61 protein-coding genes and 1 tRNA gene (1 of these 62 cut by a window edge) are annotated in these 55,759 nt (G+C 61.4%); 6 read left to right on the forward strand and 56 right to left on the reverse strand.

The window, feature by feature from the left end; all coding sequences use genetic code 11:
* The 4 genes from N554_RS0116820 to N554_RS0116840 form a co-directional block, all read right to left on the reverse strand.
* The coding region (locus tag N554_RS0116820; protein WP_029584621.1) for a transposase at positions 1-257 on the reverse strand (257 nt) is incomplete at its 3' end.
* A 369-nt stretch (positions 258-626) separates the two neighbouring features.
* Positions 627-1,403, reverse strand: coding sequence for an ATP12 family chaperone protein (locus tag N554_RS0116825; RefSeq protein WP_029584531.1), 777 nt, complete (start codon positions 1,401-1,403; stop codon positions 627-629).
* Between the two features lie 196 nt (positions 1,404-1,599).
* Entirely contained in the window at positions 1,600-1,899 is a 300-nt protein-coding gene (locus N554_RS0116835) for a hypothetical protein (RefSeq protein ID WP_029584532.1), read from the reverse strand.
* A 45-nt stretch (positions 1,900-1,944) separates the two neighbouring features.
* A complete protein-coding gene (locus tag N554_RS0116840; protein ID WP_029584533.1) occupies positions 1,945-3,150 on the reverse strand; it encodes an RluA family pseudouridine synthase in 1,206 nt (401 codons plus the stop codon).
* A gap of 134 nt (positions 3,151-3,284) precedes the next feature.
* Here N554_RS0116840 and N554_RS0116845 point away from each other — a divergent pair, with 134 nt between their 5' ends.
* Positions 3,285-4,235: an alpha/beta hydrolase gene (locus N554_RS0116845; protein WP_029584534.1), complete on the forward strand. Its 951-nt coding sequence runs from the start codon at positions 3,285-3,287 to the stop codon at positions 4,233-4,235.
* Between the two features lie 61 nt (positions 4,236-4,296).
* Here N554_RS0116845 and N554_RS0116850 read toward each other — a convergent pair whose 3' ends face one another.
* The 3 genes from N554_RS0116850 to N554_RS0116865 form a co-directional block, all read right to left on the reverse strand.
* Entirely contained in the window at positions 4,297-5,625 is a 1,329-nt protein-coding gene (locus N554_RS0116850) for a replication-associated recombination protein A (RefSeq protein WP_029584535.1), read from the reverse strand.
* A complete protein-coding gene (locus N554_RS0116855; protein WP_029584536.1) occupies positions 5,622-7,028 on the reverse strand; it encodes a DegQ family serine endoprotease in 1,407 nt (468 codons plus the stop codon). Before N554_RS0116855 ends, N554_RS0116850 begins: the two co-directional genes overlap by 4 nt.
* Before the next feature lie 171 nt (positions 7,029-7,199).
* Positions 7,200-7,418: a hypothetical protein gene (locus N554_RS0116865; protein WP_029584537.1), complete on the reverse strand. Its 219-nt coding sequence runs from the start codon at positions 7,416-7,418 to the stop codon at positions 7,200-7,202.
* Positions 7,419-7,596: 178 nt separating this feature from the next.
* On the opposite strand from N554_RS0116865, the gene N554_RS0116870 reads away from it, so the two are divergent.
* The 3 genes from N554_RS0116870 (at position 7,597) to N554_RS0116880 (ending at position 10,464) form a co-directional block, all read left to right on the forward strand.
* The gene (locus N554_RS0116870) at positions 7,597-9,105 is read left to right on the forward strand and encodes a porin (RefSeq protein ID WP_051677530.1); all 1,509 of its coding nucleotides are present in this window, start codon (positions 7,597-7,599) and stop codon (positions 9,103-9,105) included.
* A 26-nt stretch (positions 9,106-9,131) separates the two neighbouring features.
* Positions 9,132-9,275: a hypothetical protein gene (locus N554_RS40025; RefSeq protein WP_156041960.1), complete on the forward strand. Its 144-nt coding sequence runs from the start codon at positions 9,132-9,134 to the stop codon at positions 9,273-9,275.
* A 175-nt stretch (positions 9,276-9,450) separates the two neighbouring features.
* On the forward strand, positions 9,451-10,464 hold the full coding sequence (locus N554_RS0116880; protein WP_029584539.1) for a zinc-binding alcohol dehydrogenase family protein: 1,014 nt from the start codon (positions 9,451-9,453) through the stop codon (positions 10,462-10,464).
* A 158-nt stretch (positions 10,465-10,622) separates the two neighbouring features.
* Here N554_RS0116880 and N554_RS0116885 read toward each other — a convergent pair whose 3' ends face one another.
* The 47 genes from N554_RS0116885 to N554_RS0117120 form a co-directional block, all read right to left on the reverse strand.
* Positions 10,623-11,417 (reverse strand): SDR family NAD(P)-dependent oxidoreductase, encoded by a 795-nt coding sequence (locus N554_RS0116885; protein WP_029584540.1) that lies wholly within the window; start codon positions 11,415-11,417, stop codon positions 10,623-10,625.
* A 134-nt stretch (positions 11,418-11,551) separates the two neighbouring features.
* Entirely contained in the window at positions 11,552-11,968 is a 417-nt protein-coding gene (gene rplQ / locus N554_RS0116895) for a 50S ribosomal protein L17 (RefSeq protein ID WP_029584541.1), read from the reverse strand.
* Between the two features lie 128 nt (positions 11,969-12,096).
* Positions 12,097-13,128, reverse strand: coding sequence for a DNA-directed RNA polymerase subunit alpha (locus N554_RS0116900; protein ID WP_029584542.1), 1,032 nt, complete (start codon positions 13,126-13,128; stop codon positions 12,097-12,099).
* Positions 13,129-13,240: 112 nt separating this feature from the next.
* Positions 13,241-13,630, reverse strand: coding sequence for a 30S ribosomal protein S11 (gene rpsK, locus N554_RS0116905; protein ID WP_006021048.1), 390 nt, complete (start codon positions 13,628-13,630; stop codon positions 13,241-13,243).
* 134 nt (positions 13,631-13,764) lie between these two features.
* A complete protein-coding gene (gene rpsM, locus N554_RS0116910) occupies positions 13,765-14,133 on the reverse strand; it encodes a 30S ribosomal protein S13 (protein WP_029584543.1) in 369 nt (122 codons plus the stop codon).
* Between the two features lie 182 nt (positions 14,134-14,315).
* The gene (locus N554_RS0116915) at positions 14,316-15,158 is read right to left on the reverse strand and encodes an adenylate kinase (RefSeq protein ID WP_029584544.1); all 843 of its coding nucleotides are present in this window, start codon (positions 15,156-15,158) and stop codon (positions 14,316-14,318) included.
* 124 nt (positions 15,159-15,282) lie between these two features.
* Entirely contained in the window at positions 15,283-16,614 is a 1,332-nt protein-coding gene (secY, locus tag N554_RS0116920) for a preprotein translocase subunit SecY (protein WP_029584545.1), read from the reverse strand.
* Between the two features lie 145 nt (positions 16,615-16,759).
* The gene (rplO, locus tag N554_RS0116925) at positions 16,760-17,248 is read right to left on the reverse strand and encodes a 50S ribosomal protein L15 (RefSeq protein ID WP_029584546.1); all 489 of its coding nucleotides are present in this window, start codon (positions 17,246-17,248) and stop codon (positions 16,760-16,762) included.
* A 75-nt stretch (positions 17,249-17,323) separates the two neighbouring features.
* Complete coding sequence (gene rpmD, locus N554_RS0116930; protein ID WP_029584547.1) at positions 17,324-17,518, reverse strand: 50S ribosomal protein L30; 195 nt, start codon at positions 17,516-17,518, stop codon at positions 17,324-17,326.
* A gap of 80 nt (positions 17,519-17,598) precedes the next feature.
* A complete protein-coding gene (gene rpsE / locus N554_RS0116935; protein ID WP_029584548.1) occupies positions 17,599-18,171 on the reverse strand; it encodes a 30S ribosomal protein S5 in 573 nt (190 codons plus the stop codon).
* Between the two features lie 72 nt (positions 18,172-18,243).
* Positions 18,244-18,606, reverse strand: a complete 363-nt coding sequence (gene rplR, locus N554_RS0116940) for a 50S ribosomal protein L18 (RefSeq protein ID WP_029584549.1) — start codon at positions 18,604-18,606, stop codon at positions 18,244-18,246.
* An 11-nt stretch (positions 18,607-18,617) separates the two neighbouring features.
* Positions 18,618-19,151, reverse strand: a complete 534-nt coding sequence (rplF, locus tag N554_RS0116945; protein ID WP_029584550.1) for a 50S ribosomal protein L6 — start codon at positions 19,149-19,151, stop codon at positions 18,618-18,620.
* A gap of 16 nt (positions 19,152-19,167) precedes the next feature.
* Positions 19,168-19,566, reverse strand: coding sequence for a 30S ribosomal protein S8 (gene rpsH, locus N554_RS0116950; protein WP_029584551.1), 399 nt, complete (start codon positions 19,564-19,566; stop codon positions 19,168-19,170).
* Positions 19,567-19,578: 12 nt separating this feature from the next.
* Complete coding sequence (gene rpsN, locus N554_RS0116955; protein ID WP_029584552.1) at positions 19,579-19,884, reverse strand: 30S ribosomal protein S14; 306 nt, start codon at positions 19,882-19,884, stop codon at positions 19,579-19,581.
* A gap of 43 nt (positions 19,885-19,927) precedes the next feature.
* On the reverse strand, positions 19,928-20,485 hold the full coding sequence (rplE, locus tag N554_RS0116960) for a 50S ribosomal protein L5 (protein WP_029584553.1): 558 nt from the start codon (positions 20,483-20,485) through the stop codon (positions 19,928-19,930).
* A complete protein-coding gene (gene rplX / locus N554_RS0116965; protein ID WP_029584554.1) occupies positions 20,478-20,792 on the reverse strand; it encodes a 50S ribosomal protein L24 in 315 nt (104 codons plus the stop codon). The genes rplE and rplX overlap by 8 nt, the downstream gene beginning before the upstream one ends.
* The gene (rplN, locus tag N554_RS0116970; protein WP_011473865.1) at positions 20,792-21,160 is read right to left on the reverse strand and encodes a 50S ribosomal protein L14; all 369 of its coding nucleotides are present in this window, start codon (positions 21,158-21,160) and stop codon (positions 20,792-20,794) included. Before rplN ends, rplX begins: the two co-directional genes overlap by 1 nt.
* A gap of 79 nt (positions 21,161-21,239) precedes the next feature.
* Positions 21,240-21,488, reverse strand: coding sequence for a 30S ribosomal protein S17 (rpsQ, locus tag N554_RS0116975; protein ID WP_029584555.1), 249 nt, complete (start codon positions 21,486-21,488; stop codon positions 21,240-21,242).
* Positions 21,489-21,498: 10 nt separating this feature from the next.
* Positions 21,499-21,705 carry a 50S ribosomal protein L29 gene (gene rpmC / locus N554_RS0116980; protein ID WP_029584556.1) on the reverse strand — a complete coding sequence of 69 codons (207 nt, stop codon included), beginning with the start codon at positions 21,703-21,705 and terminating at the stop codon, positions 21,499-21,501.
* Positions 21,706-21,715: 10 nt separating this feature from the next.
* A complete protein-coding gene (gene rplP, locus N554_RS0116985) occupies positions 21,716-22,129 on the reverse strand; it encodes a 50S ribosomal protein L16 (protein ID WP_029584557.1) in 414 nt (137 codons plus the stop codon).
* Between the two features lie 32 nt (positions 22,130-22,161).
* Entirely contained in the window at positions 22,162-22,860 is a 699-nt protein-coding gene (rpsC, locus tag N554_RS0116990) for a 30S ribosomal protein S3 (RefSeq protein WP_029584558.1), read from the reverse strand.
* A 20-nt stretch (positions 22,861-22,880) separates the two neighbouring features.
* On the reverse strand, positions 22,881-23,261 hold the full coding sequence (gene rplV, locus N554_RS0116995; RefSeq protein WP_036053429.1) for a 50S ribosomal protein L22: 381 nt from the start codon (positions 23,259-23,261) through the stop codon (positions 22,881-22,883).
* An 11-nt stretch (positions 23,262-23,272) separates the two neighbouring features.
* Positions 23,273-23,551 (reverse strand): 30S ribosomal protein S19, encoded by a 279-nt coding sequence (gene rpsS, locus N554_RS0117000; RefSeq protein ID WP_027536815.1) that lies wholly within the window; start codon positions 23,549-23,551, stop codon positions 23,273-23,275.
* 12 nt (positions 23,552-23,563) lie between these two features.
* Entirely contained in the window at positions 23,564-24,397 is an 834-nt protein-coding gene (gene rplB / locus N554_RS0117005; protein ID WP_029584560.1) for a 50S ribosomal protein L2, read from the reverse strand.
* A gap of 12 nt (positions 24,398-24,409) precedes the next feature.
* Positions 24,410-24,709: a 50S ribosomal protein L23 gene (locus N554_RS0117010; RefSeq protein WP_029584561.1), complete on the reverse strand. Its 300-nt coding sequence runs from the start codon at positions 24,707-24,709 to the stop codon at positions 24,410-24,412.
* Positions 24,706-25,326, reverse strand: a complete 621-nt coding sequence (gene rplD / locus N554_RS0117015) for a 50S ribosomal protein L4 (RefSeq protein WP_029584562.1) — start codon at positions 25,324-25,326, stop codon at positions 24,706-24,708. Before rplD ends, N554_RS0117010 begins: the two co-directional genes overlap by 4 nt.
* 1 nt (position 25,327) lies before the next feature.
* Positions 25,328-26,056, reverse strand: coding sequence for a 50S ribosomal protein L3 (gene rplC / locus N554_RS0117020; protein ID WP_029584563.1), 729 nt, complete (start codon positions 26,054-26,056; stop codon positions 25,328-25,330).
* A gap of 52 nt (positions 26,057-26,108) precedes the next feature.
* The gene (rpsJ, locus tag N554_RS0117025) at positions 26,109-26,417 is read right to left on the reverse strand and encodes a 30S ribosomal protein S10 (RefSeq protein WP_002712302.1); all 309 of its coding nucleotides are present in this window, start codon (positions 26,415-26,417) and stop codon (positions 26,109-26,111) included.
* A gap of 92 nt (positions 26,418-26,509) precedes the next feature.
* Complete coding sequence (gene tuf / locus N554_RS0117030) at positions 26,510-27,700, reverse strand: elongation factor Tu (protein ID WP_029584564.1); 1,191 nt, start codon at positions 27,698-27,700, stop codon at positions 26,510-26,512.
* 40 nt (positions 27,701-27,740) lie between these two features.
* The gene (fusA, locus tag N554_RS0117035; RefSeq protein ID WP_029584565.1) at positions 27,741-29,813 is read right to left on the reverse strand and encodes an elongation factor G; all 2,073 of its coding nucleotides are present in this window, start codon (positions 29,811-29,813) and stop codon (positions 27,741-27,743) included.
* A 31-nt stretch (positions 29,814-29,844) separates the two neighbouring features.
* Positions 29,845-30,315, reverse strand: a complete 471-nt coding sequence (gene rpsG / locus N554_RS0117040; RefSeq protein ID WP_029584566.1) for a 30S ribosomal protein S7 — start codon at positions 30,313-30,315, stop codon at positions 29,845-29,847.
* A 15-nt stretch (positions 30,316-30,330) separates the two neighbouring features.
* Positions 30,331-30,702: a 30S ribosomal protein S12 gene (gene rpsL / locus N554_RS0117045; RefSeq protein WP_029584567.1), complete on the reverse strand. Its 372-nt coding sequence runs from the start codon at positions 30,700-30,702 to the stop codon at positions 30,331-30,333.
* A gap of 760 nt (positions 30,703-31,462) precedes the next feature.
* Positions 31,463-33,499, reverse strand: a complete 2,037-nt coding sequence (locus tag N554_RS0117050) for an ABC transporter ATP-binding protein (RefSeq protein ID WP_029584568.1) — start codon at positions 33,497-33,499, stop codon at positions 31,463-31,465.
* Between the two features lie 278 nt (positions 33,500-33,777).
* A complete protein-coding gene (locus N554_RS0117055; protein WP_029584569.1) occupies positions 33,778-35,823 on the reverse strand; it encodes an FAD-dependent oxidoreductase in 2,046 nt (681 codons plus the stop codon).
* 312 nt (positions 35,824-36,135) lie between these two features.
* Positions 36,136-40,335, reverse strand: a complete 4,200-nt coding sequence (gene rpoC, locus N554_RS0117060; protein WP_029584570.1) for a DNA-directed RNA polymerase subunit beta' — start codon at positions 40,333-40,335, stop codon at positions 36,136-36,138.
* Positions 40,336-40,491: 156 nt separating this feature from the next.
* Complete coding sequence (gene rpoB / locus N554_RS0117065; RefSeq protein WP_029584571.1) at positions 40,492-44,616, reverse strand: DNA-directed RNA polymerase subunit beta; 4,125 nt, start codon at positions 44,614-44,616, stop codon at positions 40,492-40,494.
* Between the two features lie 454 nt (positions 44,617-45,070).
* Positions 45,071-45,448: a 50S ribosomal protein L7/L12 gene (rplL, locus tag N554_RS0117070; protein WP_029584572.1), complete on the reverse strand. Its 378-nt coding sequence runs from the start codon at positions 45,446-45,448 to the stop codon at positions 45,071-45,073.
* A gap of 56 nt (positions 45,449-45,504) precedes the next feature.
* Positions 45,505-46,023 (reverse strand): 50S ribosomal protein L10, encoded by a 519-nt coding sequence (rplJ, locus tag N554_RS0117075; protein ID WP_029584573.1) that lies wholly within the window; start codon positions 46,021-46,023, stop codon positions 45,505-45,507.
* A 574-nt stretch (positions 46,024-46,597) separates the two neighbouring features.
* On the reverse strand, positions 46,598-47,551 hold the full coding sequence (locus N554_RS0117080) for a 2-hydroxyacid dehydrogenase (protein WP_029584574.1): 954 nt from the start codon (positions 47,549-47,551) through the stop codon (positions 46,598-46,600).
* 87 nt (positions 47,552-47,638) lie between these two features.
* Complete coding sequence (gene rplA, locus N554_RS0117085; protein ID WP_029584575.1) at positions 47,639-48,331, reverse strand: 50S ribosomal protein L1; 693 nt, start codon at positions 48,329-48,331, stop codon at positions 47,639-47,641.
* Between the two features lie 6 nt (positions 48,332-48,337).
* Positions 48,338-48,766, reverse strand: a complete 429-nt coding sequence (gene rplK / locus N554_RS0117090; RefSeq protein WP_029584576.1) for a 50S ribosomal protein L11 — start codon at positions 48,764-48,766, stop codon at positions 48,338-48,340.
* 139 nt (positions 48,767-48,905) lie between these two features.
* Positions 48,906-49,436 (reverse strand): transcription termination/antitermination protein NusG, encoded by a 531-nt coding sequence (gene nusG / locus N554_RS0117095; protein ID WP_197033608.1) that lies wholly within the window; start codon positions 49,434-49,436, stop codon positions 48,906-48,908.
* A gap of 23 nt (positions 49,437-49,459) precedes the next feature.
* Complete coding sequence (gene secE, locus N554_RS0117100) at positions 49,460-49,651, reverse strand: preprotein translocase subunit SecE (RefSeq protein ID WP_029584578.1); 192 nt, start codon at positions 49,649-49,651, stop codon at positions 49,460-49,462.
* A 449-nt stretch (positions 49,652-50,100) separates the two neighbouring features.
* Complete coding sequence (locus tag N554_RS0117105) at positions 50,101-50,628, reverse strand: DUF1269 domain-containing protein (protein ID WP_029584579.1); 528 nt, start codon at positions 50,626-50,628, stop codon at positions 50,101-50,103.
* Between the two features lie 116 nt (positions 50,629-50,744).
* Entirely contained in the window at positions 50,745-51,143 is a 399-nt protein-coding gene (locus tag N554_RS0117110; RefSeq protein ID WP_029584580.1) for a hypothetical protein, read from the reverse strand.
* A 220-nt stretch (positions 51,144-51,363) separates the two neighbouring features.
* Positions 51,364-51,702: a hypothetical protein gene (locus tag N554_RS0117115; RefSeq protein ID WP_029584581.1), complete on the reverse strand. Its 339-nt coding sequence runs from the start codon at positions 51,700-51,702 to the stop codon at positions 51,364-51,366.
* A 130-nt stretch (positions 51,703-51,832) separates the two neighbouring features.
* Positions 51,833-51,908, reverse strand: a tRNA-Trp gene (locus N554_RS0117120).
* A 268-nt stretch (positions 51,909-52,176) separates the two neighbouring features.
* Here N554_RS0117120 and N554_RS0117130 point away from each other — a divergent pair.
* Positions 52,177-53,400 (forward strand): serine hydrolase domain-containing protein, encoded by a 1,224-nt coding sequence (locus tag N554_RS0117130; RefSeq protein ID WP_029584582.1) that lies wholly within the window; start codon positions 52,177-52,179, stop codon positions 53,398-53,400.
* 61 nt (positions 53,401-53,461) lie between these two features.
* On the opposite strand, the gene N554_RS0117135 is transcribed toward N554_RS0117130, so the two are convergent.
* Together N554_RS0117135 and N554_RS0117140 are read right to left on the reverse strand one after the other, a co-directional pair.
* Positions 53,462-54,229: an SDR family NAD(P)-dependent oxidoreductase gene (locus N554_RS0117135; RefSeq protein ID WP_029584583.1), complete on the reverse strand. Its 768-nt coding sequence runs from the start codon at positions 54,227-54,229 to the stop codon at positions 53,462-53,464.
* 94 nt (positions 54,230-54,323) lie between these two features.
* Positions 54,324-55,064, reverse strand: a complete 741-nt coding sequence (locus tag N554_RS0117140) for a histidine phosphatase family protein (protein ID WP_029584584.1) — start codon at positions 55,062-55,064, stop codon at positions 54,324-54,326.
* A 193-nt stretch (positions 55,065-55,257) separates the two neighbouring features.
* Between N554_RS0117140 and N554_RS0117145 the strand changes: the two genes are divergently transcribed.
* A protein-coding gene (locus N554_RS0117145) for an SDR family NAD(P)-dependent oxidoreductase (protein WP_029584585.1) crosses the window boundary here: on the forward strand, positions 55,258-55,759 show its 5' portion. The gene runs 284 nt beyond the window's last position; the window shows 502 of its 786 coding nt (coding positions 1-502); its start codon is at positions 55,258-55,260; the stop codon falls past the right edge of the window.

Raw genomic sequence — 55,759 nt, forward strand, 5'->3', positions numbered from 1 at the left:
CGCCATTTGTAGAAGCAGTACTGAACCGTCGAACACGGCGGAAAGTCCTTCGGCAGCGCACGCCATTGGCAACCGGCGGTCGCAATGTAGAGGATCGCATTCATGACCGCTCGCAGATTGATCTCACGGGGACGGCCGCGCCGGGATGGCGCAGGCATCAACGGTTCGATCAATTGCCACTCCGCATCCGTGGTGTCGCTTGCATAACGCAGTCCGTCGCGCCGATATTGACGTCGGGTGATTTCAGTCCAACACATGTTGTGCTCCCTCGAGTCTTCGCAAACACGAAGGAATCACAACGGGCTGGAATCACTCAACTTTCTTTTTTCGGTCAGGCTCTGAGGAGCTTGCGAAGCAAGCGTCTCGAAGGACGGCCGCGAGTCCCTGCGTTGCGGCCATCCTTCGAGACGCGCAAGGGCGCGCTCCTCAGGATGAGGCCTTCGAGACGCGCGCGATGCGCGCTCCTCCAGCGATAACGGCGAAGCCGTTACGCAGGGATGAGGTCGGATATATATTCGCAACCTCTCAGGATGAGGTTTTAAACGCTCATGTGAGGAGAGCGGCGACGCCGCGCGGCACGAACCATGAGGCCATTCGATCCGCGATCCAGTCCACCTGAATTCGCGCTAGGGGTTGAGTGCCCTTAGAATTTGTGCGGCGGCCCTGAAATCAACCAGCCGCGCGGCGCGGCGGGCCGCGACCTCTTCATCCACGCCCCACTTCTCGACGTTCCAGTCTTCGTCGACATGGGCGGCCGCCCAGACCTGATCGGGATCACGCGGTCCATGCAACAGCGCCAGCGCGAGCAGCGCCGAACCCGTCACTGTCGTGATCACGTGCAGCGCTGCGATCGACCAGGGATCGGAAGGGAATACCGCGCGGGCCGCCGCAATGGCCGCATCGGGCTGGCGGACATGCACGATTCCTTCGGCGAGAATGAAATGCGCGCCGAGCTCATTCGCGGCCCAGAACACGATGGGATCCCAGTGCGCGGCTTCGCGGGCGACCAGCGCCTCCGGATGTCCGGCGCGATAGAACAGGAGATCGGTCCCAAGATATTTGGCGATGTCATCGGCAACCGCATCGACGCGGTCGACCACGGCATCGACGACGCTGTTGGCAAACCTTGTCAGGGGCATCGTCAGGGGATCGATAGTCTCCTGCTGCGCATCCCATTCCGCGGCGATGGCGTCGGCGATCTCGCGGGTCGGCGCGACCACCGAACGGCCGGAAGGCGTGCGGATCGGCTTGTCATCGAGTGTTATGGCAAATCCGTCAGGCGATTCAACGACGCCGGCCTTGGCGTAAAACCGCTTGCGGCGCGGCGTGCGCGTCGCGCGCCGCACCGCCTCCTCCGGATCGAGCGGAGATTTTCCGGACGCTTCATCGAACAGTTCGCGCATTTGCGTTTCGACTTTTGTTGTCAGCGACGATTCACGCCGGAGTATGATAGGAATTTAGCGCAAATAAAGCGAGCCGTGATGGCAACGATGGTTGGACCGCGACGGCTGGATGATCGCGACGCCGACGGCCCGCATGTTTCATTGCCCATGTTTCTCGCTCAATACAGGAATTGAGCCGCAAGTAACAGAGGCCCAATCATCGGTTGGCGCAGGCGCGTGAATACGCTGCGCGCGCGCTCGGGCGAAGCCCGCTGGCTGCGGCTGCTTCCAGACACGTCGTCATCCGGTCGCTGAAAGAAGGCGGCGGTGGAGGCACATAACTCTGCAGCACCGGTGCGTCCATCTGCGGCACAACCGGCACCTCGATTTTGGGCGGCGGCGGAGGTGCCGGTATCGGCGGATTAAGGAGCGATCCGCCGCGCGGAATCACCTGCTGCGCATTCGCGGCGAGCAACACCGCCAAGACCGTACAGACAAAGATCGAAGATCGTTTCATGGAGGCTATGTCGTGATGCCCCGGGAGAACCGCAAGCTAACTAAATTATTCTTCAGGCGCGTGCTCGATCGGATCGAACCGGTCGGCCTCAAGACCAAGCAGGTTCCACGATTGCAGCATATGCGGCGGCAGCGGCGCGGTGGCATCGATCACGCCGCCGCGAGGATGCGGAATCACGATGCGGCGCGCCAGCAGATGCAGCCGGTTTTGCAAACCGCCCGGCAGCTGCCAGTTCTCCCGGTTGAAATATTTGGGATCGCCGATGATGGCGTGGTCGATATGCGCCATATGCGCGCGCAGCTGATGGGTCCGCCCCGTGACAGGTTTCAACGACACCCATGCGAGCTTCTGCGCGGACGTCTCCACCACGGCATAATAGGTCACGGCGTGGCTGGCGCCCTCGTCGCCATGCGCGGCAATGCGCATGATGGTGTCTTCCTCGCCCTCCTCCTTGGCGAGGTAGGTCGAGATGCGGCCCTGCTTCGGCTTCGGCACGCCCGCCACCAGCGCCCAGTAGATCTTGCGCGCCGAGCGATGGCGGAACGATCCGGTCAGCGCGGTCGCGGCGAAACGCGTTTTCGCGACCAGCAGGCAGCCCGCGGTGTCCTTGTCGAGCCGGTGTACCAGCCGCGGCTTCTGCCCCTTGGCGTCGCGCATCACTTCCAGCATCTGATCGATATGCCGCGTGGTGCCGGAGCCGCCCTGCACGGCGAGGCCGGCGGGCTTGTTCAGCACCATGACGTCGGCATCCTCGTACAGGATCATGTCCTTCAGCGCCTGAAGCGCCTTGGCGCCCGCTTCGGACAGGTGTCCTGCAACTTTTGGCGTATCCAGCTTCAGCGGCGGGATGCGGATGCTCTGTCCCTCCTCCAGCCGGTCCTTGCTGTCGGCGCGCTTGCCGTTGACGCGCAATTCGCCTTTGCGGACGATGCGCTGGATGTGGGAAAACGACAGGCCCGGAAACCGCGCTTCGAGAAAACGGTCGACGCGCATGTTGTTTTCGTCTGCCGTCACGACCACGGTCTGAACCTTTGTGGGGAGCGGCGGCGGCTCCGGCGCGACCTTCTCAGGCTCAGCGATGAAAGGTTTTGGCGCGCGGCTTGCCGATACCGGGAATCGGCCCGGCGGCTTGCCGCCAGCACGATGCACCGGCGGCCGCTCAACTACCGAGCCCCGGTAGGGGCGCGCGCCCTTGGGCCGATCGCCCGGCGCGCGGGACTTCGCCAGTGGTCTCTTGACGCGGCGGCTCATGTTGGTGCGGCTCCGAATTGACCCGGTGGGTAGCGCAAAAGCAGCGAATCGTCACGGCAAAATCGGTACAAATCCGGTGCGGGATCGGTCATCATTGGCTCAACAGCTCAGAAAACCAGGGGAAGCGGTCGGGGATGGCACTACCGAAATCAGCCTTGGCCGGGCTCGCAATATTGGTGGTGGCGATAACGGCCGCACGGGCGCAGCAAAGCCCGATGCCGGAGGAATTGGCCAGGAAGCTGCTCAAAATCGGCCGCATCATCGACCCGCCGAAGACCTTCGCGCTCTACGCGCCGCTGCAGCAAAAGGAACCGTATCACGGCGTCAAGGTCGAGCGGGATGTCAAATACGGCGCTGCCGATCGCAACCTGCTCGATGTCTTCATGCCGGAGACGGCTGCATCTCCCCGGCCGGTGCTGATCTATGTACATGCCGGTGCGTTCGTGGGGGGCAACAAGCGAACCACACCGACCAGCCCGTTCTATGACAACATCATGCTGTGGGCGGTGAAGAACGGCTTCGTGGGCGTCAACATCAACTATCGCCTCGCGCCGCAGGCCGCCTGGCCGGCGGGCGCCGAGGATATGGCCACCGCGGTTCAGTGGGTCACTGACAGGATCAGCGAGCGTGGCGGCAGTCCCGCGCGCATCTATCTGATGGGACATTCCGCCGGTGCGGTCCACGTGGCAAACTATGTGTCGCATCCCGAATTTCACAAAGTAAAAGGCGGCGGCCTGGCCGGGGCGATCATGGTCTCCGGCATTTACGACCTGACCGCGACACCGCTCGCCGATAACCAGCGCGCCTATTTCGGCGCCGATCCCGCGCGCTACGCGGAGCGCTCCTCGCTGCAGGGGTTGGCGACGACCGACATCCCGCTGATGCTGGTTGCCGCCCAACTGGATCCGGCCGGCTTCGTGCTGCAATTCGATCTCGGGAAGCAGGCCACCTGCAAGCGAGCGAGCGGATGCGCCCGCGCGATCCTGTTGCCGCAGCACAGTCATATGTCGGAGGTGTATTCGATCAACACCGCGGACACGCGCCTGACCGACGAGATTCTCGACTTCGTCAAGTCAGGTAAATAGAGGCTTCGAGACGGGAGCGTTTTCTTGATGCGAACCGATCTCCACTTCGCTTGAAAACGCTTTAACCACGCTCCCGGCGCAGCTTCGCCCAGTACTCCAGCCGCTTGCGAATCTCGCGCTCGAAGCCGCGATCCGGCGGATCATAAAAGGTCTGGCGGCCCAGCGCTTCCGGGAAATAGTCTTGTCCGGAGAATGCTTCCGCCGTGTCGTGATCGTATTCGTAGCCGCTGCCATAGCCTTCCGATTTCATCAATTTGGTCGGCGAGTTCAGGATATGCTTCGGCGGCAGCAGCGAACCGCCCTCTCTTGCGGCGCGCATCGCCGCGCTAAACGCCTTGTAGGCGGCGTTGGATTTCGGCGCAGTCGCGAGATAGATCACCGCTTGCGCGATCGCGAGTTCGCCCTCCGGATGGCCGAGAAAGTCGAAGGCATCCTTCGCGGCGTTGGCGACAACCAGCGCCTGTGGATCGGCCAGACCGATGTCCTCGACCGCCATGCGGACCACGCGCCGCGCCAGAAACAACGGGTCTTCGCCAGCGTCCATCATGCGCGCGAGATAATACAATGCCGCGTCAGGATCGGAGCCGCGCACCGATTTATGCAGCGCCGAGATCAGATTGTAATGGCCGTCGGCGGACTTGTCGTAGATCGGCGCACGGCGCTGCAGAATGTCCTGCAGCTGCTCCGCATTGAAGGTTTCGCCTTGGCGCGCCGCGCGCCAGACCTCCTCCGCAAGCGTCAGCGCGGCGCGCCCATCGCCGTCGGCCATACGCACCAGCACGGCGCGGGCTTCAGCGTCGAGCGGCAGCCTTTTGCCCTCGATCTTTTCGGCATGGACGAACAGCTTTTCGATGGCGGCCGGGTCGAGCGAATGAAACACCAGGACACGCGCCCGCGACAGTAGCGCTGCGTTGAGCTCGAACGAGGGATTTTCGGTAGTGGCGCCGACCAGCACCACGGTGCCGTCTTCCATCACGGGCAGAAACGAATCCTGCTGCGCGCGATTGAAACGATGCACCTCGTCGACGAACAGCAGCGTCCCCTTGCCGGTCTCGCGCCGCGCCCGCGCCGCGTCGAACGCCTTCTTCAAATCGGCAACTCCGGAAAACACTGCCGAAATCTGCTCGAAATGCAGTTCGGTGGCATCCGCCAACAGCCGCGCCACCGTGGTCTTGCCGGTGCCCGGCGGTCCCCAGAAGATCAGCGAACCCAGCGTGCGCGTCGCCAGCATCCGCGTCAGCGCGCCGTCCGGCCCGAGGATATGATCCTGCCCGACGACATCCGACAGCGTGCGCGGGCGCAATTTGTCGGGAAGCGGATGCGGCGCATCCTGCTCCATCCCCGCGGCGGCGAACAGGGTTGCAGCGTCGCGTGGTCGCTTCGGACTCATCCGCCGAGCGTGACGTTGATCCGCTGGCCGCCCCGCACCACGGTGATGCGCCAGAAACGGGCAGATTCGCGCGTCGCTTTTTCGAGATCGGTGGTCTTGGCGATTTTCTGATTGTTCACCGCCAGGATGATGTCGCCTTTCTGGAATCCGACGTTGGCAGCCATTCCGCCGTCGGCGAGGTCAGTCACCACGACGCCCTCGGTGTCGGCATCCAGATGCAGCTCGTCAGCGACCGCAGGCGAGATGTTCGCCACCTTGGCACCCTGGAAAGGCGAGCGTGTCGTCAACACGATTTCGTTGCGGTCGGTATCCGGCGCGGTTTCAAGCGGCACCGTCAGCTTGATCGCTCTTACCCCGCGCTGCACATCGACCTGCGAGGTGCCGCCGAGCGGGCGCGTCGCGAAGCGATAGTCAAAGCCGTTGGGATCGTCGATCGTCTGCCCATCGACCGCCAGGATCAAATCGGACGACTTCAGCCCTGCCCGGGCCGCCGGACTGTTCGGAACGACATTGGCGACCAGCGCACCGGAGGGAATGCGAAGCCCGAGAGTCTCGGCGATCTCCGGCGTCACGACCTGCAGCCGCGCGCCAAGCCACGGCCGTTTCACGGCCTTGCCGCCGCTCTTGGCGGAAGCGACGACGACGCGCACCATATTGGCGGGAATCGCAAAGCCGATGCCCTGCGATCCGCCGGAGCGTGAGAAGATCGCGGTATTGACGCCCACCAGCCTGCCGGTCATGTCGACCAGTGCCCCGCCGGAATTGCCGGGGTTGATCGCGGCATCGGTCTGAATGAAGAACTGGTAGTCGGTGATCCCGACCTGCGTGCGCGCCAAAGCCGAGATGATGCCATGCGTCACGGTCTGGCCGACACCGAAGGGATTGCCGATCGCCAGCACGACGTCGCCGACGAGCAACTCGTCGGAGTTGGCAAAATCAAGCGTTGCGAATTTCTCCTTGCCATCCTTGATCCGCAGCACCGCCAGATCAGTGCGGCTGTCCTTGAGCACGATCTCGGCCTCGAATTCACGCTTGTCGGAGAGCGAAATCTTGACCTGATCGGCGCCCTCGATGACGTGGTTGTTGGTCACGACCAGGCCCGACGGATCCACCATCACGCCCGAGCCCAGCGAGCGCTGCATCTGTTCCGGCTGCTGGCCGGGTACGCCGAAGAAACGGCGGAAGATCGGATCGTCGAGCAGCGGATTGCGATTTTGCACGACCTTGGCGGCGTAGACGTTGACCACGGCCGGCTGCACGCGCTGCACGATCGGCGCATAGGATAGCTTGAGCTCCGTCGGCGAGACCGGCACGCGCCGGTCCTGCCCGGCCGCGTCGTCGACGGTGCCTGCCAGGGCACCGACACATAGCAGGATGGTAGCGGCGGTTAAGGATCTGAGCATCTAAACCTCTTCAGGAAAGCTGCTGGAATATAGCGCTTCGGCCAGCCAATAGAAGAGCGGTTTCAAAGGGATCCATGGCCTCCACGTCGAAGGGGTTATATTGATGTGCCCGAAACGCACGACGAATCGCGCGGCTCCCACAAGCATCATCTTGATGGAGCGCGCTTCTCCTTAAGGTGATGCCAACGAATATCGCCGCTGGCGATCAAGATGGCGCAAGATCGCGGGAAGATACAGGTGGGTCTGTGCGCGCACACCGAAGTCGCGGCCCGAACTGGCTTTGATCGGGATGATCGCCTCCACTGCGACCTGGAGATAGCGGCTCACCCAGATGACGCCGGATTGATCGTGCCGGTCGTCCTGCCGCGTTCGGCTGAGTGGCGTCTGCATTACGAATTCAACCAGCGGGAGAGTTATTGGAGGCAGAAATCAGTGTGGCACAGCGGCCACAGGAATGAGATTTCTTCCCTATAGATGCCGGACGTAGCTTGTCAGGCAACCGGCATCAGATCAAAATAATCATACTCAGGAAATTGCTCGCAGTGGTTCATGTCGCTGGAGCTATCTCATGACCAAGCTCCGTATTTGCACGGGAATAGTTCTCGCAATTGCCGGCGCCTCATGCGCGGTGGATGTACGGGCCGCCGACATCACGCCAACGAAGGCGCCACCGGCCGCGGCGGCTTCCGCGCCCAAGCCATGCACCGACGGTTGGGGCTTTATTGCCACCGACTGTCAGCTGACTTGGGGGGGCATCACGGTCTACGGCACGGTTGACTATGGGTTCGGCTGGCAGAGCCACGGCGCGCCGTGGGATATGCAATCCGCTGTCACAGCCTCATACTTAGTCCAGAAACAGAACAACAGGGCGGTTTTTGGCGCTGCAGCCAACGCGTTGACCAATTCATTCATTGGAATCAAAGGAACTGAGCCGATCGGCGGGGACGTCTCTGTTGTCTTTGCTCTGGACGCTGGGTTCGACCCGTATTCCTTGCGGCTCTCCGATGGACCGGGATCGGTTGCCGCGAACGCCGGCATCCCCCAAAACCTGAACACTGCCTACTCCGATTCAAGCCGGGCGGGCCAGTGGTACAATGGCGTAGGTTACGTCGGCGTCAGTTCTCCGACGTATGGCACCTTTACCGTTTTCCGACAAAACTCGCTGACCCTGGACGCTGTCTTCGACTACGATCCGTTCAGCGCCTCTTACGGCTTCTCACCGATCGGCTTCCAGGGAATAACCTGCGGCGGCGGCAATACCGAAAACTGTAGAAACTCGACGTCGCTGAAATATCGGGTCAATGTCGGTCCATTCCGGGCGGCGGCGTTGTGGCAGTTCGGTGGCTACGCCCAGAACAACGCCTCCAATGGCGCATACCAGTTCCAGGCCGGTGGCGATATCCGGACCGGGGGCAAAGGCGTGCTCTCGGTCGACGCAATTTACAGCTTTGTCCGAGATTCCGTGGCGCTCTCACTTGGACCGGGAAGCAACGACGCCAATGGGGTGCCGATACCCCCGTTCTTGCCGCAGCCGCTCACGGCGACGATCTCTAACAATGAAGCCGTGATGTTTGTGGCCAAATACACGGACGGACCGCTGAAGCTATACGCTGGCTACGAGCACATCCGGTACGGGGCGCCTAGCAATCCGCAAACCGCTTTCACCGATATCTCGGGAGACTTTCTTTGCCAGAACTGCCAAGCATTCAACAATACGACCATTAACAATACAGCCTTCGGCGTGAACGGTCTTGGCAACAGGATCATGCAGATCATGTGGGTGGGGGCCAAGTACGCTGTTACCGAAAATCTGGATGTGATCGGCGGCTACTACCATTATATCCAGAATTCGTTCTTCGGCACCCCTGCCGGGGGACCTGCCCCCTGTTTCGGCCGTGAGCACTCGCAATGCGCCGGGACGTTCGATGCGATCTCCGCTGCTGTAGATTGGCGGTTTGCACCAAAGTGGGATACCTATTTCGGGGTCATGTTCACGCAAGTGAGTGGCGGATTGGCCAACGGCTTTCTCCAGCGCAACAACATCGCTCCGACGGTCGGATTGCGGTTCCGCTTCTGAATCCTTCGAGCTGCGAAGATATGCGGTTGAAGAGCTCCGAAGACGACAGCATCGAGACGCGCGGCCGCCTGTATGCGTTCGGCAAGCGCGAGCAATCTCGTGCCGCGTTGGGCCGCGGCGCGGAACCGAAGCACTCGCGTCGCGAGCACATCCTCATTGCCGCGTTCTGAACGCGATCGGCCATCTGCCGGAGCGGTACACGGCGTCCCGGCTTTTCCGGAATGTCATAAGCTTCGCGGGCCGCGGCCGGCTCTCCGACAACCGGCACCCGATCCGAGCCTTGCAATTGCCGAGCTTGCGGGACAAGTATCCTCCTGCAAGCTGCGAACGCAATGGAGCACGAGAATGAAGGCGGTCGGCTACAAGAAGTCCCTTCCGGTCGATGCCGCGGATGCCTTGATCGATTTCGAGACCGCAAAACCGGAGCCGCGGGGCCGCGACATCCGTGTCGCCGTGAAGGCGATTTCAGTTAATCCGGTTGATTACAAAGTACGCAAGCGCGCCGCGCCGCCCGAGGGCGAAACCAAGATTCTCGGCTACGATGCCGCCGGCGTGGTGGATGCCGTCGGCCCTGATGTCACGCTCTTCAAGTCCGGCGACGAGGTTTTCTATGCCGGCTCGATCCAGCGGCAAGGCACCAGCGCGGAATTTCATCTGGTCGACGAGCGTATCGTCGGCCGCAAGCCGAAGACGCTTTCATTCACGCAAGCCGCCGCACTCCCCCTCACCTCGATTACCGCCTGGGAGTTGCTGTTCGATCGCCTCGGCGCGGTGCCCGGCAAGAGCCTCGATCCGCGCACGCTCTTGATCATCGGGGGCGCCGGCGGCGTCGGTTCGATTCTGATCCAGCTCGCCCGCCGCCTCACCGGTCTGACGGTGGTGGCGACGGCATCCCGGCCCGACACGCAAAAATGGTGTCTCGATCTCGGCGCCCATGCCGTGATCGATCACTCGAAGCCGATGAAGGAGCAGATCGAGAAGCTGAAACTGCCGCCGGTGGCGCTGATCGCAAGCCTCACCAACACCGACCAGCATTACAAGGCGCTGGCGGAGGTCATCGCGCCTCAGGGGAAATACGGACTGATCGACGATCCCCCGGAATTCAACGTCAGCGTTTTCAAGGGCAAGGCGGTCTCGATCCATTGGGAATCGATGTTCACCCGTTCATCATTCCAGACGCCGGACATGATCGGCCAGCACTACCTGCTGAACGACGTCGCCGACCTCATCGACAAGGGCGTGCTGCGTACGACACTCGACCAGACGTTTGGGACCATCAACGCCGCCAACCTGAAGCGGGCCCACGCGTTGCTCGAATCCGGCAAGTCGCGCGGCAAGATCGTGCTGGAGGGGTGGTAGGCGAAAGAGACCGCACTGCTGTCGTTTCGAGAAGCGAAGCGACGAAGCAATCCAGCTTTCTGTGCTGCCGCTGCATGGATTGCTTCGCGGAGCCTGTCATCGGGCGCGCGTTCGCGGGACCCGTTGGCTCGCAATGACGACGTCAAGCATCTACTGTCTCACGCAATGGTCGGGATCAGTCCGCCTTCCACGCGCAGCGCAGCGCCATTGGTCGCCGATGCCTCTTTCGAACTGACATAGACCACCATATTGGCGATCTCCTCGACGCTGGCGAAGCGCTGGATTATCGAACCCGCGCGGTGCTGCTTGATGAACAAGGATGCCGCCTCGGCCGGCGATTGACCGTTCTGCCTGCCGAGTTCGGCCACAAAGGTTTCGACGCCGTCGGTCATGGTTGGTCCCGGCATCACCGAATTGACGGTCACGGCTGTGCCTCGGGTCAATTCGGCGAGGCCGCGCGAGACCGAGAGCTGCGCGGTCTTGGTCACGCCGTAGTGGATCATCTCCTTGGGAATCAACAGCGCCGACTCAGACGCGATGAAAACGATGCGGCCCCAGTTGCGCTTCAGCATGCCTTGCATGTAGGCGCGCGACAGGCGGATGCCGGACATTACGTTGACGTCGAAGAGACGCACCCAGTCCTCATCGGGAATATCGAAGAAGCCCTTCGGCTCGAAGATCCCGACATTGTTGATGAGGACATCGACATCCGGCAGCGTCTCGACCAGCGTCTGACATCCCGCCGCGGTCGAGACGTCGGCGGCGATGCCCCTGACCTTGGTTCCGGGCGCCGCCTTGGTGATCGCGGCGACGGCCGCGTCTACCTTCGACTGGGTCCGGCCATTGATCACGACGGCCGCCCCCGCCGAGGCGAGGCCTTTTGCAATCGCATGGCCAATGCCGGAGGTGGAGCCCGTCACCAGGGCGGTCTTTCCCGAGAGGTCGATTTTCATGAAATATCTCCATCAATGATGACGGAGATATCAGGAACGGCGAGCGCGACCGCAATCGGCGATCACTGGTCGGTGATGCCCAATAAAAAAGCGGCGCCCGAAGGCGCCGCTCTCTAAACCGAAATCGAGGTGGCTTACGCCGCTTCCACAGCCTTCTCCTCCACCGGACCGGAATCGAGGCCCTTGGCATCGACGTCGCGGTCGACGAATTCGATCACGGCCATCGGCGCGTTGTCGCCGTAACGAAAGCCGGCCTTGATGATGCGGGTATAGCCGCCCTGGCGGTCCTTGTAGCGAGTGGCGATGACGTCGAACAGCTTGCGGACCTGATCCTGGTCGCGCATCTCGGAGATCGCCTGGCGGCGCATCGAGAGGCCGCCCTTCTTGCCGAGCGTGACCAGCTTCTCGACGATCGGCCGCAGTTCCTTGGCCTTCGGCAGCGTGGTGACGATCTGCTCGTGCTTGATCAGCGCCGCGCACATATTGGCGAACATCGCACGCCGATGCTCGGCGGTGCGGTTGAGCTTCCGATGAACCTTGCCGTGACGCATTTTATAATCCTCGATACTTGTTCTGTCGCGACGGCTCGTCGGACACGTTGCAGGAGGGCCGCCTGCGTTCGCCCAAAATCGTGTGGCCGGGACATCTAGCGAGCCCGGCCACCACAATCATCGTTCAATCAATAGTGGTCTTCGAAGCGTTTGGCCAACTCGTCGATATTCTCCGGCGGCCAGCCCGGCACTTCCATTCCGAGGTGCAGACCCATCTGGGCCAGCACTTCCTTGATCTCGTTCAGGGACTTGCGGCCGAAGTTCGGGGTACGGAGCATTTCCGCTTCCGACTTCTGCACGAGGTCGCCGATGTAGACGATGTTGTCGTTCTTCAGGCAGTTCGCCGAACGTACCGACAATTCGAGCTCGTCGACCTTCTTGAGGAACGCCGGGTTGAACGCGAGATCGGGAATGATCTCCTGCGCCACTTCCTTGCGCGGCTCTTCGAAGTTCACGAACACGTTGAGCTGGTCCTGCAGGATGCGGGCGGCATAGGCCACTGCATCATCCGGTGAGATCGCGCCGTTGGTCTCGATGGTCATGGTCAGCTTGTCGTAATCGAGGATCTGGCCCTCGCGGGTGTTCTCGACCTTGTAGGAGACCTTGCGCACCGGCGAGAACAGGCTGTCGACCGGGATCAGGCCGATCGGCGCGTCCTCGGGACGGTTGCGCTCGGCGGCGACGTAGCCCTTGCCGGCGGCGACGGTGAATTCCATGCGGATTTCCGCGCCCTCGTCGAGGGTGCAGATCTGCAGGTCGGGATTGAGCACCACGACGTCGCCTACGGTCTGGATGTCGCCGGCGGTGACGACGCCCGGACCCTGCTTCTTCACGACCATGCGCTTGGGGCCTTCGCCCTGCATCTTGATCGAGATGTCCTTGATGTTCAGCACGATGTCGGTGACGTCCTCGCGAACGCCCGCGATCGAGGAGAACTCGTGCAGCACGCCGTCGATATGCACCGACTGCACCGCCGAGCCTTGCAGCGAGGAGAGCAGGATGCGGCGCAACGCGTTGCCGAGCGTCTGGCCAAAGCCGCGCTCGAGCGGTTCTGCGACCAGGGTCGCAAAGCGGCTCGGGTCGGTCCCCGGCGTTACATGGAGTTTGTTCGGCCGGATAAGTTCTTGCCAATTTTTCTGAATCGTCACTGTTTCACCCATACAGGCCAGTCAATTTGCCATCTAAATTACTGGCGTTGGAGATCGCGGATCACTCCGCGCCTTAAATTTCCTCAAAACCGTCGCAGGCGGACGAGCCGCCCGCTCTCGAACGTCAGACCCGCCGGCGCTTGCGCGGACGGCAACCATTGTGCGGGATCGTCGTCACGTCGCGGATCGATGTGACGGTGAAGCCCGCAGCCTGCAGCGCACGAAGCGCCGATTCGCGGCCCGAACCCGGACCGGCAACCTCAACCTCCAGCGTGCGCATGCCGTGTTCCTGCGCTTTCTTGGAGACGTCTTCCGCCGCGACCTGCGCCGCGTAAGGAGTCGATTTGCGCGAACCCTTGAAGCCCATCGTGCCCGCCGACGACCAGGCAATGGTGTTGCCCTGCGCGTCGGTGATGGTGATGGTCGTGTTGTTGAAGGACGAATTCACGTGCGCGATGCCGGACGCGATGTTCTTGCGCTCGCGGCGGCGGACGCGGGTGGCTTCCTTGCCCATTCCAAAACCTTTCTCAACGATCTCAACGCCGCCGTAATGCCAGCGGCTACACCTGACGGGCGAGTAGTGATTGGCGAATAGCGAATAGTAAGGCTAAGCCCCTACTCACCATTCGCCATTCGCTATTCACCAAATTACTTCTTCTTGCCGGCGATCGACTTGGCCGGACCCTTGCGCGTACGCGCGTTGGTGTGGGTACGCTGGCCACGCACCGGCAATCCACGGCGATGGCGCAGGCCGCGATAGCAGCCGAGGTCCATCAAACGCTTGATGTTCATGCCGGTCTCACGGCGCAGGTCGCCTTCGACGATATAGTCGCGGTCGATCACTTCGCGGATTTGCAGCACTTCCTGATCGCTCAGCTGCGCGACGCGGCGATCATCGGGAATTTTGACCTTCTGCAAAATATCGGCCGCATTCCTTTGGCCGATGCCATGGATGTACTGAAGCGCGATCAGCACGCGCTTGTTGGTCGGGATATTCACGCCGGCAATACGGGCCACGGACTTCTCTCCTGTCGTCGATCCCTCGCGGATCGGCTGTTTTTTAGCTATCTCGGGCAGGTGTCCGCAAACGCGAACACGACGCCCTCCCCTTGGTGATCTCGGGGCCCGGCATCGTCTGAAAACTATCCGACTTGGATACGGGCTTATTAAAGGATTCAACTTGGTTTCGTCAACCGTCTCTATGCTTTAGCTCGCTTTTTCGTGACCTTTTTGGCCGCTTTCGTGGTCTTTCTGCCGCCGGCCGCCTTGGAACTCGCGGCAGCCTTCCGAATCGGCTTTTTGGACCCCTTGGAAACCATTTTCCCGCCCTTCCGGGAAGCTTTGGCGGCCTTTCTGGGGGCCCTACGGGCCTTTGATGCCTTTCCGCCAGCCAAACGGGCACTCTTGGCCGTCGGCTTGGCGGCACCAGGCTTACTGGACGCCTTGGCCTCCACCGCGCCGATCGCGGCGAGAATGCGGGTAATTTCGCGGGTGACATGTTCGATGGTCATCATGCCGTCGAGCGTCAGCAGCTTGCGGCGCTCCGAATAGTAGTGAATCAGCGGCTCGGTCAGCGCGCGGTAGCTCGCCAGCCGCTTCGTCAGCACCTCCGGGGTATCGTCTATGCGCACTTCCTCGCCCCGCGCCCGCATCTCCGCGACCCGGCTTTCGACACGCTGCAGCAGTGCGCTTTCGTTGACGCGAAGCTCGATCACGGCGTCGAGCCGCATTCGCTTCTTCTTCAAAAGCTCATCCAGCGCCTCGGCCTGCGGCACGGTGCGCGGAAAGCCGTCGAGGATAAAACCCTTCGCCGCGTCCGGCTGATCGAGTCGATCGGAAATGATTCCAATCACGATGTCATCCGGCACCAGACCGCCGCTGGCCATGACGTCCTTGGCCTTGAGGCCGACCGCGGTTTGCGCCGCCACTGCGGCGCGCAGCATTTCGCCGGTCGAGAGTTGGATAATGCCATAGCGCTGGACCAGCCGCTGGGCCTGCGTTCCCTTGCCCGACCCCGGCGGCCCGAGAAGAATCAGTCTCATCCGTATTCGCCCCCGGCTCGGTGAGCGAGCGACCGCGCACCTGCATATCAAATCCAACAACAGCGCCAACCACAATCAGCGCCGAGCGCAGAAGGCGAAAGCGTGCAACGCGTCGGTTAAAGCGTCAGCGGCGACGCCCCCTCAATTTCGACTTCCGGATCAGCCCTTCATACTGATGGGCGAGCAGATAACCCTGAACCTGGGCCACCGTATCCATGGTCACGCTGACGACGATCAACAGCGACGTTCCGCCAAAGTAGAACGGCACCGAGGCGTAAGAAATAAGAATTTCGGGGATCAGGCAGACAATCGCGAGGTAGACCGCGCCAAGCACCGTGATGCGCGAAAGCACGTAGTCGATGTATTCGGCCGTTCGCTCGCCGGGGCGAATGCCCGGAATGAAGCCGCCATGCTTCTTGAGATTGTCGGCGGTCTCGGTGGGGTTGAACACGATCGCGGTATAAAAGAACGCGAAGAACACGATCAGCGCCAAATAAAGAATCAAAAACAGCGGACGGCCGTGGCTGAGCTGGGTATTGATCCACTGGAACCACTCCGGCCCGCTGCCGGCGTTGAAATTTGCCACCGTGGTCGGCAGCAGCAGCAGCGAGGAAGCGAAGATCGGCGGAATCACGCCTGATGTATTCAGTTTCAGCGGCAGATGCGAGGACTGGCCTTCGAACATCTTGTTGCCGACCTGGCGCTTCGGATACTGGATCAAAAGCCGCCGCTGCGCGCGCTCCATGAACACGATGAAGGCGATCACCGCAACCGCCATCACGATGACCACCAGAATGAGTCCGGTGGACAGCGCGCCCTGGCGGCCGAGTTCCAGCATGCTGGCAAGCGCCGAGGGCAACTCCGCGACGATGCCGGCGAGAATGATCAGCGAAATTCCGTTGCCGATGCCGCGCGAGGTGATCTGCTCGCCGAGCCACATCAGGAACATGGTGCCGCCGGTCAGGGTGATCGCGGTGGAGAGACGGAAGAACAGCCCGGGCTCGCTGACGACGTTACCGGCGCCCTCCAGCCCGACCGCGATGCCGTAGGACTGGAACGCGGCCAGGATTACCGTGAGATAGCGGGTGTACTGATTCAGCGTCTTGCGGCCGGCCTCGCCTTCCTTCTTCAGCGCCTCGAGCTGCGGCGACACCGTGGTCAACAGCTGAATGATAATCGAGGCCGAAATATACGGCATGATGTTCAGCGCAAAGATCGCCATGCGGTGAATGCCGCCGCCAGCGAACATGTTGAACATGCCGAGGATGCCGCCGGCCTGGGAGCGGAATACCTGTTCCCAGATGTTGGGATCGATCCCGGGCAGCGGGATGTAAGTGCCAAGCCGATAGACAAGCAGCGCACCCAGTGTGAACCAGATGCGCTTTTTCAGTTCCTCGGCTTTTCCGAGCGCCGAGAAATTGAGGTTTGCCGCCAGTTGTTCCGCTGCTGAGACCATGTTTGGCTTTCTCCCGCCGCCCTTGCGCTGTCATGCCCCGCGCGGGACATTCAGCAGACGCCGGACATTATTTGGTGCTCGGCTTCGATAAGTCCAACGTCCTGTCGTGCAGACTGCCCGCATGCTGCGGGCGATGACGCAGATGTTACGCCGCCTCGCCTTCGTCCTTCTTTGCCGGCGCCAGGATCTTCACCGTGCCGCCCGCCTTCTCGACCGCCGCAATGGCGGACTTTGAGGCGCCGTGAACCTCGATATTCAGCTTGGCCTTGAGTTCGCCGCGGCCGAGCAGCCGCACGCCATCTTTCGAACGTCGCAGAACGCGGGACTTCACCAGCGATTCGGCGTTGATGGTTTCCTTGGCGTCGAGCAGCTTGGCGTCGATCGCCTGCTGAATGCGATCGAGGTTGATCTCGGCAAACTCGAGCCGGAAAATGTTGTTGAAGCCGCGCTTCGGCAGCCGCCGATGCAGCGGCATCTGGCCGCCCTCAAAGCCCTTGATGCGCACACCGGAGCGCGCGGTCTGGCCCTTGCCGCCGCGGCCCGCCGTCTTGCCCTTGCCGGAGCCGATGCCACGGCCGACGCGCATGCGCTTTTTGCGCGAGCCGGCATTGTCGGCGATATCGCTGAGCTTCATCGTTCGCTTCCTTTACCTTTGGAGCATGATCCTGACCGAAAACCGGTTCCCGGTTTTCGGAAACCATGCTCCATCTTATTTCTCGTCGACGATGCGGACGAGGTGTTGCACCTTGGCGATCATGCCGCGAACCGCAGGCGTATCCTGCAGCTCGGTGACCCGGCCGATCTTGTTAAGCTTGAGGCCGATCAGCGTCTCCCGCTGCGAGTGGTGGCGGCGGATCGCGCTGCCGGTCTGCTCGACCTTGATCATCTTTGCGGCCTTGGCCATCGTCCTGAACTCCGAAAGTCTTTAGTTTGGCATGATCTATTCGGAAAACCGGTACCCACTTTTCCGGATCATGCCGTTGTTTATTCAGCCACCGCTTCGGCATCGCCGCCGACGCGGCGCGACTGCAGCGTGGACACCTTGATGTTGCGGCGCGCCGCGACCGACCGCGGCGAATCCTGATGCTTCAGCGCATCGAACGTCGCACGAACCATGTTGTAGGGGTTCGACGAGCCGATCGACTTCGCCACCACGTCCTGGATGCCGAGCGTCTCGAACACCGCACGCATCGGGCCGCCCGCGATGATGCCGGTACCCGCCGGCGCCGCACGCAGATAAACCCGGCCGGCGCCGTGACGGCCGGCGATATCGTGATGCAGCGTGCGGCCTTCGCGCAACGCGACGCGCGTCAGGTTGCGCTTTGCCGATTCCGTGGCCTTGCGGATCGCCTCGGGGACCTCGCGTGCCTTGCCGTGGCCGAATCCGACCCGGCCTTTCTGATCGCCGATCACGACCAGGGCCGCAAAACCGAAGCGCTTGCCGCCCTTGACGACCTTCGCCACACGATTGATGTGGACGAGCTTGTCGACGAACTCGCTGTCGCGCTCTTCCCGGCCGCCCCTGTGGCCGCCACCGCGTTCGCGTTCACCTGCCATGGTGTTTTCCGATCCTTAAAAGACTTGCCTTGAGAGGCGTTCGCCTCTGCTCTTGTATCCGTCCGATTCCGTTTAGAAGCTCAACCCGCTCTCGCGCGCCGCATCGGCGAGCGCCTTGACGCGGCCGTGATAGAGATAGCTGCCGCGATCGAACACCACTTCCGTGACGCCGTTCTTCACCGCGCGCTCCGCCAGGAGCTTGCCGACCGCCTTGGCCGCGTCGATGTTCGCCCCGGTGTTGCCGCTCTCGCGCATCGCCTTCTCCAGCGAAGACGCCGACGCCAAAGTCTCGCCTTTCAGGTCGTCGATGACCTGCGCGTAGATGTGCTTCGACGAGCGGAAAACCGACAAACGCGGGCGGCCGCCCCCGGAACGGCGCAACGACAACCTTACGCGTTGCTTGCGCCGGGCATTCGTAATCTTGAGTCTCGACATGACCGGCTCCGTTACTTCTTCTTGCCTTCCTTGCGGAAGATGAATTCGTCGGCGTATTTCACGCCCTTGCCCTTATAGGGCTCCGGCGGACGGTAGCTGCGAATCTCAGCGGCGACCTGGCCGACACGCTGGGAATCGTTGCCGTTGATGATGATCTCGGTCGGCTTCGGCACCGTGATCGCGATGCCTTCCGGGATCGCGTAGACCACGTCGTGGCTGTAGCCGAGCGCGAGCTGCAGGTTCTTGCCCTGCAGCGCGGCGCGGTAACCAACGCCGGTGATCTCGAGCTTCTTCTCAAAGCCCTTGGTGACGCCATTGACCAGGTTCGCGACCTGCGCACGCGCGGTGCCGTACATCGCCTGCGCGCGGTTGGTCTTGACGCGCGGCGCGACCTTGACCTCGCCGTTTTCGAACTTCACCTCGACGTCGTCATGCACGACGAACTGAAGCTGGCCTTTCGGCCCCTTCATTTTGACGGTCTGCCCTTCGACGGTCGCGGTAACCCCCGACGGAACCGTCACAGGCCGCTTGCCAATTCGTGACATGGTTTAAGTCCCTTCCTCAGAACACCGTGAAGAGAACTTCGCCGCCCACATTCGCGTCGCGCGCTTCGTGGTCAGCCATAATTCCCTTGGGTGTCGATAACACCGAAATTCCGAGACCGTTGTTCACGCGCGGCAGGTTCTTCACCGAGGCATAAACTCGCCGCCCCGGCTTCGATACCCGCTCGATCTCGCGAATCACCGGCTCGCCGTCGAAATACTTCAGCTCGATCTCAAGCTCACTGCGGCCAGAGGCGTGCTCGACGCTGGCGTAGCCGCGGATGTAACCCTCGGTCTTGAGCACCTCGAGCACATTGGCGCGCATCTTCGAGCCCGGGGTCGAGACCTTGGGCTTGGCGCGCATCTGCGCGTTGCGGATGCGGGTGATGAGATCGCTGATCGGATCGTGTGTTGACATGTCCGACCCTCCTTACCAGCTCGACTTCACGAGCCCGGGAACCAGGCCCTTGGAGCCGAGTTCACGCAGCGCGATGCGGCTGAGCTTGTTCTTGCGATAATTCGAGCGCGGACGCCCGGTAATTTCGCAGCGATTGCGGATGCGGGTCGCCGACGAATTGCGCGGAAGCTCGGCAAGCTTCAGCGTCGCCGCAAACCGCTCTTCCATCGGCTTCTTCTTGTCGGCGATGATCGCCTTCAGCTTCGCGCGCTTTGGCGCGGCGTTCTTGGTCATCCGCTTGCGCCGGTTGTTCTTTTCGATCGAACTCTTCTTTGCCATGCTTGGCTCCTGGGTTTCCGCGTTTGAGAGGCTGGTCAGCGTCTCACTGCCGGAACGGGAAATTGAATGCGGTCAACAATGCTCGCGCTTCGTCGTCGGTGCGCGCCGTGGTGCATACCGTGACATCCATGCCCCACGTTTCCCCGGCCTTGTCGAAGTCGATTTCGGGGAAAATGATGTGCTCCTTGATGCCGAGCGAGTAATTGCCGCCGCCATCGAAGCTCTTCGGGTTAAGGCCGCGGAAGTCGCGCACGCGCGGCAGGGCGACGTTCACCAGACGATCGATGAACTCGTACATCTTGGCCTTGCGCAGCGTGACCTTGCAGCCGATCGGCTGGTTTTCACGCAGCTTGAAGGTCGCAATCGCGACGCGCGAATAGGTGACGACAGCCTTCTGGCCGGCGATCAGCGACAGATCGGCGGCAGCCGTTTCCGCCTTCTTGCGGTCGTTGACCGCCTCGCCGATGCCCATGTTGAGCACGACCTTGTCCAGGCGCGGCACCTGCATGATGTTGGCATAGCCGAACTGTTCGGTCAGCTTGCCGCGGATGCTCTGGTCATATTCCGCGCGCAGGCGCGGGGTGTATGCGGTCTCAGCCATCGATCTCTGCTCCCGAGCGCTTGGCGATGCGTACCTTCTTGCCATCCGCCTGAATCTTGAAACCAACGCGGGTCGGCTTGCCGTCCTTGCCGACGATCGCGATGTTGGACAGGTGGATCGGCGACTCCTTCGAGATGATGCCGCCCTCCTGCGCCTGGCTCTGCTTCTGGTGACGCTTGATCATGTTGACGCCGCGGACCAGCGCCTTGTTGGCGTCGGGACGCACCTCGAACACCTCGCCGGTACGGCCCTTGTCGCGCCCGTTCAGCACGATGACCTTGTCACCCTTCCGGATCTTGGCAGCCATCACAGCACCTCCGGCGCGAGCGAAATGATCTTCATGTGGTTCTTGGCGCGCAGCTCGCGCGGCACCGGCCCGAAGATGCGGGTGCCGACCGGCTCCGACTGATTGTTGATCAGCACGGCGGCGTTGCGGTCGAAGCGGATGACGGAACCATCGGCGCGGCGGATGTCCTTGCGGACCCGGACCACGACGGCCTTCATCACGTCGCCCTTCTTCACCTTGCCGCGCGGGATCGCTTCCTTGATCGACACGACAATGACGTCGCCCACGGTGGCATAGCGGCGCTTGGAGCCCCCAAGCACCTTGATGCACATGACACGGCGTGCGCCTGAATTATCGGCCACGTCGAGGTTGGTCTGCATCTGAATCATTGATGCACCTCGTCCTCTTTCTGATGCGCAAAGTTGCGCCTAAAATTTCCTGAACTTCGTCGGCGGCGCCGAATTGAGGTCAGGCGGTTTTCGTCTGGTCGCCCCGGACCACGGTCCAGCGCTTCAACTTCGAGATCGGCTTGCTTTCCTCGATCCACACCATGTCACCCGGCTTGAACTCGTTGTTCTCGTCGTGCGCGTGATAATTTTTCGAGCGGCGAATCGTCTTCTTGTAGATCGGATGGGTGAAGCGGCGATCGACGCGCACCACAACCGTCTTGGCTTGCTTGTCGCTGACGACCACGCCTTGAAGCGTACGTTTCGGCATTTTAAGCCCCTTACTTCTTCTTCGCGCGCTGCTGCGCGGCGATGGTCTTGATGCGGGCGATATCGCGGCGGGCTTCACGCAGCCGCGAGGTGTTCTCCAACTGCCCGGTGGCGCGCTGGAAACGCAGGTTGAAGCGCTCCTTCTTCAGATTGAGGACGGCGTCGTCCATCTGATCGGGGCTCATCGCGCGGATATCGGCGGTTTTCATCTCGGCCATGACCACTTCCTCACTCCGCGATACGCGCTACGAAGCGCGTCTTGATCGGCAACTTGGCGGCGGCGAGCGTCAGCGCTTCTTTCGCGGTCTGCACGGTGACGCCGTCGATTTCGAAAATCACGCGGCCGGGCTTCACCCGCGCCACCCACAATTCCGGCGTACCCTTGCCGGAGCCCATGCGCACTTCGGCGGGCTTCTTCGACACGGGCACGTCCGGGAAGATGCGGATCCAGACGCGGCCGGCACGCTTCATGTGACGGGTCAGCGCGCGGCGCGCGGCTTCGATCTGGCGTGCGGTGATGCGCTCGGGCTCCATCGCTTTCAGACCGAAGTGACCGAACGACAACGTCGCGCCCGAAGTCGCAACGCCGTGGATCCGGCCCTTATGCGCCTTCCGGAACTTTGTCTTCTTTGGTTGCATCATGGCTTACGCCCTCAAACCTTCTCAAAAATCGCTTAAGCAGCGTCGCGACGGGGCCGCGAAGTCTCGCCCTCGGCCACCTTCTTGTCCTGGGCCATCGGATCGTGCTCGAGGATCTCGCCCTTGAAGATCCAGACCTTGACGCCGCAGGTGCCGAACGTGGTGAATGCGGTAGCTACCCCGTAATCGATGTCGGCGCGCAGCGTGTGCAGCGGCACGCGCCCCTCGCGATACCACTCCATGCGCGCGATTTCGGCGCCGCCGAGACGGCCCGAGCAGTTGATACGAATGCCTTCGGCGCCGAGGCGCATCGCCGACTGCACCGCGCGCTTCATCGCGCGGCGGAACGCGACGCGGCGCTCAAGCTGCTGCGCGATCGATTCGGCGACCAGCGTGGCGTCGAGCTCGGGCTTGCGGATCTCGACGATGTTGATGACGACGTCGGAGGCGGTAATGTCGGCAACGCGCTTGCGCAGCTTGTCGATATCGGCGCCCTTCTTGCCGATCACGACACCGGGACGCGCCGAGTGGATCGTCACGCGGCACTTCTTGTGCGGACGCTCGATCACGATCCTGGCGACCGCCGCCTGCTTCAGTTCCTTGTGCAGGATCTCGCGGATTTTGACATCCTCGTGCAGCAGCTTGCCGTATTCGTTCTTGCCGGCGAACCAACGGGAATCCCACGTCCGGTTGATGCCGAGACGCAGTCCGATTGGATTGATCTTCTGACCCATCGTTTTCTCCCGCGCCCTGTTTAAGCGCTCGCCTCGACCTGACGAACAACGATCGTCAGTTGCGAAAATGGTTTAAAGATACGGCCCGAGCGGCCACGGCCGCGCGGTGCGAAACGCTTCATCACGATGCCATTGCCGACATGCGCCTCCGCGACGATCAAATCGTCGACGTCGAGATCGTGATTGTTCTCGGCGTTGGCGATCGCCGATTCCAGGCACTTCTTGACGTCGACCGCGATCCGCTTGCGCGAAAACTGCAGATCGGCGAGCGCGGCCGAAGCCTTCCTGCCGCGAATCAATTGCGCGACAAGGTTAAGCTTCTGCGGGCTCACCCGCAGCATCCGGGCAATCGCCTTGGCCTCGTTGTCCGGGAGGCTCCGTTCGCGCTTTGGTTTGCTCATCGCTTAAGTCCTCAAGCCTTCTTGGCTTTCTTGTCGCCAGAATGGCCGTGGAAGGTCCGGGTCGGCGAGAACTCGCCGAACTTGTGACCCACCATTTCCTCGTTGACCGATACCGGCACATGCTTCTGGCCGTTGTAGACGCCGAACACCAAACCGACGAACTGCGGCAGGATGGTCGAGCGGCGGCTCCAGATCTTGATCACGTCATGACGGCCGGACGCGCGTGCGGCATCTGCCTTCTTGAGCAGAGAGCCTTCAACGAACGGGCCTTTCCAGACTGAACGAACCATGTCCGGCGTTCCTTACTTCTTCCGCTTGTGGCGGCTGATGAGAATGAATCTGTTGGTCGATTTGTTCGAGCGGGTCTTCTTGCCCTTGGTCGGCTTGCCCCACGGGGTCACCGGATGACGGCCGCCCGAGGTGCGGCCTTCGCCGCCGCCATGCGGATGGTCGACCGGGTTCATGGAGACGCCGCGGTTATGAGGCTTGCGGCCGAGCCAGCGATTGCGACCGGCCTTGCCGATCGAGATATTCATGTGGTCCGGGTTGGACACCGCGCCGATGGTGCCGGTGCAGCGGCCGTGAACCAGGCGCTGCTCGCCCGAATTCAAGCGAACGATCACGTAGTCTTGGTCGCGGCCGACGAGCTGGGCGTAGGTGCCGGCGGAACGCGCGAGCTGACCGCCCTTGCCGATCTTCAGTTCCACATTGTGGATGATGGTGCCGATCGGCATGTTGCCGAGCGGCATGACGTTGCCCGGCTTCACGTCGACATAGTTGCCGGCGATCACGGTGTCGCCGACGGCGAGACGCTGCGGCGCCAGGATGTAGGCTTGAGTACCGTCGGTATATTTCAACAGCGCGATAAAGGCGGTGCGGTTCGGATCGTATTCCAGGCGCTCGACGGTCGCCGGCATATCGACCTTGGTGCGCTTGAAATCGACGATGCGATACGACTGCTTGTGGCCGCCGCCGCGAAAACGCACGACCATGCGGCCGGTGTTGTTACGACCGCCACTGGATTGCTTGCCTTCGGTCAACGCCTTGACCGACTTGCCCTTGTAGAGCGCCGAACGATCGACCATCACCAGCTGGCGCTGGCCTGGCGTCGTGGGGTTGAATGTTTTCAATGCCATCGTCGTATCGCCTTATAGCCCGGTGGTAACGTCGATGCGGTGGCCCTCTTCGAGGGTCACGATCGCGCGCTTGACGTCCGACTGCGAACCGAAAGTGCCGCGGAAGACCTTGGTCTTGCCCTTGCGCACCAGCGTATTCACGCTCTTCACCTTGACGTCGAACAGCTTCTCGACCGCTTCCTTGATTTGCGGCTTGGTCGCCTTGCTCGCGACCTTGAACAGAACCTTGTTGTGCTCGGAGGCAAGCGTGGCCTTTTCCGTCACAACCGGAGAAACGATGATGTCGTAGTAGCGCGGGTCGATATTCTTCATTTGAAGCGCGCCTCCAACGCATCGAGCGCCGCCTTGGTCAGCACCAATTTCTGGCGGCGCAGAATGTCATAGACGTTGATGCCCTGGATCGGCAGCACGTCGATATTCGGGATATTGCGGGCCGCCGCGGCGAAGCCGTTATGGACTTCGGCGCCGTCGATGATCAGCGCATTGGTCAGGCCGAGACCCGAAAAGTGTCCGACCAGCGCCTTGGTCTTGGCGGCATCGAGCGTTGCCGATTCGATCACGATCAGGCCGCCGTCTTTTGCCTTGGCCGAGAGCGCATGGCGCAGCGCCAGCGCACGGACCTTCTTCGGCAGCGCAAAGGCGTGCGAGCGCACCACCGGGCCGAAAGCACGGCCGCCGCCGCGGAACTGCGGCACACGGGCCGAGCCGTGACGCGCACCGCCGGTGCCCTTCTGCTTGTACATCTTCTTGCCGGTGCGCCAGACATCGGCGCGGCCCTGGGTCTTGTGAGTCCCGGCCTGACGCTTGGCGAGCTGCCAGTTGACGCAGCGCTGGATGATGTCCTTGCGCGGCTCGAGACCGAAAATCTCGTCGGAAAGCTGAACCGAGCCAGCCTCTTTGCCTTCAAGGGTTGTGACTTTCAATTCCATCTCACGCGCCCTCCTGCTCGGCCGGCGCCGCAGCAGCCTGCTCGCCGCTGCCCTCGGCCAGGCGGAACTTGCCGGGCTTCGGCGCATCTTTCGGCAACGCCTTCTTCACGGCATCGCGCACCGCGATCCATCCGCCCTTGGAGCCGGGAACGGCGCCTTCGACGAGGATCAGGCCGCGCTCGACATCGGTCTGCACCACGCGCAGATTGAGCGTGGTGATGCGATCGACGCCCATGTGACCAGGCATCTTCTTGTTCTTGAAGGTCTTGCCGGGATCCTGACGTCCGCCGGTCGAACCGATCGAACGATGCGAAACCGACACACCGTGGGTGGCGCGCAAGCCGCCGAAATTCCAGCGCTTCATGCCGCCGGCGAAACCCTTACCGACCGAGGTGCCGGTGACGTCGACGAACTGACCGACCACGAAATGGTCGGCCTGAATTTCGGCGCCGACCGGGATCAGCGCGTCTTCCGACACGCGGAATTCGGTGACCTTGCGCTTGGGCTCGACCTTGGCGACCGCGAACTGGCCGCGCTCCGCCTTCGGCAGATAGACGGTCTTGCGGGTACCGGCCCCGAGCTGCAGCGCGACGTAACCGTTCTTCTCGGTCGTGCGATGACCCAGCACCTGGCAGTTGCCCAGCTTCAGCACGGTCACAGGGATATGTTCGCCGGTCTCCGTAAAGACCCGCGTCATCCCGACCTTTTGTGCGATCACTCCGGAGCGCATCGGCGTGCTTCCTGTTCTTTCTGTCCGCTACCTGCGGACGGGAGCTAAAAACTTAGAGCTTGATTTCGACGTCAACACCGGCGGCCAGATCGAGCTTCATCAGCGCGTCCACGGTCTGCGGCGTCGGATCGACAATGTCGAGCAGGCGCTTGTGCGTGCGCATCTCGAATTGCTCGCGGCTCTTCTTGTCGACGTGCGGCGAACGGTTGACGGTGAACTTCTCGATGCGGGTAGGCAGCGGAATGGGTCCGCGAACCTGAGCACCGGTCCGTTTCGCCGTGTTCACGATCTCACGCGTCGACGTATCGAGAATTCGATGGTCGAACGCCTTGAGCCGTATGCGAATATTCTGGCCGTTCATTGCCGTGTCTTTCTTTGTCGTCTTGTCGCCAATGGTGGGTGGCGAACAGCGAATGGCTCAACGCCATCCGCTATTCGTCATTCCCTATTCGATTACTCGATGATGCTGGAGACGACACCCGAACCGACGGTGCGGCCACCTTCGCGGATCGCGAAGCGCAGCTTTTCTTCCATCGCGATCGGCACGATCAGGTGCACTTCCATCGCGATGTTGTCGCCCGGCATCACCATTTCGGTGCCTTCGGGCAGATGCACGACGCCGGTCACGTCGGTGGTGCGGAAGTAGAACTGCGGCCGGTAGTTGGTGAAGAACGGGGTGTGACGACCGCCCTCTTCCTTGGTCAGGATGTAGGCCTCAGCCTTGAACTTGGTGTGAGGCTTGACCGAACCCGGCTTGCACAGCACCTGGCCACGCTCGACTTCCTCGCGCTTGGTACCGCGGAGCAGCGCGCCGATGTTGTCGCCGGCCTGGCCCTGATCGAGCAGCTTGCGGAACATTTCGACGCCCGTGACGATGGTCTTCTGGGTGTCGCGGAGACCGACGATTTCGATTTCCTCGCCGACCTTGACGATGCCGCGCTCAACACGGCCGGTCACCACGGTGCCGCGGCCCGAGATCGAGAACACGTCTTCGACCGGCATCAGGAACGGCTGGTCGATCGGACGCGCCGGCTGCGGAATGCTTGCGTCGACCGCCTTCATCAGCTCGAGGATGGCGTCGTGGCCGAGCTTCGGATCCTTGTTCTCGAGCGCTGCGAGCGCCGAGCCGCGGATGATCGGAATATCGTCGCCCGGGAATTCGTACTTCGAGAGCAGTTCACGGACTTCCATTTCCACGAGCTCGAGCAGCTCGGGATCGTCGACCATGTCGCACTTGTTGAGAAACACGACGAGCGCGGGAACGCCGACCTGACGGGCGAGCAGGATGTGCTCGCGGGTCTGCGGCATCGGGCCGTCGGCGGCCGACACCACCAGGATCGCGCCGTCCATCTGCGCAGCACCGGTGATCATGTTCTTCACATAGTCGGCGTGGCCCGGACAGTCGACGTGGGCATAGTGCCGGTTCGCGGTTTCGTATTCGACGTGAGCGGTCGAGATCGTGATGCCGCGCGCCTTTTCTTCGGGCGCTTTGTCGATCTGGTCGTACGCCGTGAACGTCGCACCGCCGGTTTCAGCCAGCACCTTGGTGATCGCCGCCGTCAGCGATGTCTTGCCATGGTCGACGTGACCGATGGTTCCGATGTTGCAGTGCGGTTTGGTACGTTCAAATTTTGCTTTGGCCATTTGACTCTCCGTTCAATCGTTAGCTGCCAACCAACGATAATCAGGCAAACTTTTTCTGGACTTCTGCCGACACGTTTGCCGGCGCTTCAGCGTAGTGATCGAATTGCATCGTAAAGGTCGCGCGCCCCTGGCTCATCGAGCGCAGGTTATTCACGTAGCCGAACATGTTCATGAGCGGCACCATCGCGTTGATGACGTTGGCGTTGCCGCGCATGTCTTGACCCTGGATCTGGCCGCGCCGCGAGTTAAGGTCGCCGATGACGGACCCGGTGTAATCTTCCGGCGTCACCACTTCGACCTTCATGATCGGCTCGAGCAATACCGACTTGCCCTTTTGCAGCGCCTCGCGGAATGCCGCACGCGATGCAATTTCAAAGGCCAGCGCCGAAGAGTCGACGTCGTGATAGGCGCCGTCCACCAGTTGGACCTTGACGTCGACCACCGGGAAGCCGGCGACCACGCCCGAGGTCAAAACGCTGTTGAGGCCCTTTTCGACACCGGGGATGTATTCCTTCGGCACCGCGCCGCCGACGATCTTGGATTCGAATTCGAATCCCTTGCCGGGCTCGTTCGGTTCGACAATGAACTTGACCCTCGCGAATTGACCGGTACCGCCGGTCTGCTTCTTGTGGGTGTAATCGACTTCCGCGCGCTTGGTGACGCGTTCACGGAACGCCACCTGCGGCGCGCCGATGTTGGCATCGACCTTGTAGGTGCGCCTCAGGATGTCGACCTTGATGTCGAGATGGAGTTCGCCCATGCCCTTGAGAATGGTCTGGCCGGATTCCTGATCGGTCGAGACCCGGAACGACGGATCCTCCGCGGCAAGCTTCGCCAAGGCGACGCCGAGCTTTTCCTGGTCGGCCTTCGACTTCGGCTCGATCGCGATTTCGATGACCGGCTCCGGAAACTCCATCTTCTCCAGAATCACCGGCTTGGCCGGATCGCACAGCGTGTCGCCGGTGCGGGCTTCCTTGAGGCCGGCCAGCGCGACGATGTCGCCGGCAAAGGCTTCCTTGATGTCTTCGCGGTTGTTGGCATGCATCAGCAACATGCGGCCGATGCGCTCCTTGCGGTCGCGGGTCGAGTTGACGACGCCGGTGCCCGACAAAAGCGTGCCGGAATAGATGCGGCAAAAGGTGATGGTGCCGACGAAGGGGTCATCCATGATCTTGAACGCAAGCAGCGCCAGCGGCTCCTTGTCGTTCGGCAGGCGAACGATTTCGTTGCCGTCTTCATCAACGCCCTTGATGGCGGGCACGTCGATCGGCGACGGCAGATAATCCACGACCGCGTCGAGCAACGGCTGCACGCCCTTGTTCTTGAAGGCCGAACCGCACAGCACCGGGAAGAACGCGCCGGTCAGCACCGCCTTGCGGATCAGCCGCTTCAGCGTCGCCTCATCAGGCTCCTTGCCGTCGAGGTAAGCGGCGAGCGCGTCGTCATCGAGTTCGACGGCGGCTTCCAGCATCTTCTCGCGATATTCCTTGGCCTTGTCGGCCAGATCGGCGGGAATATCGATGTCTTTGAAATTGGCGCCGAGCGCCTCGTCTTCCCAGACCACGCCCTTCATGCGGACGAGATCGATCAGACCCTTGAAGTTGTTCTCGGAACCGATCGGCAATTGAATCGCAATCGGCTTGGCGCCGAGGCGGTCGACGATATCGTCGAGACATTTATAGAAATCAGCGCCGGTCTTATCCATCTTGTTGGCGAAGACGATGCGCGGAACCTTGTACTTGTCGCCCTGACGCCAGACGGTCTCGGTCTGCGGCTCAACGCCCTGGTTCGAATCGAGCACACACACCGCGCCGTCGAGCACGCGCAGCGAACGCTCGACTTCAATGGTGAAGTCGACGTGGCCGGGAGTGTCGATGATGTTCAGACGCTTGCCGTTCCAGAACGCGGTGGTCGCGGCAGACGTAATGGTGATGCCGCGCTCCTGCTCCTGCTCCATCCAGTCCATCGTCGCGGCACCTTCGTGCACTTCGCCGATTTTGTGGCTCTTGCCGGTGTAATAAAGGATACGCTCGGTGGTCGTGGTCTTACCGGCATCGATATGCGCCATGATACCGAAGTTGCGGTAGTCCTCTATGGCATGAACGCGGGGCATGGGTTGTTCCTTAAATCCGTTCGTTTCGCCGTTACCAGCGATAGTGCGAGAAGGCGCGGTTGGCTTCCGCCATCCGATGCACGTCCTCACGCTTCTTGACGGCGTTCCCCCTGCCATTCGATGCGTCGAGCAACTCGGCCGAGAGCCGCTCCGTCATCGTCTTTTCATTGCGGTCGCGCGCCGCCGAAATCAGCCAGCGAATCCCAAGTGCCTGCCGCCGTACCGAGCGGACTTCGACCGGTACCTGATAGGTGGCGCCACCGACGCGGCGCGAACGAACTTCGATCGTCGGCATTACATTCTCGAGCGCCTGCTCGAAAACCGTCAGCGGGCTCTGCTTGGTCTTGGTCTCGATCATGCCGAGCGCGCCGTAGACGATGCCTTCGGCGACCGACTTCTTCCCGGCGTACATCACCGAGTTCATGAATTTCGTAATGATGATGTTTCCGAACTTCGGATCCGGAAGCACTTCACGCTTTTCAGCAGAATGGCGGCGAGACATGGATCAGGTTCCCGATTATTTCGGACGCTTGGCGCCGTACTTCGAACGGCGCTGCTTGCGGTTCTTGACGCCCTGGGTATCGAGGACGCCGCGGAGAATGTGGTAGCGCACGCCGGGCAAATCCTTGACGCGGCCGCCGCGGATCATCACCACCGAGTGCTCCTGGAGGTTATGGCCCTCACCCGGAATGTAGCCGATGACCTCGAAGCCATTGGTCAGGCGCACCTTGGCCACTTTGCGAAGCGCCGAGTTCGGCTTCTTCGGTGTGGTGGTGTAGACGCGCGTGCAAACGCCGCGCTTCTGCGGCGACTGCTGCAGCGCCGGCACCTTCTTGCGCGACTTCTGCACCGTACGCGGACTTGCGATCAGCTGGTTGATCGTCGGCATGTCAGCCTTCACCCTTTAATTCGCGCGAAACCGGCATCGGTTCCGCAAATTCTTCTCAGGACCACCGGTCCCATTCGGCCGCAACGCGCGAATAGGCCCGCGCAAAGCGAAATCGCGCCAACTGCTCATTGCTGAGCGGAAAGCGCTTCGACGCCACAGAGGACCGCAGTCGTAACTGATCAGCGTGTGCTGCTCAGTTGGCTACCGAGGTCATGCATCCGAAATCAATCTCAAGAGGACTTGCTCAAGAGAACCAAGATCGTCCTGGCATTGCCTAGCTATAATCGACAGCGTTTGAGCGGCATTCGTCGAGGGTGGTGCCCGTCTCGATCCCAGGAAATTGCCGAGGGACTGAAAGGGTGATCCGTTCCGACTCTGGCGTCGCTCACCGCCTGTCGTTAAGTGCGCGGTTTCTATCGGCGCAGCATGGCCAAGTCAAGGCGAAACGACAGTGAACGAAGCGCCTCTCGCGTCTGCAGAATCGACCACTTCGGGACTCGCAAAACTCGCCAAAAGCAAGCTCCCCGCCGGCTAAATTTCAGCCGAATCCTAATTTTACCCGGGTATTATATGGCAACGCGCTTCCAGCGTCTAATACGAGGCTGGCTTTGAGGCTACCCTATTCGCCCTATCCCGTCGAAGGTGTTCACCGACGTCGAACGGCGTGTGGATTCGAGAACGGGATTTACCGGCGGGTAAGCGCTTGGCGCGCTTTGTGGCGGTTCGGTGAAGGCATGTCGCGACAGCTGCGCAAATCGGCTCAACGCGGCAAGCGAGTTGCGCGTTTATCCTCGTCATCATCGCCGTCGGCGTCCGCCGAATCGGCCGCGTCATGCGACTTGTGGCTCTGATCGTCCCACAGCTTTCGATACACGCCATTGGCGGCGAGCAGCTGCGCGTGCGAACCGCGCTCGATCGCCTTGCCGCCTGAAATCACGATGATCTCGTCCATCTCGACCACCGACGTGAGGCGGTGAGTCGAGAAGATCATGGTGCAGCCCTTGGAAAGCTTCAGCAGTGTCTTGTTGATCGCGGCTTCGGTGGTCTGGTCAAGCGCCGAGGTCGCCTCATCGAGCAGCAGAATCGACGGATTGCGGACGATGGCCCGGGCAATCGCGATGCGCTGGCGCTGTCCGCCCGATAGCGTATCGCCGCGCTCGCCAACGGAGGTATCGTATTTTTGCGGAAGACTCATGATGTAGCGATGGATTTCGGCCTTGCGCGCCGCTTCCTCGACCTCTTTGTCGGTCGCGCCTTCCTTGCCGAGCCGGATGTTTTCCCGGATCGACATGTTGAACAGCATGTTTTCCTGGAACACCACCGCCATGCTCCCGCGCAGCGACTCGCGCGTCACTCTGCGGATATCGACGCCATCGATGGTCACGCGACCCTCGTTCGGTACGTAGAGGCGAAGGATCAGGTTGAGCAGCGTACTCTTGCCGGAGCCGCTCGGGCCGACGATAGCGATGCTCTTGCCGACATTGAGCTTGAGACTGAGATTCTCGAGAACCGGCGTTTGGCTGCCTTCATATTGGAACGTGACGCGGTCGAAGGTGATGTCGTTGGTGATGCGCGGCAGGTCGGGTGCGCCCGGACGATCAGCGCCGCGGGTCGGCTCGTCCAGCAATTCCTGAATGTGCCGTACCGCCGCCGCCGACTGGATCGACACCGGAATGAAATGCATCAGGTGGGCGATGTTGTAGGACACCTCCCAGAACGCGCTTTCGAACGTCACGAAGGTCCCGATAGTGATCTGGCCCTTGGTAGCGAGATAGGCGCCGATCGCGAGCACCACGAGGTGCAGCAACAATACGGAAATCGTAACGGTGCGCTCGACCATGGTCGACAGGAAAACCGCAGAAGCGGTCTTTTGCCGAACGTCGTTGTTACGCATCGTGAACCAGCCGAACGTCCGGCGCTGCAAGCTGAATGCCTTGACCACCGCTTGCGCGGCGACGTTTTCCTGCACCATGCCGAGCAGCGACGCCTCATTGAGCTTCTGTTCGTAATTCGCCTGTACCGCCTTCGGCGTCAGGATGCGCGGGCCGATCAGCGTGATCGGAAACACCAGGAGCGCCACCGCCGCGAGCTGCCAGTTCAGGAACAGCATCAGGATGATGCCGGCGATCAACTCCAGGAACGGCAATGCCGCGCCGTTGGCAAAACTCTTGATAGAGCCTTCGAAAGCCGAAAGATCGATCGAAAACCGCGATAGAATTTCGCCGCGCCTGGTGCGCGCAAAATAGGCTGCCGGCAAATTCTGAACGTGCTCGAACAGGCGCGACCGCACATCGGAGATAATGCAGGCGGCAAGCCGCGCGTCCCATCGCTCGTACCAGACCGCGACGATCGAGGTGAAGATACCGGCCGCCGCGAGCACGCCGAGGATCACATAGAGCGCCTGGAAATCCTCTTCGCCGAGGGCATCGTCGATCAGGAATTTCAGGCTCAGAGGCATAATGACGTTGAACAGCGTCTCGATCACGACGCCGATGCTGACGAATACCAGCATTCTCTTGTAGTTGCTCAGGAACGGTTTGACGAACGCATAGATCGTCGCGAGCGCGCCGGCGGCTTCCTTTGCGGTAAAGACGACGAGATCCTCACCTTCTTCATCGTCAACCTCAAGCCCGTCAGCACCATGCTCGTCATCGGGCGGAGGCGGCTCGACCGCCTTGTCGCCAACGGCGCGATACGCAGCCTCAGTCTCCGCCGCAAGCTTCTCCTCGAGCTCCGGCGCCGCAGGATTGGCGGAAGCGGCTATCTGATTCTCTGACGAAGGAGGCTTGGACGCCATGAAACCAATCGATGCTGCACGGCCGGCATGACCGCAAAAACGGCCCCGTTGCTCTTAAATCGCAGGGCTGAACCAAGCTTATGCGATCAGAACGCGTTCGGCAAAGCAACAGCCGGCAACTTTCTGCCGGTCATCCGGCGAACGCCGGGACCCGGCGCGTTTGCTTGTAGAGAATATCTGTCCCAATGCTACAGGGACATGACAGGGCGCGATGAGCGGAGTTGCGCTCACGCTCGCCATTCCGGCGTTCGCCGGGATGACGAGTTGACCGGCTCGGTTCAGTCGCCGGCTTCGACCTTGTCAAAGAACGAGTAGCGCAGGCTGTCGGAGTCCGCATACCACCGGCCCGGCCCCTTGTTGGCGGCCAGGGTCGCCGCCCAGAGCGCGTCCCTGCAGTCGTGGCGGTGCATCGACAGGTCGAAGCCGTTAGAGAAGAACAATTCCGACCATTCCCACCAGGTGGCGAGCTTCTTCACGCCGCGCAATAGGTCGTATTGGTCGATCAGGGCCGGCGCCAAATCCGATGTCACCGATCCGAACACGAGGCCGGCCTTCGTCACGCGGTTCAACTCGCGAATAGCGTGTGGCACCCGCCTTTCCGCGACATGGCATAGGCTTGTCTCGAACACGAAATCGAATTCGCCGTCCTTGAACGGCATATCGAGGATCGATCCAAGCTTGTTGAAATTTTTCAGGGCTTTCGGCGTCTTGGCGTGGATCGCGCGGTTGTTCTCGATGCCCCACGCATCGATTCCGCGAGCGCGCAGCGCTCCCACGAATTCCCCGCTGGCGGACCCGGCGACCAGCAGCTTGTAACCCTTGGCTCGGTTCCAGACGATGTTGATGAGATCGGTCAAATATGCGGGATCGGCAAACCGGCTCCAGGCTTCGCTGTAGGGGCCGAGCCCGCGATAATTCTCGAAATACTCGCGATCGATCTTATTGGACGTGGATTTGCCGCGCGCGCGGCGCAACCGCACCATCTCAGTGAGGATGATGTCGGTGGCGGCGTCGGAGGAATCCAGCAGTCCGTTCAGCGTCGAGTCGAACAGATAATCGCCGACCACCACCAGGCCTGGATGCTGCTTCGGTTCGGGCCGATGATTTGTAATGACGTCGCGCGCCGGCAAACCGCCCGGCAGCGCATTCACCGACGAAAGCCAGCGATGGCTCTTGCCTTCCACGAAATGCGCGCGCGCGTCGCCCAGCGAGGCCGGCAGGGATTTCAGCGCGGCATCGATCAATTCCTGATCGCTGAGGTTGGCGAAAGCCAACGCGTCGGAACCGGCGATCAGCCAATTCAGGACGCCGTGCTTGCCGACGTCATGACGCGCGCCTTCGTTATAAACGCAGCAGCCGCCGAACGCTTCCGACATGAACCATGAGCCCGGGATCTTCTCTCCCCAGAACGGCTCATCGAACAGGATCGAGACCCGCAGATAATGCGCGGGGCGATCGAAATAGGCGACGTGCTTGACCATCGACTTGCGCAGTTGTTCGCCGTCCCATCGCATGGTCACCAGCCAGGAGTGCGGCAGGCACACCAGCACGAGGTCGAAATCTTTTGTCTCCGGTCCCTTGCCGTTCATCATGTTGAGCTGATAGCGGCCGGCTGCGGTCTTGCCGACCTTGAGGACGCGGTGATTGAGCTGAATATCGGCGTCGACCTCGGACTGCAGGCACTCGATCAACTGCTCGTTGCCGTTCTGGATCGAATAGAGGCCGATGTAGCCGTCGACATCCATCACGAAGTTTTTCAGCGCATTCAACCCGTTGGTGTTGTGGCTCTCGGTGGCGAGGTCGGAGCGCGCCATCACCTTGAGGAAGCGCTTGGCGATGGGATCGTCCACTTCCCTGTCAAGTAGCTCCTCGCAGGTGATGTAAGCCCACGGATGCTCGTTGTCGTGGGCGCCCACGCCTTCGTAATATTCGGCTGGAGACATTATCTCGGTGCAGCGCCTGCGGAACGCTTCGATCGCGTCGGCAGTCTTGGCGCCGTATTTGCGGCGCATGCCCGCCACGTCGTTCAAGAGCTCGCCATCGAACTGGACCTGCTCCGCATCCATCGGAATGGTCTGCAGGCCGAAATGCTGGATCAGTTCGCGCAGCGGGTCGGGACCACTCATCGAGTAATCGTAAATTTCGGCGAGGCCGGCTTCGTACATCGCGGGCGCTGAATCGAATTTGCGTGTCAGGATCTTGCCACCAACGCGGTCGGAAGCCTCGTAAATGGTGACGCGGCAGAGCTCGCCGAGCTTCTTTTTGAGGTACCAGGCGCTCATCAGGCCGCCCGGCCCGCCGCCAACGATTGCAAGATCGAACATCTGCTTTCCGTGATCCCCCGCCCCCTCAGGAGCATCCGGTTCTTAAGTCAGCCTAGAGCGCGGTCGGCAAAAGTCGAATCCGCTCTTTGCCCGGGATCGCGCCCCAAATTGTCGATTTAGCGGGCAATCCTAATCGGTAACCTGCCCCCTCCCTCGGCCGGGCCCGAGGCCATTTTTGACGGATGGCTAGCAGAAGCGCTTTTCAGCCTGAAGGAAAGATGAACAAACGAGGCTCACCCGCCATAACGACCAAAAACCCACAAAAAGGCCGGCAAAAGCCGGCCTTTTTCTCACATCATGAATCCGCGAGGCTTATTCTGCCGGCGGCAGCGCCAGAGGCTCGACTTCCGGTGCCGCAGGCACGATGGTTGCCTGCTTCTCGCGCTCATCGAGGATCAGCTTGTCGCGCTTGACAGCGACTTCGCGGATCTTGGCCATCGAGGCGCCGGTGCCCGCCGGGATCAGCCGGCCGACAATGACGTTCTCCTTGAGGCCGTCCAGCGGGTCCACCTTGCCATTGACGGCGGCTTCGGTGAGCACGCGGGTGGTCTCCTGGAACGAGGCCGCCGAGAAGAACGAGCGGGTCTGCAGGCTCGCCTTGGTAATGCCGAGCAGCACCGGCGTTCCCGTGGCGGGCTTCTTGCCCTCTTCCTTCGCCTTGGCGTTGACCTGGTCGAACTCGATCTTGTCGATCTGTTCGCCCGAGATCATGTCGGTTTCGCCCTGATCGGTGATCTCTACCTTCTGCAGCATCTGACGGACAATCACCTCGATGTGCTTGTCGTTGATGAGCACGCCCTGCAGCCGGTAAACCTCCTGGATTTCGTTGACCAGATAGGCAGCGAGTTCCTCGATGCCCTTGATCGCCAGAATGTCGTGCGGCGCCGGATTGCCTTCGACGATGAAATCGCCCTTTTCGACGATATCGCCGTCCTGCAGATGGATGTGCTTGCCCTTCGGGATCAGGTACTCGCGAGTCTCCTCGTTCTTGTCCATCGGCTCGATCGAGATGCGGCGCTTGTTCTTGTAGTCGCGGCCGAAGCGAATGGTGCCCGCGATTTCCGCAATGATCGCCGCGTCCTTCGGCTTGCGAGCCTCGAACAGTTCCGCAACCCGCGGCAGACCGCCGGTGATGTCGCGGGTCTTCGCGCTCTCGGTAGAGATACGCGCGAGGATGTCGCCGGTCTTGACCTTCGCGCCGACGTCGACCGAGAGAATCGCGTCAACCGAAAGCATGTACCGAGCGTCACCGCCACGGGCGAGCTTGAGGATCTTGCCATCCTTGCCCTTGATGACGATGGCCGGACGCAAATCCGCCCCGCCCCGCGACGTGCGCCAGTCGATGACGACGCGCTTGGCGATACCGGTGGATTCGTCCAGCGTCTCCGAGATCGATTGACCCTCGACCAGATCCTCGAACCCGATGGTGCCCTCGACTTCGGTAAGAACGGGCCGGGTGTACGGATCCCATTCAGCGATACGCTGGCCACGCTTGACCATATCGCCCTCGTCGACGTGCATGCGCGCGCCGTACTGAATGCGATGGGTCGCACGCTCGGTACCGTCGGCATCGGTGATGGCAACCACCATGTTGCGGACCATCGCGACCAGATGGCCTTCGCTGTTCTTGGCGATCGCCTTGTTCTTGATCGTTACCTTGCCGTCGAAATTCGACTCGACGAACGACTGCTCGTTGATCTGCGCAGCGCCGCCGATATGGAACGTGCGCATCGTCAACTGGGTACCGGGCTCGCCGATCGACTGTGCGGCAATAACGCCGACCGCTTCGCCGTGGTTGACCGGCGTGCCGCGGGCGAGATCGCGGCCATAGCACTTGCCGCAGATGCCATTGACGAGTTCGCAGGTCAGTGCCGAACGGATCTTCACTTCCTGAATGCCGGCCTGCTGGATGGCGTCGACATGCGTCTCCTCCATCAGAGTGCCGCGCTTGACCACGATCTTGTTGGTCGCGGGATCGCGCAGGTCCTCGCCCGCCGTGCGGCCGAGAATGCGGGACGCCAGCGACGCAACCACCGTGCCGGCATCGATGATGGCGCGCATCTTGATGCCGAGCTTGGTGCCGCAATCATCTGCCGTGATGATGCAGTCCTGCGCCACGTCGACGAGACGACGCGTCAGGTATCCCGAATTCGCCGTCTTCAACGCGGTGTCGGCAAGACCCTTGCGGGCGCCGTGGGTCGAGTTGAAGTATTCAAGAACCGACAGGCCTTCCTTGAAGTTGGAAATGATCGGCGTTTCGATGATCTCACCCGAGGGCTTGGCCATCAGTCCGCGCATACCGGCGAGCTGACGCATCTGCGCCGGCGAACCGCGCGCACCCGAATGCGCCATCATATAGATCGAGTTGATATCAGCCTCGACGCCTTTGGCGTTCTTCTTGGTCGAGGAGATTTCCTTCATCATCTCCTTGGCGATTTCTTCCGTCGCCTTCGACCAGGCGTCGACCACCTTGTTGTACTTTTCGCCGTGGGTGATCAGACCGTCATTGTACTGCTGCTCGAAATCCTTCGCCAGCGTACGGGTGGTATCGACGATCTTCCACTTGCCGTGCGGCACGACCATGTCGTCCTTGCCGAACGAGATACCGGCCTTGAACGCATTGTAGAAGCCGAGCGCCATGATCCGATCGCAGAAGATCACGGTCTCCTTCTGACCGCAGTGACGATAGACCAGATCGATCACCCCGGAGATTTCGCGCTTGGTCATCAGCTTATTGATGACGTCGAACGAAATCTTCGGCGATTTCGGCAGAACATTGCCGAGCATCACGCGACCGGCCGTCGTCTCGACCCAGTGCTTCGCGGGCTTGCCAGCCTCATCCATGCCATCCCAGCGATACTTGATCTTGGTGTGGAGGTGGATGACCTTCGAGTGCAGCGCGTGCTCAAGCTCCGCGATGTCGCCGAAAATCTTGCCTTCGCCGGGAAGACCTTCGCGCATGATCGACAGATAATACAGGCCAAGCACGATATCCTGCGACGGCACGATGATCGGCTGGCCGTTGGCGGGATGCAGGATGTTGTTGGTCGACATCATCAGCACGCGCGCTTCCAGCTGGGCTTCCAGCGACAGCGGAACGTGCACGGCCATCTGATCGCCGTCGAAGTCGGCGTTGAACGCGGCGCACACCAGCGGATGCAGCTGGATCGCCTTGCCCTCGATCAGCACCGGCTCGAACGCCTGGATGCCAAGCCGATGCAGCGTCGGCGCACGGTTCAAGAGCACGGGATGCTCGCGGATCACCTCGTCGAGAATATCCCAGACCTCGGGACGTTCTTTTTCAACGAGCTTCTTCGCCTGCTTCACCGTGGTGGACAGACCTTTGGCGTCGAGCCGCGAATAGATGAACGGCTTGAACAGCTCCAGCGCCATTTTCTTCGGCAGGCCGCACTGATGCAGCCGCAGTTCGGGACCAACCACGATCACCGAACGGCCGGAATAGTCGACGCGCTTGCCGAGGAGGTTCTGACGGAAGCGGCCTTGCTTGCCCTTCAGCATGTCAGCCAGCGACTTCAACGGGCGCTTGTTGGCGCCGGTGATGACGCGGCCGCGGCGGCCGTTGTCGAACAATGCGTCGACCGCCTCCTGCAGCATGCGCTTTTCGTTGCGGATGATGATGTCGGGCGCGCGCAGCTCCATCAGCCGCTTCAACCGGTTGTTGCGGTTGATGACGCGGCGGTAGAGATCGTTCAGATCCGAGGTCGCGAAGCGGCCGCCATCGAGCGGCACCAAGGGGCGCAGGTCCGGCGGAATCACCGGCACCACCGTGAGGATCATCCACTCCGGCTTGTTTCCGGAATAGCGGAACGCTTCGACGATCTTCAACCGCTTGGCGAGCTTCTTGTGCTTGATGTCGGATTCGGTCTCCTGCATCTCGGCGCGCAGCGACGCCTCGAGCTTTTCGAGTTCAAGTCCCTTCAAGAGCTCGCGGATCGCTTCCGCGCCGATCATGGCGGTGAAGCTGTCCTGGCCGTATTCGTCCTGCGCCTTCAGATACTCGTCTTCCGACAGCAACTGACGGTCCTTAAGCGCGGTGAGACCCGGCTCGAGAACGACGTAGTATTCAAAGTAAAGAATCCGCTCGAGATCCTTCAGCGTCATGTCGAGCAGAAGGCCGATGCGGGACGGCAGCGACTTCAGGAACCAGATATGCGCAACCGGTGCGGCCAGTTCGATGTGGCCCATGCGCTCGCGCCGGACCCGCGACAGCGTCACTTCGACCGAGCACTTCTCGCAGATGATGCCCTTGTACTTCATGCGCTTGTACTTGCCGCACAGGCACTCGTAGTCCTTGATCGGCCCGAAAATGCGCGCGCAGAACAAGCCGTCACGCTCGGGCTTGAACGTACGGTAATTGATGGTCTCCGGCTTCTTGATTTCGCCGTAGGACCACGACAGAATCTTCTCCGGCGACGCGATGGAAATCCGAATCTGGTCGAAGACCTGAGCCGGCGTCGTCGGATTGAAAAGATTCATGATCTCTTGATTCATCGTCTTCTCCTTAACCGGTGCCTCGTGTCCCGGATGCGACGCCGCGCGCGAGCGGTGCGTTGCTGATCCGCGACCGACGGGCCGCCGAAAAATTTCCTAGTCCCGGGTCTGCCGCGCAACAGGTCGTGCTGCGCGGCGCCCGGGGCGCCAACTTCCTTACTCCGCCGCCTCAGATGTCGGCGTCCCGCTCAGCTTCGAGTTGTGCAGGTCGACGTTGAGGCCCAACGAACGCATTTCCTTGACCAGCACGTTGAACGATTCCGGGATACCGGCTTCGAACGTGTCGTCGCCGCGCACGATCGCCTCGTACACCTTGGTACGGCCGGCGACGTCGTCCGACTTCACTGTCAGCATTTCCTGGAGCGTGTACGCCGCGCCGTAAGCCTCGAGCGCCCACACTTCCATTTCACCGAAACGCTGGCCGCCGAACTGCGCCTTGCCACCCAGCGGCTGCTGGGTCACGAGCGAGTACGGTCCGATCGAACGCGCATGGATCTTGTCGTCCACAAGGTGATGCAGCTTGAGCATGTAGATGTACCCAACCGTCACCTTGCGATCGAACGCGTCACCGGTCCGGCCGTCATAGACGGTCGATTGTCCGGACGCATCGAGACCGGCAAGCTTCAGCATCTCCTCGATATCGGCTTCCTTGGCGCCGTCGAACACCGGGGTCGCGATCGGCACACCATGAGCAAGATTTCGGCCGAGTTCCAACAGCTCGTTGTCGTTGAGCGATTTGATGGTTTCCTCGTCGCCGTAGATCTTCTTCAAGGTCTCCTTCAGCGGCTTGGTGTCCTGCTTGGCGGTCGCGAGGTAAGCGTCGATGGTCTGGCCGATGCGCTTGCCGAGGCCGGCGCAGGCCCAGCCGAGATGGGTCTCGAGAATCTGACCGACGTTCATGCGCGAGGGCACGCCGAGCGGATTGAGCACGATGTCGGCATGCGTCCCGTCCTCAAGGAACGGCATGTCCTCGATCGGAACGATCTTGGACACCACGCCCTTATTGCCGTGACGGCCCGCCATCTTGTCGCCGGGCTGAATCTTGCGCTTCACCGCGACAAAGACCTTGACCATCTTCATCACGCCGGGCGGCAACTCGTCGCCACGCTGCAATTTCTCGACCTTGTCGAGGAAGCGCTGTTCGAGGCCCTTCTTCGATTCGTCGTACTGCTTCCGCATCGCCTCGATTTCGGCCATCAGCTTGTCGTTGGGCGAAGCAAACATCCACCACTGCGAACGCGGATGCTCGTCGAGCACCGCACGCGTGATCTTGGTGTCCTTCTTGAAGCCCTTCGGACCAGCAATGCCCTGGCGGTTTTCCAGCAGCTCGGCCAGGCGGCTATAGACGTTGCGGTCGAGGATCGCCTGCTCATCGTCGCGGTCCTTGGCCAGACGCTCGATCTCTTCCCGTTCGATCGCCAGAGCGCGCTCGTCCTTGTCGACGCCGTGGCGGTTGAAGACGCGAACTTCGACGATCGTGCCCTGCACGCCCGGAGGCACGCGGAGCGAGGTGTCACGAACGTCGGACGCCTTTTCGCCGAAGATGGCGCGCAACAGCTTTTCTTCCGGCGTCATCGGGCTTTCGCCCTTCGGCGTGATCTTGCCGACCAGGATGTCGCCGGCCCGCACTTCCGCGCCGATGTAGACGATGCCGGCTTCGTCGAGGTTCTTCAGCGCTTCTTCCGAAACGTTCGGAATGTCGCGGGTGATTTCCTCCGGACCAAGCTTGGTATCGCGGGCCATCACCTCGAATTCCTCGATGTGGATCGAGGTGAAGACGTCGTCCTTCACGATCCGCTCGGAGAGCAGGATGGAGTCTTCGAAGTTGTAGCCATTCCACGGCATGAACGCGACCAGCACGTTGCGGCCGAGCGCGAGTTCGCCGAGATCGGTCGAGGGACCATCGGCAATGATGTCGCCCTTGCGCACGAGGTCGCCGACCTTCACCAGCGGACGCTGGTTGATGCAGGTCGACTGGTTGGAGCGCTGGTACTTCATCAGCCGGTAGATATCGACGCCCGACTTGGTGGGGTCGAGATCTTCCATTGCGCGAATAACGATACGGGTGGCGTCGATCTGGTCGATCACGCCGGACCGGCGGGCTGCGATCGCGGCGCCGGAGTCGCGGGCAACCACGCCTTCCATGCCGGTGCCGACAAATGGCGCTTCGGCGCGCACCAGCGGCACGGCCTGACGCTGCATGTTCGAGCCCATCAGCGCGCGGTTGGCGTCGTCGTTCTCCAGGAACGGAATCAGCGCCGCCGCCACCGAAACCAGCTGCTTCGGCGACACGTCCATATAGTCGACCTTGTCCGGCGTAATCGGCAGCACTTCGCCGGCATGACGGCAGACGATCAGGTCCTCGGTGAAGCGGCCGCGGCTGTCGAGCGGCACGTTGGCCTGAGCGACACGATACCGGCCCTCCTCCATCGCCGAAAGATAGATCACCTCGTCGGTGACGCGGCCGTCCTTGACCTTGCGATAGGGCGTTTCGACGAAGCCGTATTTGTTGACGCGCGCAAAGGTTGCGAGCGAGTTGATCAGGCCGATGTTCGGGCCTTCCGGCGTCTCGATCGGGCAGATCCGGCCGTAATGCGTCGTATGCACGTCGCGCACCTCAAAGCCGGCACGCTCGCGGGTCAGGCCGCCCGGGCCAAGCGCCGAAAGACGGCGCTTGTGGGTGATCTCCGACAGCGGATTGGTCTGATCCATGAACTGCGACAGCTGCGACGAGCCGAAGAACTCGCGCACCGCGGCGGCTGCAGGTTTGGCGTTGATCAGGTCCTGCGGCATCACGGTGTCGATATCGACGCTGGACATGCGCTCCTTGATCGCGCGCTCCATGCGAAGCAGGCCGATACGGTACTGGTTCTCCATCAACTCGCCGACCGAGCGCACGCGCCGGTTGCCGAGGTGATCGATGTCGTCGATTTCGCCCTTGCCGTCGCGCAGATCGACCAACGTCTTGATGACGGCGAGAATGTCTTCCTTGCGCAGCGTGCGATGGGTGTCGGGCGCATCAAGTTCGAGGCGCATGTTCATCTTCACGCGGCCGACCGCGGACAGGTCATAGCGCTCAGGGTCGAAGAACAGCGACTGGAACATGGTCTGCGCCGAATCGATGGTCGGCGGCTCGCCGGGACGCATCACGCGATAGATGTCGAACAGCGCGTCTTCACGCGTCATGTTCTTGTCGGCATGCAGCGTGTTGCGGATATAGGCGCCGACATTGACATGGTCGATGTCGAGCAGCGGCAGCTCCTTGTAGCCATGCTCGTTGAGCGTCTTCAGCGACTTCTCGGTGATTTCCTCGCCGGCCTCGGCGTAGATTTCACCGGTCTTCGGATTGACGAGGTCTTCGGCCAGGTAATTGCCGATCAATTCCTCATCCGACAGGCGTAGCGCCTTCAGTCCCTTGTCCTGGAGCTGACGCGCGCCGCGCACGGTGAGCTTCTTGCCGGCTTCGAGCACAACCTTGCCGGTGTCGGCATCGATCAGGTCATTGATCGTGCTGTAGCCGCGGAAACGGGTGGCATCGAAAGGCACGCGCCAGCCATCCTTGGCGCGCTTGTAGATGATCTTCTTGTAGAACGTGCTCAGGATGCTTTCGCCGTCGAGACCGAGTGCGAACATCAGCGAGGTCACGGGGATCTTGCGGCGGCGGTCGATGCGCGCAAACACGATGTCCTTGGCGTCGAATTCGATATCGAGCCAGGAACCGCGATAGGGAATTACCCGCGCGGCAAACAGAAGCTTGCCCGACGAATGGGTTTTGCCCTTGTCGTGATCGAAGAACACGCCGGGCGAACGATGCATCTGCGAGACGATGACGCGCTCGGTTCCGTTGACGACGAAGGTGCCGTTCATGGTCATGAGCGGGATGTCGCCCATGTAGACGTCCTGCTCCTTGATGTCCTTCACGGACTTGGCGCCGGTCTCTTCGTCAATATCGAACACGATCAGGCGCAGCGTCACCTTCAGCGGCGCGGCATAGGTCATGCCGCGCTGGCGGCACTCGTCGACGTCATACTTCGGCGGCTCGAACTCGTAGCGGACGAATTCGAGCATCGACGTGCCGGAGAAATCCGAGATCGGAAACACCGACCGGAACACTGCCTGCAAGCCTTCGTCCAGCCGCCCGCCTTGGGGCTCGTCGACCATCAAGAACTGGTCATAGGACGCCTTCTGAACCTCGATGAGGTTCGGCATCTCTGCGACTTCCTTGATATGTCCGAAGAACTTGCGAACGCGTTTGCGACCGGTGAACGTCTGCTGCGCCATCGTGGCCTCTCATTTCGTCGCCCGTCAGAGGCGAACCTTCCGAAGCGCGATTGGCATCGCCCCCGGGTTGAATTTCGATTCGTTCCTAAATCTGGAACCCTTGCCAGGATTTAACTCCTGAATCGAGGTGCCAGACCTTCAAAACGCAAAACGACGCGCGGGGCGCTTGAACGCACCCGCCCGTCACAACCATCTCTTCACGGACTGCAAAAGCCCGAAATTGCCTATCTCCCAACGGCTTGCGCAGAAACGCTGCCGTTCCCGCTGCCCACCGTGCTTTCGTGCTGTCGTCTCCATATGGGACGACAATCGTGGAGATTCGAGGGGCAACCCTTCGAATCCCCACACATTCTTGTGTACAACACGATCCGGGTTACCCCGCCCACGTCTTGCCCTTAATCCCCGGATCGGGCTCGGTTTTGCCTCGCCTGTCCAGGAATTTCGCTGAAATAACTTACTTCAGCTCAACCTTGGCGCCAGCCTTCTCGAGCTGAGCCTTGATCTTGTCGGCTTCGTCCTTGTTCACGCCTTCCTTGACCGGCTTGGGCGCGCCTTCGACGAGGTCCTTGGCTTCCTTGAGGCCCAGGCCGGTGATGGCGCGGACTTCCTTGATGACTTCAATCTTCTTCTCGCCGGCGGCAGCGAGAACGACCGAGAACTCGGTCTTTTCTTCAGCGGGAGCAGCGGCAGCGCCGCCACCGGCGGGACCGGCAACCGCAACGGCGGCAGCGGCGGACACGCCCCACTTTTCTTCGAGGAGCTTTGCGAGCTCGGCAGCTTCGAGCACGGTGAGGCTCGAGAGGTCGTCAACAATCTTCTGTAAGTCAGCCATTGATCTGTTTCCTTAAGCGTATCGGTTCGAACCAGGTTTGAATTTTGCGAAGGGCGTCAGGCCGCTTCGCCCTTTGAGGCATAGGCCTGAACCACGCGCGCAAGCTTGGCCGCGGGCGCGGTGGAGAGCTGAGCGATCTTGGTCGCCGGCGCCACCAGGAGGCCGACGATCTTTCCACGCAACTCATCAAGCGACGGCAGGGCGGCAAGCGCCTTCACGCCATCGACATTCAGGATGGTTTTACCCATCGATCCGCCGAGAATGACGAACTGCTCGTTCGTCTTGGCGAATTCAATGGCAACCTTCGGCGCCGCTACCGGATCGTTTGAAGTCGCGATCACGGTCGGCCCCTTCAACAGGGAACCGATGGCAACGACGTCCGTGCCTTCAAGAGCAATTTTGGCGAGACGGTTCTTCGAGACCTTCACCGACGCGCCCGCCTGCTTCATCTGCATGCGCAGCTTCTGCATCTGGGCCACGGTGAGGCCGGAATAATGAGCCACGACCGCAACGCTCGTGGTCTTGAACAGACCGTTCAGCGTCTCGACCGCGTCCTTTTTTGCCGCTCTTTCCACAGCAAGCTCTCTCCGGTTTGGCGGCCTTTGCCTGATGGCAGGACCGCCGGGTTACACCCATCGTCCCGCCTGAACCTGACCTCGAGACATTTCAGTCTCGGGACCGTCGGGCAGAACGACATTGAAAAGCCTGCCCTCCCGGGCCTTGCGGGCCACGGGGTATCGAGGTTCGAACCATATCCGCCGCCCGTCGCGCGGAACGCGACGTAAAGCGAAATCCGGTCTTCACCCGTCTATGCAGGCTATAAGATTAAGCCGTTGAAGAAACTTTTGGTTTCTCGCGGGCGCCCGCAGTCTTGGACAGGATCGAGGTCATTCGGCATGCCGAAAGACCTCTGCCCACAATCCTCCCAAAGCGACGGGTTCCTTTCCTTTCGAGCTATCCATGCGGATGTCCTGAAAGGAATGATCTCCTATCGAATTGGGCTTTTGGAGTGCGAGCACAGACGTGCCAGCAACGGCCAGCACGCCCGGAAATCATTGTTTAACGAGTCTTTTTCGGCTTGCCAAGCGCTAATTCGCGTCGACTTGGCCGCCCGCGCCATTTCGGCAAAATTTGTGTCGAATCGCCGGTTCAGGTGCCCCGGACCTCATAGGGCAGCGGTTTGCCTGCGAAAAACGCCTCCAGATTGGCGATCACGCAATCCTGCATCGCAACGTGCGACTCAAGGGTATGGCCGCCGATATGCGGGGTCAGCACGACATTTGGAAAGGCGGTTAGCGCGTCCGGCACGTGCGGCTCCTTCTCGAACACGTCGAGACCGGCGCCGGCAATCGACCCGTCCGCGAGCGCCGCAACCAAGGCCCGTTGATCGATCACCGAGCCGCGCGAGATGTTGACGACATAGCCGTCCTTATCGAGCCGTTGCAGGATTTTGGCATCGACGGCGTGATGGGTGTCCGCGCCCGCGCGAACCGCAATCATCAGGATGCTGCACCAATCCGCCAGCGCTTCGAGGCTCGGCAGATACTGATAGGGCACGTCATGCCGGCTGCGGCTGAAATAGCCGATCTCGGCCTCGAATGCCGCAACGCGGCTTGCAATCTTGCGGCCGATCTCGCCCATGCCGTAGACGCCGACGCGGCGGCCGCGCATGCCCGGTTGCGGCCGCATCATCGGCGAAGGCCTTGCCGACGACCAGTTTCCGCTTCGAACGTAATCGTCCGCCGGCAGCAGACGCCGCGTCACCGCCAGCATCAGCGTAACGGCGATATCCGCAACGGATGAGGCATTCGCACCCGGACTGTGACCGATCGCGATTTTCCGTTGAACTGCGGCGGCAAGATCGACGCCGTCGTACCCGGTGCCGTAGCAGACGATCGCGCGGAGCGACGGCATTTGGTCCATCACGGCGCCAGCCAGCGGCGTTCCGCCCGCGGTGATCATGGCACGAACGCCTGAGAGCTGTTCTGCGGTGAACACCTCATGCGGCGGCTTGCCCGCGGCGTCCATCAGATCGAACTGCTCTCCGATCCGCACCATCATCGCCTTCGGAAAGCGCGAATAGATCAAGACTTTATGGGGCATAGACTGATTTTCTCAGGTCCAAGAAAAAGGGGCGGAATCGGTTGCCCAATTCCGCCCCTGGTTCGTCTCACGAACTTCTCCGCGGTCTCAGCCGAGCAGGCTACCCGGCTCAACCTTCACGCCCGGTCCCATGGTCGAGGAAACCGCCACGCGCTGGATGTAAGTGCCCTTGGCGCCGGCAGGCTTCGCCTTGGCGACCGCGTCCGCCAGCGCCTTGACGTTCTGCACGAGCTTCTCTTCCGAGAACGAGGCCTTGCCGATGCCGGCCTGCACGATGCCGGCCTTTTCGACGCGGAACTCAACCGAACCGCCCTTGGCGCCCTTCACGGCAGTGGCGACGTCCATGGTGACGGTGCCGATCTTCGGATTGGGCATCATGCCGCGCGGTCCCAGCACCTTACCGAGCCGGCCGACCAGCGGCATCATGTCGGGGGTCGCGATGCAGCGGTCGAAGTCGATCTGACCACCCTGCACCTTCTCAACCAGGTCCTCGGCGCCGACGACGTCAGCGCCCGCTGCCTTGGCCTCTTCAGCCTTGGCGCCGCGCGCGAACACGCCGACCCGCAAGGTGCGGCCGGTACCGTTCGGCAGCGTCACCACGCCGCGCACCATCTGATCGGCATGACGCGGATCGACGCCGAGATTGATCGCAATCTCGACCGTCTCGTCGAACTTCGACTTGGCGCGCTCCTTGACCATCTTGATGGCATCCGCGAGCGGATAGAGCTTTTCCCGGTCGACGCCCTCGCGGGCCTTTTTCAAACGTTTTCCGATTGGCATGACCCGTTACCCCGCAACTTCAAGGCCCATCGAACGGGCGGAGCCCTCGACCATCTTCATGGCCGCTTCGACGGTATCGCAATTCAAGTCCTTCATCTTCTTCTCGGCGATCTCGCGCACCTGCGCGCGCGTCACCGCACCGGCCTTGTCGCGACCCGGGGCTTTCGATCCGGACTGGATTTTGGCGGCCTGCTTGAGGAAGTAGGACATCGGGGGCGTCTTCATCTCGAAGGTGAACGAACGATCGGCATAGATCGTGATCACCACCGGAATCGGGGTGTTTTTCTCTTCCTTCTGGGTCTGCGCGTTGAACGCCTTGCAGAATTCCATGATATTGAGGCCGCGCTGACCAAGCGCGGGTCCGATCGGGGGCGAAGGGTTCGCCGCGCCGGCCGGCACCTGCAATTTCAGGTATCCGGTCACTTTCTTTGCCATCTATCACTCCTCATGTTGCTCCGGACCAGCCCGGAAGCTTCACAGGACCGTGGTGCGGTTCAACGGATGACTGGCGATCATCCATCTCCTCCCACGGCTCTTCGCCATCGCCCCGCTCTTGCGGGGAGAGGCTCAACGATCAGACCTTCTCGACCTGACCGAATTCCAGTTCGACCGGCGTGGCGCGGCCGAAAATCGACACCGCGACCTTCAGGCGCGAGCGCGCCTCGTCGATTTCCTCGACTACGCCGGAGAACGAGGCGAACGGCCCATCGGCCACGCGCACATTCTCGCCGATCTCGAACGACACCGACGCCTTCGGGCGTTCCACGCCTTCCTGCACCTGATGCAGGATCCGCATGGCCTCGGCCTCCGAAATCGGCATCGGCTTGTTTTCGGCGCCTAAGAAGCCCGTCACCTTCGGGGTATTCTTGATGAGATGGAAAGCCTCGTCGGTGAGCTTCATCTTCACGAGCACATAGCCCGGGAAAAACTTGCGCTCGGCGTCGACCTTGCGGCCGCGGCGCACTTCGGTGACCTTTTCGGTCGGCACCAGGACCTGTTCGAACAGCTCCTCAAGCCCGCGCTGCTTCGATTGCTCGCGGATCGACTCCGCGACCTTCTTTTCGAAGTTCGAATAGGCGTGGACGATATACCAGCGCTTGTCGATCGTTTGAGTTCCGGCGGTTGCCATCAGTGTATGCCGAGCAAAAAGGTGACGAGATAGCGGATGATCTGATCCGCGGCGAAGAAGAAGATCGAAGCCAGCGCAACCATCACGAACACCATGATGGTGGTGATCGTGGTCTCGCGGCGTGTCGGCCAGGTGACCTTGGCGGTCTCCGAGCGCACTTCCTGCAGGAATTTGAACGGGCTGAAAGCCATCGTTTGTTTGATCCGCGTCGGTTAAGACGATTTTAGATTTGAGGGAATCCGAACAGCCCTCTTGCGCCCAGCCCTCTTCTGAAGGATGAGCCGGCAAGCGGGCTCGATTGTTTCCGGGGAATTCAAAGCCGCGCCGGATATCCGTCTAAGCGGGCCGACAGCAGGTGGCGGTTATGTACTGTGGGCGCGGCCAAAGGTCAAGGTAGCCGGACTGCCGGGCGGACGAACCGCTCGAGCAGGCCGACACCGGATCGGTTAAGGTCAAGGGCCTAGCTGGCAGGAGTGGCAGGGCCACGGCACCGGCGTCCGCATCGGAGCGCAGCGCCAAAGGATCATGGAAAGCTTGAAATCCGATCGCACGGGCAGTTCGCGGTGACGCCGACCAGTTCGCCGCTTGGCCCAAACCGAAACAGAGCCAAGCGAGCGGCCCACGGCGGTCGCAATCGCCTTCAAGCACTCGGCAAATCAGGAGGCGAAGCCGGTACCGCCGCTTTGACCTCGGCCAGAGCCGCTCGCAAGGCGGCTTCCTTAGTGTGGTCGAGAGAGGTCTTCATCACTGTGCCACCTTCGCCTTTAAGTCTCTCAAGAACCTTGTCCGCCGTGACTTTGCGCACCAGTATGAAGAGCGCTGCGGTTCCGGGTTGAATGGCCGCAGCGGTCTCCTTCATCCATTTGTCGTCGATGCCGACATCCGTCAAATATCCGCCGAGCGTGCCGGACGCAGCGCCAAGGGCAGCGCCAGCCAGCGGCATCAAAAAGATCAGGCCGATCAGCGCGCCCCAAAAGGTGCCAGTAACCGCGCCGGCAGCCGTGGTGTTGATCAGTTGATTTAGTTTGATGTTTCCGTTGCTGTCCTTCACCGCGACCACGGCATCGCCTAATTCGATCAGGTACTCCTTCTGCATATCCAGCAATTTCTGACGGACTTCGTCAGCCTTAGCCTCGGTCGGGAATGCGATCACCACGAGATCACTCATTTTCGATCCTCCGATAAATTGATCTGACCAGCGGTTGGGCTTTCCAGCACCGCTGGTCTTTGCAGGACGTGAGCGCGCAATCGGGGCCAGATCGCCGCGCATATGCGCTCGTTCGCTCAATAGGGATACTGCTGCGGGCAGACCCAGTAGCCGTTGGCGTTCTGATAGCAGCCGCTGTTGTAGTAGCCGCCGCCGTAGCCGCCGTAATAGCCGTATGCTCCCGCTGCCGCAGCGCCGACCGCCGCGCCGTAGACACCTGTGCGGACCGCCGCGCGCGCTACCGGGCGACCGGCTATCGGACGATATCCATAGCCGCGTCCGGCAACCCGATATCCCCGACCGGCAACGCCGTAACGACCAGCATGAACCGCCCCGCCCCGGAAATGGGTGCCGCCGCCTCCGTGAAAGCCTCCGCCGCGGACGCCACCGCCCCGACGAGCGAACGCGTCATCGGGGATGAGGCTGGCACTGACTAGAACAGCGGCTGCTAGAACCGCGAGAGCGTAACGAAACATGGCTTTGCCTCCTGTTGATTGGGGCGTCGTGCATTCGCGGGGTCCAACGATGCCGCGCCCGCAGCGATCAGCACCCGACGGCAGCCTTCGAGGCTCATTGGATTTCGGTTTGACCTAGATCAACAATCCGGCCGTTTTTTTCAGTGTGCGGGATTTGTGCGGGATTATTGATCTCACCTTTCCAATTGGAACCGTGCCTTCGCATCCGCTTGCGGTGCCTTCAACGACCCGGACAAACGCCGTTCTGTAGCCGCTGCCGAGGATGTCGATGTTGCTGCCTGCGGGCCTTGCAAGCGAGCGGCGTTGTGGCGACGGCGTTGTCGTAAACGGCATCCTTCACCACTTTACCGAAGCGGCGCAGCGCATCGGCATCCTTGAAAAACCAGACGGTCGGCGCGTTGCTCTTGTTTCGCAGCACCTCTGCATCGCTGCTCGTCGCCGCATGACTGCGATCAGCGCGGCCATGAAGCAAACCAGTTTTGAACACCTCAGCATGGTGTCCCTTCCCAGGAACGGCTTTGTCAGACCGCCAGCAGGTATTGCTCTTGATTTTGATCAATGGCGGGTCGCCGAGGCTTCCGGCGCGCGACCTCTCGGCGGTTCCCCTCTGAGGAAGGGTACGGGCGAGCCCTTTGTCCCACCTAAGGATCCGTATGTAAGCTATTGAAAATGAATAGTATCTGATGAGCTGGCAGGAGTGGCAGGGCTCGAACCTGCGACCCCCGGTTTTGGAGACCGGTGCTCTACCAATTGAGCTACACTCCTGTGAGGACCAAACGTCGCCGCCGATCCGCGCCGTTTCAAGCATAGGCCATGCCCCGATTGCAAGGGCGAAGCCGTCAACCGGGCCGGATCGGGTGGCCGCGCGGCTTGGCCGCGAGCCAGCGCATGAGCCCGGCAGCAAACCAGCGGCTGGCTTGCGGGAAACGCCCTGTTCAAGGCCGGTGTTCTGCGTCAAATTCGCGGCCGGCGATGAACAATTGCCCATCCGCTAATGCCCATCCGCTAAAAAACAAAAACATCGGGAGAGACCATGAACCTGCAAACCGCTGCGAAGCACCCCATCGCCCCGCAGACCCCTCCCCTCCCCCAGGCAAAACCGGAATCGCTCCGGCTTTCGTCGGTTCGGCTGCAGCGGATGTCGGATGCGTTCAAGCGCGACATCGACAAGGGAACCACGCCGGGCGTGACCGTGATGGTCGCGCGCCACGGCCAGATCGGCTGGTTCGATGCGCTGGGTAAGCAAAATCCCGGGGCCTCTGCGCCGATGGCGGAGAATTCGATCTTCCGCATCTTCTCGATGACCAAGCCGATCGTTTCCGTCGGCATCATGATGCTGTGCGAAGAAGGCTACTTCCTGCTCAACGATCCCATCGCGAAATACATTCCGGAATTTGCCCATCAGAAGGTCGGCATTGAGAACAACGGCCAACTCGAGCTCGTACCGCTGACGCGCCCGATCACCATACAGGACCTGTTGCGGCACACCTCGGGCATTGCTTACGACCATACCGGCAATGGTCTGGTGCAGAAATTGTATCAGCAATCGAGGCTGCGCAGCCGCAGGATTACCAACGCCGAACACGCCACTCTCGTCGCCAGCCTGCCGTTGATGTGCCAGCCCGGCGCCGAGTGGAATTACAGCCGTTCCACTGACATTCTCGGTCGCCTGATCGAAGTCGTTTCCGGCAAGACACTCAGCGCGTTCCTGACCGAACGCATTCTGGCGCCGCTGCAAATGGCCGAGACCGCGTTCCAGACCGGTGTTGCGAATGCAAATCGTCTCGCCGAGCCGTTCCCGAACGATCCCTGGACCGGCGAAAATGTGCAGCTCTTCAACATGCTGGAAAAGCCGGTGATGGAATCCGGGGGCGGAGGTCTGGTCTCGACGACGATGGACTACGCCCGCTTCTGCCAGATGCTGCTCAATGGCGGCATCCTCGACGGCAACCGTATCATCGGCCGCAAGACGCTGGAGCTGATGGCGTCGGATCACCTCGGCCCCAAGGTCGGGGTCGAGAGCCATCTGGTGCCGGCAGGCCACAGCTTCGGCCTCGGCTTTGCGGTGCGCACGCAACAGGGCATGGCGCCGTTCGCGGGCTCGGTCGGTCAGTTCTTCTGGAGCGGAATGGCCGGAACGTTCTTCTGGATCGATCCGAAGGAAGACCTGTTTGCCGTGTTCATGTCGCAGGGACCGGGCCAGCGCGAATATTTCCGCACGCTGGCGCGCAGCCTGGTGTATGCGGCGGTGGAGTGACGCGCAGGGTCATTCCGGGGCAGCCCGCCAGGTTCGGCGCGCGGACCGCGCCAACCCAATCTCAACTGATCGTCGCGCCGCCGTCGATGACAATGGTTTGGCCCGTCATGAACGTGCCGGCCTTTGATGCGAGAAAGACCGCCGCTCCGGCAATTTCGTCGGGCTCGCCGATGCGCAACAGCGGCGAGCGGGCGGTGGAGGCCTTCAGCGTTTCCGGATTGTCCCACAGCGCCTTGGCAAAATCGGTCTTGATCAGGCCCGGCGCGATGCAGTTCACGCGGATGTTGTGCTTGCCGTATTCGCAGGCAAGATTGCGCGCGAGCTGCATGTCGGCGGCTTTCGAAATCGCATAGGCGCCGAGCACCGTCGAGCCCTTCAGTCCGCCGATCGAGGAGATGATGGTGATCGACCCTTCCCTGCGCTCGATCATCTGCGGCACGACAAGGCTGATCAGCCAGTGATTGGCGACGATGTTGTTGTCCAAAATCTTGCGGAACTGATCGTCGGAAATTCCGGCCTGCGGTCCGTAATAGGGATTCGACGCGGCGTTGCAGACCAGCGTGTCAACCTTGCCAAACACCCGATTGGTTTCTTCGACCAGGTGCTTCAGATCATCTTTGGTGGAAATATTCGCTGCCACCGAAAGCGCGACCTGCTTGCCGGCCTTGTCGTTGATCGCCTTCGCCACGTCGTCGCAAACCTGCTGCTTGCGCGACGAGATCACCACCTTGGCGCCATGCTCGGCCATCCGCTCGGCGATGGCACGGCCGATGCCGCGCGAGGAGCCGGTGATGAGAGCGACTTTTCCCGACATATCGAACAAGTTCATGCGTTTCTCCCAATCATTGACCCGGCGGCGGATGCGCCGGTTTCATTCAATTCAGCTTGCGCAGCGTTGGCATCATCAGACAACCAGCGCATCTTTAGCCAAATTTACTGGCAGTTGCGATTTCCGGTCCGGCCGGCTGATGCATGGCGTTGTGCGAAGCGTCGGCGATCCACGGCTGCTGGTTGACCATCGGAATTCGCCAGCCGCTGTGACCGTCGCTTGAAAGATGATCGAGCCGTGTCACCGAGCAATTGTCGATGGTAAAGGCAAGGCCTCGCTCCGGCTGGTTGCCGAGGGCCAGTCCAATCGCCGCCTTGATGGTTCCGCCGTGCGCCACCGCAATCACGTCCTTGCCGGCGTGCTCGGTATTGATCCGCTCGATCGCGCCGCGCACACGGTTGTAGAGATCCATAAAACTCTCGCCGCCCGGCGCCGGATCATCGATCGGCGCAAACCAATAGCTGCCGACCGCGATCGGCCGGCTGGCGAAGAACGCCGCACGGTTTAGACCCTGCCATTCGCCGAGATGCTGTTCGGCGAGTGCAGCGTCTTGCTGCAGGCTCGCGGGCTTCGGAAATCCCGCGGACCAGATCGCATCGGCGGTTTGATGCGTCCGCTTCAGATGGCTAGCATACCAGACCGCCTCGCGCGGCAGAATTTTTCCGACCGCCTCAAACACCACGCGATCACTACAATCGCAGCCGAGGTCCTTCTGGCCGTAGATGCAACCGCCGTCCTCGCGCACCGGCGCGTGACGCACCCACCACCATCGCGTCGCCACAACGCCGCCGGGAACGGCATGCTGCAGAACAAATGGCTTGTCTGGATTGGACATCACAAGGACCCTTCAATATTGTCGCGTGTCCTACGTCAGAGCACAGATCGCCTCAAGTCACTTCGGCGTTTGAAATCTTGTTTGAAATTCCGCAAGGCGGCAAGCGTAGCTGTTTTGACGCGTTTCCTTGACGCGAACCGGTGGTCGCTTCGCTGGAAGACGCTATGGATCATAAAACTACAAGGAGAAACTCATGGGCCGCCTCGAAGGCAAATCTGTCATCATCACCGGCGCGGGCAGCGGCATCGGACGCGCGGCATCGCTGTTGTTCACCAAGGAAGGCGCCAAGCTGATCGCGGTCGATCGCAGCGAGGGTGTGAAGGAAACCGTCGAACAGGTGCGCCAGGCCGGCGGCACGGCCGAGGCCGTGATGGCCGATGCCGGTTCAGAAAAAGACGTGATGGCCTTTATCGACAAGGCGGTGTCAACCTACGGTCGGCTCGATGCGATCTGGGCCAACGCCGGTGTCAGCGGCGGGCTGGTGCCGCTCGCCGAACAGACCGTGGAACACTGGCAGGAGGTACTGCGCGTCAATTTGATCGGGCCGTTTCTCGCGATCAAGCATTCCATGCCGCATATGATCAAACAGCAATACGGTTCGATCGTCTGCACCGCATCGGTCGCAGGCCTGAAGGCCGGCGCCAGCGGGCATCCTTACGGGGCCAGCAAGGCCGGCGTCATCAGTCTGGTGCAGA

It is taken from the genome of Bradyrhizobium sp. URHD0069 (genome assembly GCF_000701345.1).
Taxonomy (GTDB): Bacteria; Pseudomonadota; Alphaproteobacteria; order Rhizobiales; family Xanthobacteraceae; genus Bradyrhizobium.

What these genes read in the sequence shown, in the direction of transcription:
- fusA (WP_029584565.1), bottom strand. Translation starts at nt 29,813, where the DNA reads ATGCCCCGCGTTCATGCCATAGAGGACTACCGCAACTTCGGTATCATG.
- N554_RS0117010 (WP_029584561.1), bottom strand. Translation starts at nt 24,709, where the DNA reads ATGAAGAATATCGACCCGCGCTACTACGACATCATCGTTTCTCCGGTT.
- N554_RS0116835 (WP_029584532.1), bottom strand. Translation starts at nt 1,899, where the DNA reads ATGAAACGATCTTCGATCTTTGTCTGTACGGTCTTGGCGGTGTTGCTC.
- rpsS (WP_027536815.1), bottom strand. Translation starts at nt 23,551, where the DNA reads ATGGTTCGTTCAGTCTGGAAAGGCCCGTTCGTTGAAGGCTCTCTGCTC.
- N554_RS0116840 (WP_029584533.1), bottom strand. Translation starts at nt 3,150, where the DNA reads ATGAGCCGCCGCGTCAAGAGACCACTGGCGAAGTCCCGCGCGCCGGGC.
- secY (WP_029584545.1), bottom strand. Translation starts at nt 16,614, where the DNA reads ATGGTCTCAGCAGCGGAACAACTGGCGGCAAACCTCAATTTCTCGGCG.
- rpsN (WP_029584552.1), bottom strand. Translation starts at nt 19,884, where the DNA reads ATGGCAAAGAAGAGTTCGATCGAAAAGAACAACCGGCGCAAGCGGATG.
- N554_RS0117140 (WP_029584584.1), bottom strand. Translation starts at nt 55,064, where the DNA reads ATGTCCAATCCAGACAAGCCATTTGTTCTGCAGCATGCCGTTCCCGGC.
- N554_RS0116880 (WP_029584539.1), top strand. Translation starts at nt 9,451, where the DNA reads ATGAAGGCGGTCGGCTACAAGAAGTCCCTTCCGGTCGATGCCGCGGAT.
- rpoB (WP_029584571.1), bottom strand. Translation starts at nt 44,616, where the DNA reads ATGGCGCAGCAGACGTTCACCGGTCGCAAACGCGTTCGCAAGTTCTTC.
- rpsC (WP_029584558.1), bottom strand. Translation starts at nt 22,860, where the DNA reads ATGGGTCAGAAGATCAATCCAATCGGACTGCGTCTCGGCATCAACCGG.
- N554_RS0116850 (WP_029584535.1), bottom strand. Translation starts at nt 5,625, where the DNA reads ATGAGTCCGAAGCGACCACGCGACGCTGCAACCCTGTTCGCCGCCGCG.
- rpmD (WP_029584547.1), bottom strand. Translation starts at nt 17,518, where the DNA reads ATGGCCAAGGCCGCAAAGATGATCAAGGTCGAGCAGACCGGCAGCGCG.
- tuf (WP_029584564.1), bottom strand. Translation starts at nt 27,700, where the DNA reads ATGGCCAAAGCAAAATTTGAACGTACCAAACCGCACTGCAACATCGGA.
- N554_RS0117135 (WP_029584583.1), bottom strand. Translation starts at nt 54,229, where the DNA reads ATGAACTTGTTCGATATGTCGGGAAAAGTCGCTCTCATCACCGGCTCC.
- rpsE (WP_029584548.1), bottom strand. Translation starts at nt 18,171, where the DNA reads ATGGCAGGTGAACGCGAACGCGGTGGCGGCCACAGGGGCGGCCGGGAA.
- N554_RS0116855 (WP_029584536.1), bottom strand. Translation starts at nt 7,028, where the DNA reads ATGCTCAGATCCTTAACCGCCGCTACCATCCTGCTATGTGTCGGTGCC.
- N554_RS0117080 (WP_029584574.1), bottom strand. Translation starts at nt 47,551, where the DNA reads ATGCCCCATAAAGTCTTGATCTATTCGCGCTTTCCGAAGGCGATGATG.
- rplB (WP_029584560.1), bottom strand. Translation starts at nt 24,397, where the DNA reads ATGGCATTGAAAACATTCAACCCCACGACGCCAGGCCAGCGCCAGCTG.
- rplA (WP_029584575.1), bottom strand. Translation starts at nt 48,331, where the DNA reads ATGCCAATCGGAAAACGTTTGAAAAAGGCCCGCGAGGGCGTCGACCGG.
- rplP (WP_029584557.1), bottom strand. Translation starts at nt 22,129, where the DNA reads ATGATGCAACCAAAGAAGACAAAGTTCCGGAAGGCGCATAAGGGCCGG.
- rplX (WP_029584554.1), bottom strand. Translation starts at nt 20,792, where the DNA reads ATGGCTGCCAAGATCCGGAAGGGTGACAAGGTCATCGTGCTGAACGGG.
- rplD (WP_029584562.1), bottom strand. Translation starts at nt 25,326, where the DNA reads ATGGAATTGAAAGTCACAACCCTTGAAGGCAAAGAGGCTGGCTCGGTT.
- rpmC (WP_029584556.1), bottom strand. Translation starts at nt 21,705, where the DNA reads ATGGCCGAGATGAAAACCGCCGATATCCGCGCGATGAGCCCCGATCAG.
- rpsL (WP_029584567.1), bottom strand. Translation starts at nt 30,702, where the DNA reads ATGCCGACGATCAACCAGCTGATCGCAAGTCCGCGTACGGTGCAGAAG.
- rplL (WP_029584572.1), bottom strand. Translation starts at nt 45,448, where the DNA reads ATGGCTGACTTACAGAAGATTGTTGACGACCTCTCGAGCCTCACCGTG.
- rpoC (WP_029584570.1), bottom strand. Translation starts at nt 40,335, where the DNA reads ATGAATCAAGAGATCATGAATCTTTTCAATCCGACGACGCCGGCTCAG.
- rplE (WP_029584553.1), bottom strand. Translation starts at nt 20,485, where the DNA reads ATGGCTGAGACCGCATACACCCCGCGCCTGCGCGCGGAATATGACCAG.
- rpsG (WP_029584566.1), bottom strand. Translation starts at nt 30,315, where the DNA reads ATGTCTCGCCGCCATTCTGCTGAAAAGCGTGAAGTGCTTCCGGATCCG.
- N554_RS0116900 (WP_029584542.1), bottom strand. Translation starts at nt 13,128, where the DNA reads ATGGGTGAAACAGTGACGATTCAGAAAAATTGGCAAGAACTTATCCGG.
- N554_RS0116870 (WP_051677530.1), top strand. Translation starts at nt 7,597, where the DNA reads ATGACCAAGCTCCGTATTTGCACGGGAATAGTTCTCGCAATTGCCGGC.
- N554_RS0117050 (WP_029584568.1), bottom strand. Translation starts at nt 33,499, where the DNA reads ATGGCGTCCAAGCCTCCTTCGTCAGAGAATCAGATAGCCGCTTCCGCC.
- rpsQ (WP_029584555.1), bottom strand. Translation starts at nt 21,488, where the DNA reads ATGCCGAAACGTACGCTTCAAGGCGTGGTCGTCAGCGACAAGCAAGCC.
- N554_RS0116865 (WP_029584537.1), bottom strand. Translation starts at nt 7,418, where the DNA reads ATGCAGACGCCACTCAGCCGAACGCGGCAGGACGACCGGCACGATCAA.
- rplF (WP_029584550.1), bottom strand. Translation starts at nt 19,151, where the DNA reads ATGTCACGAATTGGCAAGCGGCCTGTGACGGTTCCGTCGGGGGTTACC.
- rplV (WP_036053429.1), bottom strand. Translation starts at nt 23,261, where the DNA reads ATGAGCAAACCAAAGCGCGAACGGAGCCTCCCGGACAACGAGGCCAAG.
- N554_RS0116845 (WP_029584534.1), top strand. Translation starts at nt 3,285, where the DNA reads ATGGCACTACCGAAATCAGCCTTGGCCGGGCTCGCAATATTGGTGGTG.
- rpsJ (WP_002712302.1), bottom strand. Translation starts at nt 26,417, where the DNA reads ATGAACGGCCAGAATATTCGCATACGGCTCAAGGCGTTCGACCATCGA.
- N554_RS0116915 (WP_029584544.1), bottom strand. Translation starts at nt 15,158, where the DNA reads ATGAGACTGATTCTTCTCGGGCCGCCGGGGTCGGGCAAGGGAACGCAG.
- rplC (WP_029584563.1), bottom strand. Translation starts at nt 26,056, where the DNA reads ATGCGCTCCGGAGTGATCGCACAAAAGGTCGGGATGACGCGGGTCTTT.
- rplO (WP_029584546.1), bottom strand. Translation starts at nt 17,248, where the DNA reads ATGAAGCTCAGCGATATCGCCGACAATGCCGGCTCGCGCAAAAAGCGC.
- N554_RS0117105 (WP_029584579.1), bottom strand. Translation starts at nt 50,628, where the DNA reads ATGAGTGATCTCGTGGTGATCGCATTCCCGACCGAGGCTAAGGCTGAC.
- rpsH (WP_029584551.1), bottom strand. Translation starts at nt 19,566, where the DNA reads ATGTCAACACACGATCCGATCAGCGATCTCATCACCCGCATCCGCAAC.
- rplQ (WP_029584541.1), bottom strand. Translation starts at nt 11,968, where the DNA reads ATGCGTCACGGCAAGGTTCATCGGAAGCTCAACCGCACCGCCGAGCAT.
- rplN (WP_011473865.1), bottom strand. Translation starts at nt 21,160, where the DNA reads ATGATTCAGATGCAGACCAACCTCGACGTGGCCGATAATTCAGGCGCA.
- N554_RS0117110 (WP_029584580.1), bottom strand. Translation starts at nt 51,143, where the DNA reads ATGTTTCGTTACGCTCTCGCGGTTCTAGCAGCCGCTGTTCTAGTCAGT.
- N554_RS0117130 (WP_029584582.1), top strand. Translation starts at nt 52,177, where the DNA reads ATGAACCTGCAAACCGCTGCGAAGCACCCCATCGCCCCGCAGACCCCT.
- N554_RS0117055 (WP_029584569.1), bottom strand. Translation starts at nt 35,823, where the DNA reads ATGTTCGATCTTGCAATCGTTGGCGGCGGGCCGGGCGGCCTGATGAGC.
- rplK (WP_029584576.1), bottom strand. Translation starts at nt 48,766, where the DNA reads ATGGCAAAGAAAGTGACCGGATACCTGAAATTGCAGGTGCCGGCCGGC.
- rpsK (WP_006021048.1), bottom strand. Translation starts at nt 13,630, where the DNA reads ATGGGCAAGGAAGCCACCCGCGTCCGCCGCCGCGAGCGCAAGAACATC.
- N554_RS0116825 (WP_029584531.1), bottom strand. Translation starts at nt 1,403, where the DNA reads ATGCGCGAACTGTTCGATGAAGCGTCCGGAAAATCTCCGCTCGATCCG.
- rplR (WP_029584549.1), bottom strand. Translation starts at nt 18,606, where the DNA reads ATGTCGAGACTCAAGATTACGAATGCCCGGCGCAAGCAACGCGTAAGG.
- N554_RS0116885 (WP_029584540.1), bottom strand. Translation starts at nt 11,417, where the DNA reads ATGAAAATCGACCTCTCGGGAAAGACCGCCCTGGTGACGGGCTCCACC.
- secE (WP_029584578.1), bottom strand. Translation starts at nt 49,651, where the DNA reads ATGGCTTTCAGCCCGTTCAAATTCCTGCAGGAAGTGCGCTCGGAGACC.